The sequence below is a fragment of the Streptomyces sp. NPDC056486 genome, assembly GCF_042795295.1.
Classification (GTDB): Bacteria; Actinomycetota; Actinomycetes; order Streptomycetales; family Streptomycetaceae; genus Streptomyces.
This window is the reverse complement of sequence record NZ_JBHTSF010000008.1, coordinates 56033-112385: the sequence shown is the minus strand read 5'-3', so window position 1 is coordinate 112385 and position 56353 is coordinate 56033. Positions and strand designations below refer to the sequence as shown.

The 56353-nt window shown below is 70.4% G+C and carries 46 protein-coding genes, 3 tRNA genes and 3 pseudogenes (1 of these 52 only partly in view); 24 read left to right on the top strand and 28 right to left on the bottom strand.

The genetic code is table 11. The annotated features are described in order from the left end of the window. On the bottom strand, positions 1 to 1328 hold the 5' portion of the coding sequence (locus ACFQ7F_RS06495; protein ID WP_383267009.1) for a hypothetical protein. It extends 196 nt beyond the left edge of the window; 1328 of the gene's 1524 nt are visible here — the first part of the coding sequence; it begins with the start codon at positions 1326 to 1328; the stop codon falls past the left edge of the window. A 152-nt stretch (positions 1329 to 1480) separates the two neighbouring features. Between ACFQ7F_RS06495 and ACFQ7F_RS06490 the strand changes: the two genes are divergently transcribed. Both ACFQ7F_RS06490 and ppdK read left to right on the top strand, forming a co-directional pair. After that, a complete protein-coding gene (locus ACFQ7F_RS06490; protein WP_383266980.1) occupies positions 1481 to 2797 on the top strand; it encodes an ROK family protein in 1317 nt (438 codons plus the stop codon). A 406-nt stretch (positions 2798 to 3203) separates the two neighbouring features. Then, positions 3204 to 5981 carry a pyruvate, phosphate dikinase gene (gene ppdK, locus ACFQ7F_RS06485; RefSeq protein WP_383266978.1) on the top strand — a complete coding sequence of 926 codons (2778 nt, stop codon included), beginning with the start codon at positions 3204 to 3206 and terminating at the stop codon, positions 5979 to 5981. A gap of 138 nt (positions 5982 to 6119) precedes the next feature. Here the strand turns inward: ppdK and ACFQ7F_RS06480 are convergent, their stop codons facing one another. Then, positions 6120 to 6674 (bottom strand): hypothetical protein, encoded by a 555-nt coding sequence (locus ACFQ7F_RS06480; protein WP_383266975.1) that lies wholly within the window; start codon positions 6672 to 6674, stop codon positions 6120 to 6122. Positions 6675 to 7186: 512 nt separating this feature from the next. Here ACFQ7F_RS06480 and ACFQ7F_RS06475 point away from each other — a divergent pair. Together ACFQ7F_RS06475 and ACFQ7F_RS06470 are read left to right on the top strand one after the other, a co-directional pair. Next, a complete protein-coding gene (locus tag ACFQ7F_RS06475; RefSeq protein WP_383266972.1) occupies positions 7187 to 7519 on the top strand; it encodes a hypothetical protein in 333 nt (110 codons plus the stop codon). A 377-nt stretch (positions 7520 to 7896) separates the two neighbouring features. After that, positions 7897 to 9417, top strand: coding sequence for an alpha/beta hydrolase (locus ACFQ7F_RS06470; protein ID WP_383266970.1), 1521 nt, complete (start codon positions 7897 to 7899; stop codon positions 9415 to 9417). Positions 9418 to 9425: 8 nt separating this feature from the next. Here ACFQ7F_RS06470 and ACFQ7F_RS06465 read toward each other — a convergent pair whose 3' ends face one another. The 3 genes from ACFQ7F_RS06465 to ACFQ7F_RS06455 all read right to left on the bottom strand — a co-directional run bounded on the left by ACFQ7F_RS06465 (position 9426) and on the right by ACFQ7F_RS06455 (position 13499). Beyond that, positions 9426 to 10271: an endonuclease/exonuclease/phosphatase family protein gene (locus ACFQ7F_RS06465; protein WP_383266968.1), complete on the bottom strand. Its 846-nt coding sequence runs from the start codon at positions 10269 to 10271 to the stop codon at positions 9426 to 9428. Positions 10272 to 10506: 235 nt separating this feature from the next. Further along, a complete protein-coding gene (locus tag ACFQ7F_RS06460) occupies positions 10507 to 10974 on the bottom strand; it encodes a hypothetical protein (protein WP_383266966.1) in 468 nt (155 codons plus the stop codon). A 656-nt stretch (positions 10975 to 11630) separates the two neighbouring features. Further along, positions 11631 to 13499, bottom strand: coding sequence for an APC family permease (locus ACFQ7F_RS06455; protein WP_383266964.1), 1869 nt, complete (start codon positions 13497 to 13499; stop codon positions 11631 to 11633). A 190-nt stretch (positions 13500 to 13689) separates the two neighbouring features. Here ACFQ7F_RS06455 and ACFQ7F_RS06450 point away from each other — a divergent pair, with 190 nt between their 5' ends. Further along, positions 13690 to 14232 carry a hypothetical protein gene (locus ACFQ7F_RS06450; protein WP_383266962.1) on the top strand — a complete coding sequence of 181 codons (543 nt, stop codon included), beginning with the start codon at positions 13690 to 13692 and terminating at the stop codon, positions 14230 to 14232. A 170-nt stretch (positions 14233 to 14402) separates the two neighbouring features. On the opposite strand, the gene ACFQ7F_RS06445 is transcribed toward ACFQ7F_RS06450, so the two are convergent. The 6 genes from ACFQ7F_RS06445 to ACFQ7F_RS06420 all read right to left on the bottom strand — a co-directional run bounded on the left by ACFQ7F_RS06445 (position 14403) and on the right by ACFQ7F_RS06420 (position 21213). Further along, entirely contained in the window at positions 14403 to 15347 is a 945-nt protein-coding gene (locus ACFQ7F_RS06445) for an oxidoreductase (RefSeq protein ID WP_383266960.1), read from the bottom strand. 85 nt (positions 15348 to 15432) lie between these two features. After that, the gene (locus ACFQ7F_RS06440) at positions 15433 to 16218 is read right to left on the bottom strand and encodes an SDR family NAD(P)-dependent oxidoreductase (RefSeq protein ID WP_383266957.1); all 786 of its coding nucleotides are present in this window, start codon (positions 16216 to 16218) and stop codon (positions 15433 to 15435) included. A 76-nt stretch (positions 16219 to 16294) separates the two neighbouring features. After that, positions 16295 to 16879, bottom strand: coding sequence for a TetR/AcrR family transcriptional regulator (locus ACFQ7F_RS06435; protein WP_383266955.1), 585 nt, complete (start codon positions 16877 to 16879; stop codon positions 16295 to 16297). A gap of 53 nt (positions 16880 to 16932) precedes the next feature. Continuing rightward, on the bottom strand, positions 16933 to 17301 hold the full coding sequence (gene nirD / locus ACFQ7F_RS06430) for a nitrite reductase small subunit NirD (RefSeq protein WP_383266953.1): 369 nt from the start codon (positions 17299 to 17301) through the stop codon (positions 16933 to 16935). After that, complete coding sequence (gene nirB / locus ACFQ7F_RS06425) at positions 17298 to 19916, bottom strand: nitrite reductase large subunit NirB (protein WP_383266951.1); 2619 nt, start codon at positions 19914 to 19916, stop codon at positions 17298 to 17300. Before nirB ends, nirD begins: the two co-directional genes overlap by 4 nt. 1 nt (position 19917) lies before the next feature. Next, the gene (locus ACFQ7F_RS06420; RefSeq protein ID WP_383266947.1) at positions 19918 to 21213 is read right to left on the bottom strand and encodes an NAD(P)/FAD-dependent oxidoreductase; all 1296 of its coding nucleotides are present in this window, start codon (positions 21211 to 21213) and stop codon (positions 19918 to 19920) included. A gap of 337 nt (positions 21214 to 21550) precedes the next feature. Between ACFQ7F_RS06420 and ACFQ7F_RS06415 the strand changes: the two genes are divergently transcribed. From ACFQ7F_RS06415 to ACFQ7F_RS06405, 3 genes are all read left to right on the top strand, one after another. Continuing rightward, positions 21551 to 22990, top strand: a complete 1440-nt coding sequence (locus ACFQ7F_RS06415) for a ferric reductase-like transmembrane domain-containing protein (RefSeq protein WP_383266945.1) — start codon at positions 21551 to 21553, stop codon at positions 22988 to 22990. A gap of 15 nt (positions 22991 to 23005) precedes the next feature. Then, on the top strand, positions 23006 to 23197 hold the full coding sequence (locus tag ACFQ7F_RS06410) for a hypothetical protein (RefSeq protein ID WP_383266942.1): 192 nt from the start codon (positions 23006 to 23008) through the stop codon (positions 23195 to 23197). Between the two features lie 94 nt (positions 23198 to 23291). Beyond that, positions 23292 to 24074, top strand: a complete 783-nt coding sequence (locus ACFQ7F_RS06405; protein ID WP_383266939.1) for a sulfite exporter TauE/SafE family protein — start codon at positions 23292 to 23294, stop codon at positions 24072 to 24074. 24 nt (positions 24075 to 24098) lie between these two features. Here the strand turns inward: ACFQ7F_RS06405 and ACFQ7F_RS06400 are convergent, their stop codons facing one another. The 3 genes from ACFQ7F_RS06400 to ACFQ7F_RS06390 form a co-directional block, all read right to left on the bottom strand. Then, positions 24099 to 24728 (bottom strand): class F sortase, encoded by a 630-nt coding sequence (locus ACFQ7F_RS06400; RefSeq protein ID WP_383266937.1) that lies wholly within the window; start codon positions 24726 to 24728, stop codon positions 24099 to 24101. A 126-nt stretch (positions 24729 to 24854) separates the two neighbouring features. Continuing rightward, positions 24855 to 25406 carry a hypothetical protein gene (locus ACFQ7F_RS06395; protein WP_383266934.1) on the bottom strand — a complete coding sequence of 184 codons (552 nt, stop codon included), beginning with the start codon at positions 25404 to 25406 and terminating at the stop codon, positions 24855 to 24857. A 318-nt stretch (positions 25407 to 25724) separates the two neighbouring features. Beyond that, positions 25725 to 26510: an aminotransferase class IV family protein gene (locus tag ACFQ7F_RS06390; RefSeq protein WP_383266931.1), complete on the bottom strand. Its 786-nt coding sequence runs from the start codon at positions 26508 to 26510 to the stop codon at positions 25725 to 25727. Positions 26511 to 26741: 231 nt separating this feature from the next. Here ACFQ7F_RS06390 and ACFQ7F_RS06385 point away from each other — a divergent pair, with 231 nt between their 5' ends. Next, positions 26742 to 27386, top strand: a complete 645-nt coding sequence (locus ACFQ7F_RS06385; RefSeq protein WP_383266928.1) for an NADPH-dependent FMN reductase — start codon at positions 26742 to 26744, stop codon at positions 27384 to 27386. A gap of 60 nt (positions 27387 to 27446) precedes the next feature. On the opposite strand, the gene ACFQ7F_RS06380 is transcribed toward ACFQ7F_RS06385, so the two are convergent. Next, positions 27447 to 28733, bottom strand: coding sequence for a sensor histidine kinase (locus ACFQ7F_RS06380; protein WP_383266925.1), 1287 nt, complete (start codon positions 28731 to 28733; stop codon positions 27447 to 27449). Next, positions 28730 to 29443 (bottom strand): hypothetical protein, encoded by a 714-nt coding sequence (locus ACFQ7F_RS06375; RefSeq protein ID WP_383266922.1) that lies wholly within the window; start codon positions 29441 to 29443, stop codon positions 28730 to 28732. Before ACFQ7F_RS06375 ends, ACFQ7F_RS06380 begins: the two co-directional genes overlap by 4 nt. 154 nt (positions 29444 to 29597) lie before the next feature. On the opposite strand from ACFQ7F_RS06375, the gene ACFQ7F_RS06370 reads away from it, so the two are divergent. Beyond that, positions 29598 to 30038: a gamma-glutamylcyclotransferase family protein gene (locus tag ACFQ7F_RS06370; protein WP_383266918.1), complete on the top strand. Its 441-nt coding sequence runs from the start codon at positions 29598 to 29600 to the stop codon at positions 30036 to 30038. 205 nt (positions 30039 to 30243) lie between these two features. After that, the gene (locus ACFQ7F_RS06365) at positions 30244 to 30540 is read left to right on the top strand and encodes a DUF6355 family natural product biosynthesis protein (RefSeq protein WP_383266915.1); all 297 of its coding nucleotides are present in this window, start codon (positions 30244 to 30246) and stop codon (positions 30538 to 30540) included. A gap of 73 nt (positions 30541 to 30613) precedes the next feature. Here the strand turns inward: ACFQ7F_RS06365 and ACFQ7F_RS06360 are convergent, their stop codons facing one another. Both ACFQ7F_RS06360 and ACFQ7F_RS06355 read right to left on the bottom strand, forming a co-directional pair. Beyond that, complete coding sequence (locus ACFQ7F_RS06360) at positions 30614 to 32725, bottom strand: molybdopterin oxidoreductase family protein (protein ID WP_383266913.1); 2112 nt, start codon at positions 32723 to 32725, stop codon at positions 30614 to 30616. Positions 32726 to 32840: 115 nt separating this feature from the next. After that, positions 32841 to 33587, bottom strand: a complete 747-nt coding sequence (locus tag ACFQ7F_RS06355) for a vancomycin high temperature exclusion protein (protein ID WP_383267006.1) — start codon at positions 33585 to 33587, stop codon at positions 32841 to 32843. Positions 33588 to 33768: 181 nt separating this feature from the next. On the opposite strand from ACFQ7F_RS06355, the gene ACFQ7F_RS06350 reads away from it, so the two are divergent. The 5 genes from ACFQ7F_RS06350 to ACFQ7F_RS06330 all read left to right on the top strand — a co-directional run bounded on the left by ACFQ7F_RS06350 (position 33769) and on the right by ACFQ7F_RS06330 (position 40809). After that, on the top strand, positions 33769 to 34686 hold the full coding sequence (locus ACFQ7F_RS06350; RefSeq protein ID WP_383266910.1) for a sirohydrochlorin chelatase: 918 nt from the start codon (positions 33769 to 33771) through the stop codon (positions 34684 to 34686). A gap of 23 nt (positions 34687 to 34709) precedes the next feature. Then, entirely contained in the window at positions 34710 to 36023 is a 1314-nt protein-coding gene (locus tag ACFQ7F_RS06345; protein WP_383266908.1) for a deoxyguanosinetriphosphate triphosphohydrolase, read from the top strand. 127 nt (positions 36024 to 36150) lie between these two features. Then, the gene (locus ACFQ7F_RS06340) at positions 36151 to 37413 is read left to right on the top strand and encodes an NAD(P)/FAD-dependent oxidoreductase (RefSeq protein WP_383266905.1); all 1263 of its coding nucleotides are present in this window, start codon (positions 36151 to 36153) and stop codon (positions 37411 to 37413) included. A 44-nt stretch (positions 37414 to 37457) separates the two neighbouring features. After that, complete coding sequence (gene dnaG / locus ACFQ7F_RS06335) at positions 37458 to 39365, top strand: DNA primase (protein ID WP_383266902.1); 1908 nt, start codon at positions 37458 to 37460, stop codon at positions 39363 to 39365. Positions 39366 to 39483: 118 nt separating this feature from the next. Then, a complete protein-coding gene (locus ACFQ7F_RS06330) occupies positions 39484 to 40809 on the top strand; it encodes a sigma-70 family RNA polymerase sigma factor (protein WP_383266900.1) in 1326 nt (441 codons plus the stop codon). Positions 40810 to 40909: 100 nt separating this feature from the next. Here the strand turns inward: ACFQ7F_RS06330 and ACFQ7F_RS06325 are convergent, their stop codons facing one another. The 4 genes from ACFQ7F_RS06325 to ACFQ7F_RS06310 all read right to left on the bottom strand — a co-directional run bounded on the left by ACFQ7F_RS06325 (position 40910) and on the right by ACFQ7F_RS06310 (position 46513). Continuing rightward, complete coding sequence (locus tag ACFQ7F_RS06325) at positions 40910 to 42820, bottom strand: ABC transporter ATP-binding protein (protein WP_383266897.1); 1911 nt, start codon at positions 42818 to 42820, stop codon at positions 40910 to 40912. A gap of 14 nt (positions 42821 to 42834) precedes the next feature. Further along, complete coding sequence (locus ACFQ7F_RS06320) at positions 42835 to 44568, bottom strand: ABC transporter ATP-binding protein (RefSeq protein WP_383266893.1); 1734 nt, start codon at positions 44566 to 44568, stop codon at positions 42835 to 42837. 138 nt (positions 44569 to 44706) lie between these two features. Continuing rightward, positions 44707 to 46137 (bottom strand): FGGY-family carbohydrate kinase, encoded by a 1431-nt coding sequence (locus tag ACFQ7F_RS06315; RefSeq protein ID WP_383266889.1) that lies wholly within the window; start codon positions 46135 to 46137, stop codon positions 44707 to 44709. 73 nt (positions 46138 to 46210) lie between these two features. After that, complete coding sequence (locus tag ACFQ7F_RS06310; RefSeq protein WP_383266886.1) at positions 46211 to 46513, bottom strand: YtxH domain-containing protein; 303 nt, start codon at positions 46511 to 46513, stop codon at positions 46211 to 46213. A 180-nt stretch (positions 46514 to 46693) separates the two neighbouring features. Between ACFQ7F_RS06310 and ACFQ7F_RS06305 the strand changes: the two genes are divergently transcribed. The 4 genes and pseudogenes from ACFQ7F_RS06305 to ACFQ7F_RS06290 all read left to right on the top strand — a co-directional run. Continuing rightward, positions 46694 to 46766: transfer RNA gene (locus ACFQ7F_RS06305), tRNA-Asn, on the top strand. A 5-nt stretch (positions 46767 to 46771) separates the two neighbouring features. Beyond that, a tRNA-Asn gene (locus tag ACFQ7F_RS06300) sits at positions 46772 to 46844 on the top strand. Positions 46845 to 47020: 176 nt separating this feature from the next. Next, a tRNA-Ile gene (locus tag ACFQ7F_RS06295) sits at positions 47021 to 47094 on the top strand. A 374-nt stretch (positions 47095 to 47468) separates the two neighbouring features. Beyond that, positions 47469 to 47759, top strand: a pseudogene (locus ACFQ7F_RS06290) (hypothetical protein); the annotation flags it as partial. Between the two features lie 156 nt (positions 47760 to 47915). Here ACFQ7F_RS06290 and ACFQ7F_RS06285 read toward each other — a convergent pair. Continuing rightward, a complete protein-coding gene (locus tag ACFQ7F_RS06285; protein WP_383266883.1) occupies positions 47916 to 48134 on the bottom strand; it encodes a hypothetical protein in 219 nt (72 codons plus the stop codon). Positions 48135 to 48477: 343 nt separating this feature from the next. Here ACFQ7F_RS06285 and ACFQ7F_RS06280 point away from each other — a divergent pair, with 343 nt between their 5' ends. Continuing rightward, entirely contained in the window at positions 48478 to 48783 is a 306-nt protein-coding gene (locus ACFQ7F_RS06280) for a hypothetical protein (protein ID WP_383266880.1), read from the top strand. 826 nt (positions 48784 to 49609) lie between these two features. Here ACFQ7F_RS06280 and ACFQ7F_RS06275 read toward each other — a convergent pair. Both ACFQ7F_RS06275 and ACFQ7F_RS06270 read right to left on the bottom strand, forming a co-directional pair. Beyond that, positions 49610 to 50548 (bottom strand): alpha/beta fold hydrolase, encoded by a 939-nt coding sequence (locus ACFQ7F_RS06275; protein ID WP_383267003.1) that lies wholly within the window; start codon positions 50546 to 50548, stop codon positions 49610 to 49612. Positions 50549 to 50788: 240 nt separating this feature from the next. Then, positions 50789 to 51292, bottom strand: a pseudogene (locus tag ACFQ7F_RS06270) (MFS transporter); the annotation flags it as partial. A gap of 204 nt (positions 51293 to 51496) precedes the next feature. Here ACFQ7F_RS06270 and ACFQ7F_RS06265 point away from each other — a divergent pair. Beyond that, complete coding sequence (locus ACFQ7F_RS06265) at positions 51497 to 52093, top strand: TetR/AcrR family transcriptional regulator (RefSeq protein ID WP_383266878.1); 597 nt, start codon at positions 51497 to 51499, stop codon at positions 52091 to 52093. Here ACFQ7F_RS06265 and ACFQ7F_RS06260 read toward each other — a convergent pair. The 3 genes and pseudogenes from ACFQ7F_RS06260 to ACFQ7F_RS06250 form a co-directional block, all read right to left on the bottom strand. Next, positions 52080 to 52364 (bottom strand): annotated as a pseudogene (locus ACFQ7F_RS06260) (hypothetical protein); the annotation flags it as partial. The gene ACFQ7F_RS06265 and the pseudogene ACFQ7F_RS06260 overlap by 14 nt on opposite strands. Positions 52365 to 52409: 45 nt before the next feature. After that, on the bottom strand, positions 52410 to 53105 hold the full coding sequence (locus tag ACFQ7F_RS06255) for a TMEM175 family protein (RefSeq protein ID WP_383266875.1): 696 nt from the start codon (positions 53103 to 53105) through the stop codon (positions 52410 to 52412). 165 nt (positions 53106 to 53270) lie between these two features. Next, positions 53271 to 53777 carry a hypothetical protein gene (locus tag ACFQ7F_RS06250; protein WP_383266872.1) on the bottom strand — a complete coding sequence of 169 codons (507 nt, stop codon included), beginning with the start codon at positions 53775 to 53777 and terminating at the stop codon, positions 53271 to 53273. Positions 53778 to 53960: 183 nt separating this feature from the next. On the opposite strand from ACFQ7F_RS06250, the gene ACFQ7F_RS06245 reads away from it, so the two are divergent. Further along, positions 53961 to 55193 carry a sensor histidine kinase gene (locus ACFQ7F_RS06245; protein WP_383266869.1) on the top strand — a complete coding sequence of 411 codons (1233 nt, stop codon included), beginning with the start codon at positions 53961 to 53963 and terminating at the stop codon, positions 55191 to 55193. Then, the gene (locus tag ACFQ7F_RS06240) at positions 55190 to 55885 is read left to right on the top strand and encodes a response regulator (protein WP_383266864.1); all 696 of its coding nucleotides are present in this window, start codon (positions 55190 to 55192) and stop codon (positions 55883 to 55885) included. Before ACFQ7F_RS06245 ends, ACFQ7F_RS06240 begins: the two co-directional genes overlap by 4 nt. Positions 55886 to 56353 lie beyond the last annotated feature (468 nt).

Sequence of the window (56353 nt, the reverse complement as noted above, 5' to 3'; positions counted from 1 at the left end):
GCGACATCGAGCAGCGCACGCCGCAGGCCGTCCGCCCGCGCACGCTCGCCGTGCAGTCGAAGCCCCCGCTCAAGCAGCCAGTTGGTGTTGAACCACGCGGGCCCGCGCCAGTACCGCCGCGGGTCGAAGGCGCTCGCGGTGAGGTCGTAGCTCGGCACGAGCCGCGCGGGCCCGCCGAGGCCGAAGTGCGGTCCGCACGCGGTCCGTACGAGGGCGGTGGCGACGTGCTGCGGTAGCGCGGGCAGGATCAGCGGTACGAGGCCGCCGACCCCGCGCTCCGGCACCAGCTCCCCGTTCCCGTCACCTTTCTCGTCACCTTTCCCGTCACCTTTCGCGGAGCGCAGGTCGCGGCAGAGGAAGAGGCCGTCCGCCGGGTCCCACAGTCGCTCCACCAGGGTCCCGGTGAGCGCTCTTGCCCGGGATTCCCGCGCGTCGGAGACATCGTGCAGGCCCAACTCGGCCTCGATACGGGCCAGTGCGTGCTCGGAGGCGATCAGGAGCGCGTTGAACGAGGGGTCCTCGACGGCGAACTCGCCCGCCCCGTCGGCGTACCGACGATCGCGGTAGTCCGCGGCGAGCCGCACATACCTGCCGTAGTCGAGGTCGGTCGGTCGGTCCTCCGCGGCGCCGTGGTCCAGGTCGGCGCGGCGGTACGCGGCCGGGTCCGCCGGAGTCACACGGCTCAACGGGGCGTCCCAGCAGGGGCTGTTGTCCATGCCCTGCTCCCAGGGGTGGACGACGGAGGCGAGCCCCGCCCCGCCCGCGTCCCTCTGGCTCAGCAGATAGTGGTGCCAGGCGGCGAGCCGCGGGTGGGCGCGGGCCAGGAACGAGCGGGCGCGGGAGAGGGCGGGGTCGGCGCGGTGGACGAGCCACGCGGCGAGCGCGTGGACCGGCGGCTGCACGATGCCGGAGGTCTGCACGTCGCCGGGTGCCCCGGCCGTGCGCCCCGCCGTGGTGGAGCGCCAGAAGTCGGGGCTGGGAAAGTAGGCGTCCAGGGGGACGGACGGGTTGAACACGATGTGCGGTACGCGGCCGTCGTCCCACTGGGCGGAGAGCAGCGTCTCCAGCTCCAACTGCGCCCGTAAGGGGGAGAGATGACGCAGGCCGATCGCGATGAACGCGGAGTCCCAGGACCACTGGTGCGGGTAGAGCTGTCGCGATGGGACCGTCGACGTGCCCGTCCAGTTGGCCCACAGGACCTCGGCGGCACGCTCGCGCAGCGAGGCCGTCGTCGGCGTCGGCGTCGGCATCGGGGCACGGCGGGCGGCGGTCAGCTGAGCTGTGCTGCCCACGTTCGTACCGCCCACGTTCGTACTGCCCACGTCCATGTTTGTGCGGTCCACGTTCGTGCGGTCCACGCAGATCTCTCCGAGGGGTTCGACGCTCTGTCAGTTCGGTGTCATTCACCATAGAGTTACGTCTACTTAACACGCAAAACCCAATATGTAACGTGGAGTTGATGAGCGCAAGGGGAGAGTGGATGCCGGACAGTGGAGCGCGGGCAGAAGTGCATGCGGAAGCGCAGGCAGACGTGCGGGCGGCGGGGGGACGCGTGGGCGGGCAGCATGCCGGCGCCGGGGACCTGCTCCACCTGGTCCGCAGCGGACGGGCCACCACGCGCGGCGCCCTGCAGCAGGTCACCGGACTCTCCCGGGCCACGGTCGGCCAGCGCCTCGACCGGCTCTTCCGCGCGGGCTGGCTGCGGGAAGGCGCCGGCGGCCCTCCTGACAAGGCGGGCTCGCCGCTCGGCGGACGCCCCTCCATCCGCCTGGAGTTCGACGACGCCCACGCGGTAGTCCTCGCCGCCGACCTGGAGACCCGGCACGCCCGCACCGCCCTGCTCGGCCTCACCGGCGAGATCATCGCCGAGCACGCGGGACCTCTGTCGATCGAGGACGGCCCTGAGACGGTCCTCGCCGAACTGGGCGTCCGCTTCGCCGAGCTGCTGCGCAAGGCCGACCGCGCGCCCGCGTCGGTCTGCGGCATCGGGCTCGCCGTGCCGGGGCCCGTGGACAGCGAGACGGGCCGTGTCGTCCAGCCGCCGATCATGCCGGGCTGGGACGGGTACGACATAAGAGGCCGCCTGCGCCGCGCCTTCGCCGAACAGACGGGCGGCCCCGCCGACATCCCGGTTCTCGTCGACAACGACGCGAACCTCATGGCGTACGGCGAACAGCGTGTCTCCTACCCGGAGTGCTCGGCCTTCGCTCTGGTCAAGGTCTCCACCGGCATCGGCGCGGGCGTCGTCGTCGACGGCACGGTCTACCGGGGCATCGACGGCGGCGCGGGCGACATCGGCCACATCAGGGTGCTTGAGGGCGCGGGGAGCGCGGAGGGCGCACAGGGGGCTGGTGCGGCCGCCCTGTGCAAGTGCGGTTCCTACGGCTGCCTGGCCGCCGTGGCCAGTGGCCGTGCGGTGGCCCGCCGCCTGAGGGAGGCGGGCGTTCCCGCGGCCTCAGGGGCGGATGTGCGGGCGCTCCTGGAGGCGGGCAACCCCGAGGCCGTGGGCTTCGCGCGGGAGGCGGGGCGGCACGTCGGCGAGGTTCTGGCCACCGTTGTCACGCTCCTCAACCCCGGCGTTCTCATGATCGCCGGAGATCTGGCCGGAACACCGTTCCTCACCGGGGTGCGCGAACTGCTTTACCAGCGCGCCCTGCCCCGCTCCACCGCTCATCTGGAGGTCGTCACATCGCGCCTCGGTGAGCACGCGGCCCTCGTGGGTGCGGGAACGCTGGTGGTGGAGCACTTGTACGCCCCCCAGCGGGTGGAGGAGCGTCTTGCCGCGCTCGGCGTATGACGGGCGTGTGTCCATCTCGATCCGGAGTCCGGATGCTGACATCAGGCCGCTTCAAACGGCGTGATTCTCGCCACCCCTGATAGGGGTTGCGCTCAGATGAGCGGATCGAGGGCGACTGCACTTCTGGAAGGGGTGGCACTCAGTGCCACTGCTCGATCATTCATGAGGTGAACTCACATCTGAGTATAGCCCGCTCATGTGAGCAAATCGCCGAGTTTTCGGGGGTAGACCCTTCAAGAATTGAACGAATGATGTCGGGTTGGGCTACCGCCCAGTTACTTTCGATCTCCTGGCGGACGGGTGGTTACAGCCGCATGACGCACAAGTGGACGTACCCAGGTGCCTTCGATCTGGGTATGTTCCTCGCCGTCAGGGCAGCCACCGAGTCCTCGAGGAGTCGAGACCCGTGTCGGAAAACAAAGATCCCCACGTAGCGCACGTGGCGCACGTAGCGCAGAGCGATGCGAGCGATGCGGCCGTGAAGTTCGTTTACGACTTCACCGAGGGCAACAGGAACCTGAAGGACCTTCTCGGCGGGAAGGGCGCGAACCTCGCCGAGATGACCAACCTCGGGCTGCCCGTCCCTCCGGGCTTCACGATCACCACAGAGGCCTGCAAGACCTACCTCGCCAGCGGCGAGGAGCCGGTCGAACTGCGCGACGAGGTGAGTGCGCACCTCGACGCCCTCGAGAAGAAGATGGACAAGAAGCTCGGTCAGGCCAATGACCCGCTGCTCGTCTCGGTCCGCTCGGGTGCCAAGTTCTCGATGCCCGGGATGATGGACACCGTCCTGAACATCGGGCTCTCCGACAAGTCGGTGACGGGCCTCGCCAAGCAGTCCGGCGACGACCGTTTCGCGTGGGACTCCTACCGCCGCCTCATCCAGATGTTCGGCAAGACCGTCATGGACATCGACGGCGAGCTCTTCGAGGACGCCCTCGAAGCGGCCAAGGCGGCCAAGAAGGTCACGGTCGACACCGACCTCGAGGCCGGCGACCTGAAGAAGCTGGTCACGAAGTTCAAGAAGATCGTCAAGACCGAGGCCGGGCGCGACTTCCCGCAGGACCCGCGCGAGCAGATGGACCTCGCGATCCGCTCGGTCTTCGAGTCGTGGAACACCGACCGCGCCAAGCTCTACCGCCGCCAGGAGCGCATCCCCGGTGACCTGGGCACCGCGGTCAACATCTGTTCGATGGTCTTCGGCAACCTCGGCCCGGACTCCGGCACGGGCGTCGCGTTCACCCGCGACCCGGCCAGCGGCCACCAGGGCGTGTACGGCGACTACCTGCAGAACGCGCAGGGCGAGGACGTGGTGGCGGGCATCCGCAACACCGTCCCGCTCGCCGAGCTCGAGCAGATCGACAAGAAGTCGTACGACCAGCTCATGCAGATCATGGAGACCCTTGAGACGCACTACAAGGACCTCTGTGACATCGAGTTCACCGTCGAGCGCGGCCAGCTGTGGATGCTGCAGACCCGCGTCGGCAAGCGCACCGCCGGTGCCGCCTTCCGCATCGCGACGCAGCTCGTCGACCAGGGCCTGATCGACGAGGCCGAGGCGCTGCAGCGCGTCAACGGCGCCCAGCTCGCGCAGCTCATGTTTCCCCGCTTCGACGCGGAGGGAACCGAGGGCGGAAAGCTGACGCAGCTCGGTCGCGGCATCGCCGCGTCACCCGGTGCCGCGGTCGGCAAGGCGGTCTTCGACTCGTACACGGCCATCAAGTGGTCGCGTTCGGGCGAGAAGGTCATCCTCATCCGCCGTGAGACCAACCCCGACGACCTCGACGGCATGATCGCGGCCGAGGGCATCCTCACCTCCCGCGGCGGCAAGACCTCGCACGCCGCCGTCGTCGCCCGCGGCATGGGCAAGACGTGCGTCTGCGGTGCCGAGGAGATCGAGGTCGACACCAAGCGGCGGCGCCTGACCGCCGCCGGCGGTGTGATCGTCGAGGAGGGCGACGTCGTCTCCATCGACGGCTCGACGGGCAAGGTGTACCTGGGCGAGGTGCCCGTGGTCCCCTCGCCGGTCGTCGAGTACTTCGAGGGCCGGATGCACGCGGGTGCCGACGACGCCGACGAGCTGGTCGGCGCCGTGCACCGGATCATGGCGTACGCGGACCGGGTACGCCGCCTGCGGGTCCGCGCCAACGCGGACAACGCCGAGGACGCACTCCGTGCCCGCCGCTTCGGCGCCCAGGGCATCGGCCTGTGCCGCACCGAGCACATGTTCCTCGGTGAGCGCCGCGAGATGGTCGAGCGGCTGATCCTCGCCGACGCGGACGCGGAGCGCGAGGAGGCCCTCAAGGAGCTCCTGCCCCTGCAGAAGCGGGACTTCGTGGAGCTCTTCGAGGCGATGGACGGCCTCCCGGTGACGGTCCGTCTCCTCGACCCGCCGCTGCACGAGTTCCTCCCGGACATCACCGAGCTCTCCGTCCGGGTGGCCCTCGCCGAGTCCCGCAAGGACTCCAACGAGAACGACCTGCGCCTGCTCCAGGCGGTGCACCGCCTGCACGAGCAGAACCCGATGCTGGGCCTGCGCGGCGTACGCCTCGGCCTGGTCATCCCCGGCCTCTTCACCATGCAGGTGCGGGCCATCGCCGAGGCCGCGGCCCAGCGCAAGAACGCCAAGGGCGACCCGCGCGTGGAGATCATGATTCCGCTCGTCGGCACGGTCCAGGAGCTGGAGATCGTCCGCGAGGAGGCCGAGACGGTCATCGCGGAGGTCGAGGCGACGACCGGTGTGGCGCTGAAGCTGGCGCTCGGCACCATGATCGAGCTGCCGCGTGCCGCGCTCACCGCGGACCAGATCGCGGAGGCCGCCGAGTTCTTCTCCTTCGGCACGAACGACCTCACGCAGACGGTCTGGGGCTTCTCGCGCGACGACGTGGAGGCGAGCTTCTTCACGGCGTACCTGGAGAAGGGCATCTTCGGGGTCTCCCCCTTCGAGACGATCGACAAGGACGGCGTGGGCAAGCTGGTGAAGGACGCGGTCAAGGCCGGCCGCGCCACCCGCCCCGACCTGAAGCTCGGCGTCTGCGGCGAACACGGCGGCGACCCGGAGTCGGTGCACTTCTTCCACGAGGTGGGCCTGGACTACGTCTCCTGCTCCCCGTTCCGTATCCCGGTGGCCCGCCTGGAGGCGGGGCGCGCGGCGTCGGAGTCGGCGGGCAGCGACCACCGGTAGGTCTCCGGGCCTCCGGCAGAACTCCGGGGCCGACGCCGTGTCCCCGACCCTCACCGATGCGGCGTCGACTCCGGTTCACCAAGAAGGGGCAGTTCCCTGTGCGGGGGAGCTGCCCCTTCGGGCGTCACCGCTACCGACTCATTCCGTTCTCAGCTCGCGGCTATTGGCCCGGTTCTTCGCGATGTTCCGTGTCTTCTTGGCGTTGGCCGACTCGGCGACCAGGGCGAGCACCGACGGCGACATCGACCACTGGGCGAGGTGGCGTTGCATCCAGTCCGTGACCTCCGCCAACTCGGCCGGTGTCGGCAGGTGACCGTCCTCGACGGACAGGTGGAACAGCCAGTCGTGGATGCGACGGCGGATGAACTCGCGGAATGCCTCCACCTTGAGCTGATCGATCTCCGGCAGTAGTTCGTCCGACCACTGCCGGAACTCGGCAGGGTCGGTCGCCTGCATCGCGATGTCGGCCACGAGGGCGACCACCGCCCCCTTGGAGATCGACTCGAGGGGGTCCCGCAGGATCGTGGCCACCATCGCGCGGTCCCGGTCACGGCTCCCCGAGGAAGCGGCCACCGAGACAACGCGTCGATACGCGGACGCTCGCACGTGCTCGTCCGCGACGGCATCATCGACGTCCACGTCGAGGATGCCGGCCCCCGCCAGCAATCCGGCCACATCGGAATGCAATGTCAACGCTTCATCCCTTCCAGCCTTCCAGCAGGATGACGACTACAGGACGGTTCACCGATCTGATCATCCCTCGGTGAGACTGAACAACCCATTTCGGGCAAGCAGGAGGGGCTCTCTTCTCAGCTCAGGAAGCGCCTGCCGCCGGTGAGTACGAATTCGGGATGCGAGGGCTTTTCAACGAATACGGGCCGCACGCCACCACAGGAGGCGACGACCGCCGACGAGACAAAGAGGAATCCGTGTACAGGGAAAGTGGGCGCTCTGTGGCCCTATCGGACGGGGCCTCGACGGGAGTAACCTGTTGACATAGCCCGTGGATTAACCGCTTGCCGTCAGCGCGGCAGCGGCGTACAGGCGACCTCTTGGGCCCGGGGTGGGCCCCTCCGCCAGCGGCTGCGACCAGCGGGACTCTGCACCCGCCACATGGCACCGAACCGAGAGAAGCCGCTCCTTCAGGGATTCCCTTCCCTTTCGCTTCGCTCTTTCTCACCGGTGCACAGCATCCGGGGTTTCTTATGCGCGGCTATTTTGCCGACGATCTCCTGCTCATCGTCCCGACAAACGCCCCCAAGGGCGTGCGGCTGTTCGGAGAAGTTCTCGGGTCACACAAGGGCGCCCTGGTCCTTGCGCTGACCGCACAGTCCCGCGCCACACAGGAGATCACCGTCGACCTGACCGGCGTCCACTACATCGCCGACAGCGCCCTGGAGATTCTCGTGGCCCTCGCCAACCACCTGCCGTCACCCCAGCGTCTGGTCATCCGCGCCACCCCCGCGCTGGCGCTTCGGGAACGGTTTGCGGCACAGGGGTGGGACCACATCGAAATCCTGCAACTCATCGATGTCTGACAGGGCTCGGCGTACTGGATTGACCCCCCGCCTCGCTCGGGGTACCAGGCAGGGGGTCGCTCTCCGCCTGCCCGTACTCCGTGCCGGTACGCACAGATCACCCGGTCGGCGGAGGCCGGTCATATGGTCCGAGCGGCACGCCGCGGCCACCGGTAGAACTCCGGGCCGCTGCCAACCACACCCGGGGTGGCCACGAGTCCGCCCCTAGGGGGCAGTTCAGGGTCTTGCCGGATACCGGGCAGGGCGCGCGCGGACGATGCTCGAGACCTCGGACGAGGTGAGGGGCAGCTGCTGTGGTGGACAGTCATGCATGTCGTGCATCGGGTGAACGGCGCGGCCGCCGCTGGAGAGGCCGGTCGCGCCTTGCCTTGGGTGCGGTGCTGGCCGTAACGGTCAGTTTCGCGGGGGTGGAGATGGCGAGCGGGGCGCCGGCTCCAAGGGACGGCGGAGCGGCGGGTGAGGGGCAGGTTCTGCCGGGGCCCGTCGGGGCGGGTTCGCACATCGGGTGGAAGCCGTGCGAGGACGATGCCTCGGCGGAGTGCGGGGCACTTTCGCTGCCGGTGGACTGGGACAAGCCGGGCGGGAAGCGGTTCGATCTCCAGCTCGCCCGGCGCACGGCCACTGACCCCGGCGCGCGGGTCGGCTCCATGGTGTTCGGGCCCGGCGGACCCGGGGATTCGGGCGTGGACCGGATCGTGGGCAAGGGCAACATGGGCCGCTTCAGCGACAACCTCCGCAGCCGGTTCGACATCGTCAGTTTCGATCCGCGCGGCGTGGGGCTCAGCAACCCGATCCGTTGCTCGCAAGAGCTCCTGGACAGGCGCCCGTCGCCGGTCATGAAGAGCCAGGCCGAGTTCGACGCCACGGTGAAGTACAACCGTGTTCTGCGAGAGGACTGCAGGAAGAACACCGAGAACGGACTCTTCGACCACGTCGACACCCTCAGCATGGTGAAGGACATCGACGCCGTGCGGGCAGCTCTCGGCGAGAAGTCCCTCACGTTCCACGGCAGTTCGTACGGCACGCTGCTCGGCGAGCAGTACGCGGAGCAGTATCCGAAGCGGGTCCGCGCCCTGGTCCTGGAGTCTGTGGTGGACCACAGCCTGGGCACGAGGGACTTCCTCTCCACGCAGGCCGCCACGCTCCAGGACTCCTTCGACGAGTTCGTGGCGTGGTGCGAACGGACCAAGAGCTGTGCCCTGCACGGCTCGGACGTGCGAGCACGCTGGTCGGGACTGCTGGACCGCGCCGAGCGGGGGGAACTGTCGGACAAGGGCACGGCGCTCACCCCGTTCGACCTCAACGTCGTGGTGATGAAGCGGCTGTACGGCCCCGAGTGGACGAGGCTGGGTGCGTACCTGCGCGGCCTCGAGGAGAGCAAGCCGGAGACGCGGCAAGCGACCGGAACGACCGGAACAACTGACGACAGCCACAGCCCTGAACTCGCGCTCGGGGCGAACCCGTTCGAGATCTTCTGCCAGGACTGGAGCCTGCCAGTCGGCGGCTACCGAGGGTACGCACAGGAGTTGCGCCGCGTGGGCAGGATCGCCCCCGACATGAAGTACCCCCGCGCCCTGATATCCGTCTCGGCCTGTCTGGGCGCGCCGGAGCCGGACAACCCGCAACACCGGCTGAAGGTGCGGAACAGCAGGACCGTCCTGCTCACCAACTCGGTCCACGATCCGGCCGCCGGCTACAACTGGGCCACCAACGTGGCCGAGCAACTCGGCCGCAGCGCGGTCCTGCACACCTACGAGGGCTGGGGCCACGGCACGTACAGCAGCAGCCCCTGCGCACAGGACACGATCGACGCCTATCTGATATCGCTGAAGGTCCCGCATCGCGGCGCGAGTTGCCCCGCGGTCGAGCCGGTCGAGCCGGTCGAGCCGCTCGGGTGAGGTAGGGGCTATGCCCGCCGCAGATCGGCATGCACCGGGCTGTGGTCCGAGTACTCGGAGGGATGCACGCCGTGCTCGAGCGGGACGAAGCCTCGCAGGAAGATGTAGTCGAACTTGCTCTGCCAGTCGGTCGTCGGCTCGCAGATGCCGATGGCCGAGGGGCCGCACTCGGGGTCCGCGTCCGCGGCCAGGCCCCACATCCCGGTGAGTTCGGAGGCATCCGGCGTCGCGTTGAAGTCGCCGAGCACGATCGTGCGGTCGTGTTGGGCGACCTCCGCCGCGAGTACGCGGGTCTGCTTCGCCCGGACTGCTTCCTGCTGCCGTTGGGCCAGGTGCGTGTTGAAGACCCGGACAGGCCGGCCGTCCACTTGGGTGGTGACCGCCATGTACCCGCGGTCCTCGGATCCGCCGTCGGGGTATTCCACGTTCACGTGGCCCGTCATCGGTGCCGCCGAGAGGATCGCCTGGCCAAAGCCTCCCGGGCTCCACGGCATGCCCCCGCAGCGGCCCCAGTTGTGCAGAACCGAGCCGTACTCGACGTGGTAGACCAACCCGTACAGGTACTCCAGGTGATCCCGGATCCTCTCGACGTCACGCACGCACGCCTCTTGCAGGCCGACGACCTGGGGCGCGTACGTGGCGATCTCCGCCGCCCGGCCTGCGTTGAACCCGCTGGCGTTGCAGGGATTGCAGATGTTCCACGTCATGACCCGGTTCGGCACGACATCTTTGGGGGCGTCGGCCGGCAGCGGCTTGGCGACGGGGACACCGTCCGGTGCGCTGGGTCCCACGAGCGCCACGCAGGCCACGATCATGGCGCCCGCAAGCCATCTCACGCCTGTTCCGCTCACCATCGCCTCCTCGAAGTGGAGACACACGGTGGCATCGGATGAGGTCTCCCCGCACGAGGTTATGGGATGGGCCGTCTGCGGCACGTGAGGGCCTGGATCTCACTGCGCCCGAACGCGAACTGTCGCTTCCACGTGGCTTCTTGTAGGTGCGTAGCTTCTTGTGCGTGCGCTTCGGTGCCGACTGCGGCGGCCCGCTACCGGGTCGCCGCAGCTGTGGGGTCGTAGCAGATGTGGTCGATCAGCCGGTCCGGCGGAACGAGTCGACCGGGCCGCCCCATCCGCCCTTGGGGCCTTCCCAGTTGATGGCGAGAGCGTCGTTCTTCGTGTCCTTCAGGGTCAGGTGACCGAGGCCGCGTCCGCCATCGGTGTTGCCCTTGCAGGAGGAGAAGGTCAGCGACGGCGCTTCCTCGCCGTCCTGCGTGCCCGGCTTGAGGGAGCCCTCGCAGGCGAGTTCGCTGCCCTTGGCGGTGACGTGCCCGTCCTTGACGGTCAGGGTCTCGAAGTCGGTCTTGCTCAAGATCGTCTTCCATGAGCCGGTCGCCCGCTCGATCACCGTGCTCCTGCTGTCCGCGGGAGCCTTCTCGTCGCGCTGTGGACCGGCGTGGGTACCGCGGTCGGGCTTGTCCGGCTTGTCATCGTCAGTTCCACAGCCACTGAGCACCGTCCCCGCCAGAATCACGGCGCCCACCAGGCAAGCCTTACGCACTTCTGCTCCTCTGCTCATCTATCTGGACATGCCAACTTAGCAGCGGGGCTGACAGGTACCGCGGGTCGTCTGGGTTTGTCGGAGCGGTCCTGTGTGGCATCGGGCGTGACGGCGAGAGATGCGCTGGGTTTGGGCTTTAGTCTCCGATCCGGGTGTGGGTCCCGAGATGGCATCGTGCGGCTGCGGACCTCTCGACGGACGGTCGGCCAGGACCTCTGGGAGACCGGATGGCTGTACCGGATCGCGGCATGAGTGGGCCCCTGGAAATGCGGGTGCGTGGGGAGGTGTCATTCCTGGAAGATGCACGGCGTGACTCCTGCGACTGACAGAGCCCTGCCGCCGCCGTCCGCCCTGAAGGCGTTCCACGTCACAGGAGAGCCTGAGCCGCTTGACGGAGGCCAGGGGCAGAGCGTTCGGGTAGGCGATGCCGTGCTGAAACCAGCCGGTGACAACTCGGACGTGGAGTGGACCGCGAGGCTGATGGACGGTCTGCAGGACCGGCGGGACTTTCGGGTTCCGCGATTTCTGCGCTCCGTGGATGGCGATTACGTCGTCGAGGGATGGGAAGCGACCCGATTCCTTACGGGCGAGCCGGGGCCTGTCGGCAGATGCCGGCTTCCGGCTTCGGGCTTCGGGCTTTGTGGTGCGCGGTCAGGTCAGTCCTCGCTGGGTCGGCCTCGCCCTGCCGTGAGGCGGAAACGCAGGCGGCAGATGACCGCGTCCGTGTCCCGGCGGACGGCGCGTGCGAGGACCGAACCGCGCTGGTTCTGGAGCAGGCGCTGCCAGACGTGGGCCGGCTCCACCTCGGGGATGAGGACCGTGACACGGGTGGTGGGGTGGTACGTGTAGATCTTCCGTACGTACGCCGACACCGGACGCCCGACCGTACGCGTCAGGGAGGGCAGCTCCACCAGGTCGACGCCCGGGTTCCACAGCTCCCAGTCGCGGCGCAGCGTCTCCGACGCGCGCCGGTCCTCGGGGTCGGGGTGGGTGACCGTGACCGCGCGCACCTCGTCGCCGAGCGACACCGCGGCGTTCAGGGCCTCGCCGGTGAGGCGCGAGAGGTTCGATACGGGGACGATGATCAGGGAGTGGTCGCGGTGCGGGGGCTCCGGGACACGGCCGAGGCCCAGGTCCTCGCCGATGCGGCGGTAGGCGCGGTGCACGGCCTCGAAGCAGAGCACGATCGCGGGCAGCGCGAGCACGATCAGCCAGGCTCCCTCGGTGAACTTGGTGGCCGTGACGACCACCGCCGAGACGCCGGTCAGTACCGCGCCCAAGCCGTTGAGCAGGGCCTTCGCGGGCCTGCCCGCGGCGCGCCAGTGGAGCACCATCCCGGTCTGGCAGAGCGTGAAGCCGATGAAGACGCCGATCGCGAAGAGCGGCACGAGCGTGTTGGTGTCGCCGCCGGAGAAGACGAGCAGCCCTGCCGATACGGCGGCGAGGGCGAGGACGCCGTGCCGGTGTACCTGGCGGTCGGCCTTCAGGGCGAAGACGTGCGGGAGGTAGTTGTCCCGGGCGAGCAGGCTCATCAGGACCGGCAGACCGCCGAAGGACGTGTTGGCGGAGAGGGCGAGCAGGATCATCGTCGCGAACTGCACCACGTAGAAAGCCCAGTTGTGGCCGAGTGACGCGTCCGCGAGCTGAGCGAGGACCGTGACGCCCTCGACCGGCTGGAGCCCGAAGCGGGAGATCAGCACGGACAGGCCGATCAGCATCACCCCGAGCAGCGCGCCGAGCGCGACCTCCGCATGCTGGGCGCGTCTGACGCGCGGGGTGCGGAAGGACGGCACGGCGTTGGCGATGGCCTCGACGCCGGTGAGGGCGGAGCAGCCCGACGCGAACGCCTTCAGGAGGAGCAGGGCGCCGACGGTCGTGGCGTTGTCGGCGAGGGCCGATGCCTGGCCGTCGGCGGCTGCCGTGCTGACCGGCCCTTCGCGGAACAGGCCGACCGCGATCATGGTCAGGATCGCTCCGACGAACACGGCGGTCGGGGCGATGAAGACGCGCGCCGAGTCGACGATTCCGCGCAGGTTGACGGCCGTGACGGCGGCGAGGACGGCCAGGCATATCCATACCCGGTCGCCGTACAGCTCCGGGAAGGCTGAGGTGAGTGCCGCGACGCCCGCGGTGACGGCGACGGCGACGTTCAGGACGTAGTCGAGGACCAGCGAGGCGGCGGCGACCAGGCCCGCCCGGCGGCCCAGGTGGGTCTTGGCGGCGGCGTAACTGCCGCCGCCGTCGGGGAAGGCGGCGATCACCTGCCGGTAGGAGGCGACGAGCACGGCGAGCAGTGCGGCGATCGCCAGCGTCACGGGGAGGGTGAAGCCGAGCCCGTAGCCGCCTGCCGCCGCGAGGACCAGGACGATGGCCTCGGGTCCGTAGGCGACGGAGGCCATCGCGTCCAGGGAGAGGGCGGCGAGGCCCTGGAGAGCGGTCAGCCGGTGGCGGTCTTCAGGGGGTGCCGTGGCATCGGGCCCGACATGTGAGGGCGGGGCGGCCGAGGTCTCGGAGACGGTGGTCATGGGCGGGCCCCTCCAGGCGGGTTCGTTCACTTGAGCGATGCCCAGCGTGGGTGGGGTCCGGGCGCGCCGCGCGCCGTTTTGGCGGCTCCTTGGCGCGTACGGGCTGGATCTTCACGCCTCTTTGACGTGAGGCGTCAGCGGTACGTCAACGCTGATGACTCGGCGGGAAGTCCGTCCTACGGTGCCGCACATGCGACATGACAGGGGCGGGGATGTGCGGTGCGGGGCAGGCGTGGTTTCCGACCGGCGCTGGGCGGCCGATGTGCGGGCCGCCGCCTTCTGCGCCCTCGCGCTCTTCGTGCTGGTCGACCTCATCGACTGGGCGAACGGCACGCTGGACGCGCTGCGCGGCGGGCTGTGGGCGGGGCTTTCGGGGCTGCTCCATCTGATCCTGCATCCGGTGCGGGTGACGGCGGGGCCGGGGTGGCTCGCTGTGCGGGGGCTGCTGCGGCACCGGCACGTCTGTACGGGGCTGTTGACCGCCGTGCGGTACAGCGAAGGGGCGGGTTCCGCGGCGCGGCTCGTGCTGTGTGACTCGCTCGGGAATCGGGTGGAGGTCGATCGACAGGTGCTCGCGGAGAATCCGCTGTTGTTGCATCTGCTGGATGCGGGGGCGCGGGACGCACGTGCGCGTGGGCTGCTGCGGACCGGGGGCGAGGTGCTTGGGCGTCTCTCGGCTCGGCTTGACGGGGATGCGGCGCGAGGGGTCTTTGAGGCGTCGGGGTTGCGGTAGGGGCCGGGTGCGGGTCGGGTCGGGTCCCTGCGGGGCTCTCCCCAAGCTCGCCCCTTCCCGGAACTGGGGCTCCGCCCCAGACCCCCACGTGGCCCGGCCGATCACCGGCTCCGCCGAGTTCGTCCTCAGACGCCGGACGGGCTGGGGTTCTCCCGTCAACCTGTTCGTCCTCAGACGCCGGACGGACTGAAGGGTTCCCCCGTCAACCTCTCCGACGCCGCCCAGAGCCGTTCCCCCGCCGCATCGTTGAGGGTCCACTTCGCCCGCCAGGACTTCCCCGTCGCCCCCTGCCAGCCCAGAACACGCGGCCCGGTGAAGGAGTCCGGGCGGACGCCCGGCGCCGTGGCCGCGTACAGCGACGGCAGCGCGCCCGCCGCCGCGGACTGGGCCACGACGCGGTTGCCCAGCCACATCACGCGTTCGGCGATCTTGCGGCCCTCCATCTTGGGCGCGGCGCCCTGGAGGTTCGTCTCCGCGTAGCCGGGGTGGGCCGCCGCGGCCACGACGTCGGAGCCGTTTGCCGCCAGGCGCCGCGCCAGCTCGTGGGTGAAGAGCAGATTCGCCGTCTTGGAGCGGCCGTAGGCGATCCAACGGCGGTAATTCCGCTCGCTGTTGAGGTCATTGATGTCGATGTTCGACAGGGCGTGGAACCCGCTCGACACCGTGACGATCCGCGCCCCCGGCGTCCGCAGAAGCCGGGGCAGCAGGAGCCCGGTGAGCACGAAGTGGCCCAGGTGGTTGACGCCGAACTGCGTCTCGAAGCCGTCCGCCGTCTGCCGGTAGGGCAGCGCCATCACGCCCGCGTTGTTGACGAGGAGATCGAGACCGTCACTCCGGCCGCCGTCATCACTGTCGTACGATGCCGCGAAATCCCGCACCGAGCTCAGGTCGCCGAGGTCGAGGCGCCTGAACTCCACCTCGGCGGAAGGGACTTCGGAACGCAGTTGTTCCAGCGCCCGCGTCCCCCGTTCCTCGCTGCGGCAGGCAAGCACCACCTGTGCGCCACGACGGGCGAGCTCGCGTGCGGTGACATAGCCGATGCCGCTGTTGGCGCCGGTGACCACGGCCGTGCGGCCGCTCTGGTCGGGGATGTCGCTCGCGTTCCAGCCCGTCATGACACAGCTCCCTCGGCTTCGGTGCACTCCTGCTGTTGCCCGTTGCTACCCGAGAGTAGGCGGTGCGAGCCCGGGAGGGAGGGCGTCAGGCCGCGGCGCCCCCGTCGATCACCAGATCCGCGCCGACCACCGACGCCGACTCGTCCGACGCGAGGTAGAGCACGGCGGCCGCGACCTCCTCGGTCGTCGAGACGCGGCCGAGCGGTGTCCCACTCTTCATCCGCTCGGCGCGCCCGGCCTCGCTCTCGCCGGTGAGGAGCGACATGCTCGTGTCCGACGCACCCGGGCTGACGGCGTTGATTCGTACCCCGTCCTGGATGTGCTCGGCCGCGGCGCCCCTGGTGAGCGCGGAGACGGCGGCCTTCGTGGTGGCGTAGCCGGTGGCATTGGCGATGCGGCTGTGGGCGCCCCGGTTGGAGGCGATGTTGACGATCGCCCCGCCACCCGGCTGCGCACGCATCTGCTTCACCTCGGCCTGGAGGGCGAGCAGTACGCCGGTGACGTTGATGTCGAGCATCGTCCGCCAGTCCTCCTCGGGCAGCTCCGCGACCGGCTGCCCGGCGCGCAGGATGCCCGCGTTGTTGACGGCCACGTCCAGGGAGCCGAACCGCTCGACGGTGGCCTCGACGAGCGCCGCGAGGTCGGCTGAGCGTGAGACGTCGGCGGCGACGGCCACCGCAGTGCCGCCGGTCTCCTCGATGAGCCCCACAGTCTCCTTGAGCGTGCCTTCGGTGCGCCCGGCGACCACGACGTTCGCGCCCTCGGCGGCGAAGGCGAGCGCTATGGCGCGGCCGAGTCCGGAGCCGCCGCCGGTGACGAGGGCCGTGCGGCCGGCGAAACGGGTGCGCGGTGCTGAGGCTGATGAAGTCATGACAGAGCTCTTTTCTTGAACGATCGGTTCAGTATGAGGGCGTGGAAAAGGAAGGGCTGAGGGGTGGGGCAAGGATTCAGTCGAGCAGGGTCAGTGCCTGCTCTGTCGCGTCCCGCAGTCGCGCGCCGTCCTTCGACGCCTTCCCGATCACGCGCAGCCCCTGCATCAGGGTCAGCAGCATGCGGGCGAGGGCGAGCGGATCCCGGTCCTGCGGGAGCTCGCCCTGTGCCTGGGCGCGGACGAGCGCGGAGTGAAGGAGCGTCTCCATGTGTTCCCAGCTGCGCTCGACGCGGCGGGCGGCAGGCTCGTCGTGAGGGCCCAGTTCGGCTGCCGTGTTGGTGATGAAACAGCCGTTCAGGCGCCTGTCCTCGGAGGCTGCCTCGCTTCCGAAGCGGCGTACCACCGCGCGGACGGCGGGCAACGCGGGGCCGGGCTGCGAGAGCTCGGCGAGCAGGAGCGGGTTCTGGAAGTCGGCGTACCGCTCCAGTGCCTTCAGGTACAGCTCGTGCTTGTTGCCGAACGTCGCGTAGATGCTGGCGCGTCCGATGCCGAGAGCCTCGACGAGGTCCGCGATGGACGTCGCCTCGTAGCCGCGCCGCCAGAACAGCTCTAGGGCCGACTGGAGCGCGGCGTCCGGATCGAATTCCTTGGTCCTGGCCACGAGGAGAGATTAAGCAATACTGGAACGGTCGGTCAAGTAGTCGGGCTGCCTGGTCAGGCGAGTCGGACCGCGTGCGTCTCCACCGTCACCGAATCGTCGTCCAGGCACCGCCCCGTCTCCAGGTCGAACCGCTGCTTAAGGAGCGGTGACGCGACGAACGGCCGGCCGGCCGCCGCGCCGAGCAGGCCGCGCGAGAGCACCGCCGCACCCGTGAACGGGTCGCGGTTGTCGATCGCGTACGCGCGTCCCGTGCGGTCGATGAAGAGTGCGGCCTGGCGGCCGTCGGGGAGCAGCGCGGCGATGCCGCGTCCCGGCTGGAGGAGTGTGCGGTCGCACACCTCGAACCAGTCGTCGTCCAGGCGGAGTTGAACGCTCGTCCGGGCCATCTGGGCCATCTGGGTCGTCTGAGTCATCTGGGTCATCGGGATGCAGCACCTTCCAGGTCGCGGGGGCGGGAGCCGATGGTGAGGAGGGGCAGGTCCGGCTTGATCTGGTCCCGTTCCGGGACGAAGCTCACGGTCGGGTCCGGGACGTCCGGCGCGTTCACGAAGGACACGAACCGGGCGAGACGCTCGGGGTCGTTGATGGTCTCCGACCACTCGTCGCGGTAGTTCGCGACATGGTCGGCCATCAGGGCCTCCAGCTCGGAGCAGAGGCCGAGCGAGTCGTGGACGACCACGTCACGCACGTGGTCGAGGCCGCCCTCGATCCGCTCGAGCCAGGTCGATGTGCGCTCCAGGCGGTCGGCCGTACGGATGTAGAACATCAGGAACCGGTCGATGAGGCGGACCAGTTCGGCGTCGGACAAGTCCTGCGCGAGCAGGTCCGCGTGGCGCGGGGTCGCGCCACCGTTGCCGCCCACGTACAGGTTCCAGCCGCTCGACGTGGCGATCACGCCGAAGTCCTTCGACTGGGCCTCCGCGCACTCGCGGGCGCAGCCGGAGACGGCCGACTTCAGCTTGTGCGGGGAGCGCAGGCCCCGGTAGCGCAGCTCCAGGTCGATCGCCATCCGGACCGAGTCCTGTACGCCGTAGCGGCACCAGGTCTGCCCGACGCACGACTTCACCGTCCGCAGTGACTTCCCGTACGCGTGGCCCGACTCGAAGCCCGCGTCGACCAACCGTGTCCAGATCAGCGGCAGTTGATCGACGCGCGCGCCGAACATGTCGATGCGCTGGCCGCCGGTGATTTTGGTGTAGAGCCCGAAGTCCCGTGCCACCTCGCCGATCACGATCAGCTTCTCCGGGGTGATCTCGCCGCCGGGGATGCGGGGCACGATCGAATAGGAGCCGTTCTTCTGGAGGTTGGCGAGGAAGTGGTCGTTGGTGTCCTGGAGGGAGGCCTGCTCGCCTTCGAGTACGTAGCCGTCGGCGCCGATCGTCGGGGCGAGCGAGGCGATGATCGACCCGACCGTCGGCTTGCAGGTCTCGCAGCCCTCGGTGCCGCGCGCGGACTCGCGGCCGTGGGTGTCGAGGAGTCGCCGGTAGGAGGTGATGCCCAGGGTGCGGACGATCTCGTACAGCTCCTGGCGCGTCTGGCCGAAGCAGCCGCACAGGCCCTTGTCGACCTCGACGCCCGCCGCCTCGAGCTCGTCGTTGACCAGCTGGCCGAGCACCTTCACGCAACTGCCGCAGCCCGTACCGGCCTTGGTGCACTTCTTGACCTCGGGCACAGTGGTGCAGCTGTGCTCGGTGACGGCGCCGCGGATCGCGCCCTTGGTGACGTTGTGGCAGGAGCAGATGACCGCGGAGTCCGGAAGCGCGGACGGGCCGAGCGCCACCGGGCCACCCGCGCCCGCGGGAAGCACCAGCTGCTCCGGCGAGACCGGCGGTACGCTCCCGGTCATCGGCCGCAGCACGCCGTACGCCTCCGCGTCGCCGACCAGGACGCCGCCGAGCAACTCGCCGCCCGCGCCGATGACCAGCTTCTTGTACGTTCCCGAGCGCGAGTCGGAGTAGACGACGTCCAGGCAGTCCGGGGTCGCGCCGTGCGCGTCGCCGAAGGAGGCGACGTCCACGCCAAGGAGCTTCAGTTTGGTCGACAGGTCGGCGCCGGTGAAGCTCGACTCCTCGGTGGCGATGGAGGCGGCGACGGTCTCGGCCATTTCATAGCCGGGCGCGACGAGCCCGTAGACCCGGCCGTCCGACGCCTGGGCGCACTCGCCGATCGCGTACACGGCCGGGTCGCTGGTGCGGCACTGCTCGTCGACGGTGATGCCGCCGCGCTCACCCACCGAAAGGCCGCTCTCGCGGGCCAGTTGATCGCGGGGGCGGACGCCCGCCGAGAACACCACCAGATCGGTGGCGAGTTCGCTGCCGTCCGACAGCTTCATGCCGCTGACGGCGCCCTCCGAGCTGAGGATCTCCTGGGTGCCGACGCCCGTGTGCACGCTCAGGCCCATGCCGGTGATGGTGCGCAGGAGCGCCGCGCCGCCGCCCTCGTCGACCTGCACCGGCATCAGGCGCGGCGCGAACTCCACGACGTGCGTGGTGAGTCCGAGCCCGCGCAGCGCGCCCGCCGCCTCCAGGCCGAGAAGACCGCCGCCGACGACGGCGCCGGTCGTGGCGTACGTCTTCGCGTACTCCTCGATGGCGAGCAGGTCCTCGATGGTGCGGTAGACGAAACAGCCGGTGGTGTCCTTGCCCGGCACCGGCGGCACGAACGGGAAGGAGCCGGTCGCGAGGACGAGGGTGTCGTAGGCGAAGGTCTGCCCGGAGCGCGCGGTGACGGTCTTCGCGTCGCGGTCGACGCTCTCGGCCGGATCGCCGACGTACAGCTCGATGCCGTGCTGCTCGATGAACTCCGGGTCCGTGAGGGAGAGTTCGTCCGGCGTGCGGCCCGCGAAGTACGAGGTCAGCTGCACGCGGTCGTAGGCGGGCCGCGGCTCCTCGCACAGGACGACCACGCGGTGGGTCGCGGTGAGGCCGCGTGCCGCGATGGCTTCGAGGAAGCGCTGGCCGACCATGCCGTGCCCGACAAGCACGATGGTGTTGTCGTGCGCGCTGTGGCGGGGGGTGTCCGTGGTGTCCGTGGGCATCTCAGAGGCCTCCGTCGTGGGTGAGCAGGTGGAGCAGGGGGCTGCCGTCGTCGGGCAGCGGGTCGTCGGCCTCCCAGGCGCGGGCGAGCGCGCCGACGGCGGTCAGCTCGCCGAGCAGTACGCCGCCGACGAGGCGGTCACCGCGCACGACGACCTTGCGGTACGTGCCGCGGGTGGCGTCCGCGAGCTGGACGACGTCGTCGTCGGGCCGGTGCTCGGGGTCGCCGAAGGCCGCCAGGTCCAGAGGAGCGGAGCCGGGGCGTCCGGTGTGCAGGGTGAGGCGGGTGAGGGCGCGGGTGCCGGAGTAGGGGCGCGCGGCCCGCGGGGAGATCAGGGAGTCCGCGAGGGCGTCGGCCTGTTCGAGCGCGGGCGCCGCGAGGCAGCGGGCCTCGCCGGAGTGCTCGGCGCAGTCGCCGATGGCGCGGATGTGCGGGTCGGAGGTACGCAGCTCGTCGTCCACGACGATGCCGCGGCGTACGTCAAGGCCCGCGGCCTGGGCGAGTCCCGTGCGGGGGCGGACACCACAGGCCAGGACGGTGAGGTCGGTGCCGAGTACGTACCCGTCGGCGAGCTCCACCGACCGTACGGCCCCTTCGGCCTGCCGCACGCCGCGTACCCGGCACTCGGTGTGCACTTCCACGCCGAGGTCGGTGAGATGCCGGTGGACGAGCTCGCTCGCGGCCGGGTCGAGCTGGCGCTCCATGAGCCGGTCACCCTGCTGGGTGAGGACGACCTGGGCGCCGCGTACGGCCAGCGCGCGGGCGGCCGATACGCCGAGAAGGCCGCCGCCGATGACGACGACCCGGGTGGCTGTGCCTGACGTGCCTGACGTTCCTGGCGTTCCTGGCCGTACGGCCTCGGACAGGGCGAGGCAGTCGTCCATCGTCCTGAAGGCGTGCACGCCGCGCGGCAGCTCGGTGGCGCCGGGTTCGAAGAGGCCGCGCAGGGGAGGGAGCACGGGGTTCGAGCCGGTCGCGAGGACGAGGGTGCTGTACGGGACGACGCTGCCGTCCGCGCAGTGCACGATCCGGTCCGCGCGGTCGACGCAGACGGCGCGGGTGCGGAGGAACTCGCCGGGGGCGGATGGCAGCTCGATGACCTCCGGTCCGTAGCGGCCCGCGAGGACGTCGGCCAGGAGCACGCGGTTGTACGGTGCGTGCGGCTCGTCGCCGATGAGGACGGCCCCCGTGCCGGTGCTTTCCCCCAGCCGCTGCGCGAGGCGGACGCCCGCAAGGCCGGCGCCGATCACCACCACGCGGGAGGGCGAGCTCTGGGGGCTCGGGGTCGAAGAGGTCATGTACGGCAGAGTGCGGGGGCGGTGTTACCCGGCCGCATCCTGACTGTTTCCCAGGGGGAACGCTGCCCTCAGCGGGCGCCGGGGCCGGATGTGAGGCTCAGCCCGCGTTGATCTCTTGCCGGACGGGCCTCTCCCGCCCACCCGCCCGTTCACCCCGCGTCCGACCCTGAACGAACAAGCCTTTCCCGCCCACCCGCCCGATTGCCCCGCGTCCACCGGTACGGCCGCTGCCACGGGACTTAACCCCCGTTGAGCCAACCCTCAAGCCCGCCTTAAGGATCGGCAGTAACCCCCTGACCAGCCACTTCTACCGGCGCCCCGCGCCTAGTCTGCGGCGGTGACCACCGAGGTAGCCGATTCCCGACTTGCCGCGTACCCCGCGCTGTCCGCGTACCTGCGGCAGACGGAGGGGCCGCAGTTTCCGCCGATTCCGCCGATGCCGGAGACGCCGCCGCGGACCCCCGTTCCCCCGATCCGCGTCACCCCTGCCGCCCTCCGGGGCGGGATCCTCGCCGTGGGCCTCGTCGTCATCGCGCTCTGGGCCGTACAGGCCGAACCGTCGGCCCGGCTCGACGTGCTCTTCGCGACCGGTGCCCATCTCAGCGGGCTGCTCGCCGGGTACGGCGTCCTCGTCATGCTCTTCCTGATGGCCCGCGTCCCCGCGGTCGAACACGGCGTCGGCGCCGACCGGCTCGCGCGGCTGCACGCCCTCGGCGGCCGCTACGTCCTCACCCTCTGCCTCGGCCACGCCCTGCTCGCCCTGTGCGGGTACGCCGCCCACGCCGACACCGACCTCCTCAGCGCCACCCTCGACCTGCTCGGCTACCCGGGGCTCGCCCTCGCCGTGGCCGGGACCGCCCTGCTCATGGCCGTCGGCGTCACGTCGGCACGTGCGATGCGGCGCCGCGTCCCGCACGAGACTTGGCGGGCCGTGCATCTGCTGACCTACCTCGGAGCGGCGCTCGCCTTCGTGCACCAGCTCGCAGGGCCTGACGTGGCGGGCAGCATCCTGACGGTGTGGCTGTGGTCGATGCTGCACGCCACGGTGGCGGTCCTGCTCGTCTGGTACCGCGTCGTCGTGCCCGTGCGGCAGGCGCTGAAGCACAGCCTGCGCGTCATCGACGTACGCGACGAAGGGCCCGGTGTCGTGTCGGTCGTGATGCAGGGCATCGGCCTCGACGAACTGCGGGCCGAACCCGGACAGTTCTTCCGCTGGCGCTTCCTGCGGCGCAGGCTCTGGCGTACCGCGCTGCCGTTCTCGCTCTCCGCGCCCGTGCGCGACGACACCCTGAGGATCACGGTGAAGGCCCTCGGTGATCACACGCGCCGGATGCGGCGCCTGAAGCCGGGGACGCGGGTGCTCGCCACCGGGCCCTTCGGCGCGCTGACCGCTCATCGGCGTACGAAGAGGAAGGTGCTGCTGCTCGCGGGCGGCGTGGGGATCACCCCGATGCGGACGCTGTTCGAGACGTTGCCCGGCGGGCCAGGGGACATCACGCTCCTCTACCGGGCGGGCAGCGCGGAGCAGCTCGTACTGCGGGAGGAGCTGGAGGAGATCGCCCGGAGCAGGGGAGCGGGGCTGCACTATCTGCTGGGCCGCTCCGACGCCTCCTTCGACCCCCTCGCCCCGCAAGCCCTGCGCAATCTGATTCCGGACCTCGCCGAGCACGACGTGTATCTGTGCGGGCCGCCCGGGATGACCGCCTCCGCCACCACCGCGCTCGTACGGGCCGGAGTGCCCGAGGAGCGCGTCCACGCCGAGTGCTTCACCTTCTGAGAGGGCCCAGCTGACATGGGACGTCACCGCAGACCCGTAGGCCCGGCCCAGGGCCCCACCTTGCAGGGCCGCCGCAAGCTGGCGGCGGGCCTCGCAGGAGCGAGCGCGCTGGTCGCCACGGTCCTCGCGTTCACGGTCGACCCGGCGGCGCCACCCGCTCCCGATCGCGCACCGGCAGGGGTTACGGCACCCCAGGCGGCGCCATAGAACGAAAGCCCCGAACCCGGGGAAACCTCTGAAGACCCTCAACTCTCCCTGATTCCGTGGACGGCGTGATCAGCCCCTCCATAGGGTCTAGACCATGCCCGACATATCTCTGACCACCGTCGTCGTCCTCTGCGTCGCCGCCCTCGCGGCCGGCTGGATCGACGCGGTGGTCGGCGGGGGCGGTCTCTTGCTGCTGCCCGCGCTGCTGCTCGGCCTTCCGGGGTCGACCCCGGCCGCGCACGCCCTCGGGACGAACAAGGCCGTCGCCATCGTGGGGACGGCCGGCGCGGCGGTGACGTACGTCAGGAAGACGCCCGTCGACGTGTCCACCGCCGTACGGATCGGGCTCGCCGCACTCGCCGGGTCCATGGGCGGCGCGTTCTTCGCCGCCGGTATGAGCACCGAGGTGCTCAAGCCCGTGATCATGGTGGTGCTGCTCGGCGTCGGGGCCTTCGTCATCTTCAGGCCCGCCTTCGGCACCGCGCCCCCCGCCAGGCCCGCATCGCCGAAGCGCATCCTCGCCGCCATCGGCCTCGCGGGCCTCGGCATCGGGTTCTACGACGGCCTCATCGGGCCCGGCACCGGCACCTTCCTGGTGCTCGCGCTGACGGCCCTACTCCACCTCGACCTGGTGTCCGCCTCCGCCACCGCCAAGATCGTCAACTGCTGCACCAACGGCGGCGCCCTCGCGATGTTCGCCTGGCAGGGTGCGGTCCTGTGGCAACTGGCCGGTCTGATGGCCGTCTTCAACCTCGCGGGCGGCATGTTCGGCGCACGCACCGCGCTGAAGAAGGGCAGCGGCTTCGTGCGGATCGTGTTGCTCACCACGGTGTTCGGGCTCGTGGCGAAGATGGCGTACGAGCAGTGGCTCGCCTAGGACGGCCGTCCCCCACCAAGAACGTCAGCGCACGCCCGTCAGGTGCGCGAACACCACCACATTGCCCTGGTAGCCCGTCTTCCTCGAATAGCCGCCGCCGCACGTGATCACCCGCAGCTCCGGGCGGTCCGCCCGTCCGTACACCTTGTCGTCCGGGAACTTCTCCGCGTCGTAGACCTCGTTCGCGTCGACCGTGAACACCGCGACGCTGCCGTCCCTGCGCTCGACCTCGATGGTGCGGCCCCTGGTCAGGCCGCCCAGGTCGTAGAAGACGGACGGTCCTTCGGCGTTGTCGACGTGCCCCGCCACGATGGCCGTGCCCGTCTCGCCGGGCGTCGTCCCCGACTCGTACCAGCCCGCGAGGTTCGTCTTCTTCGGAGGCGGTACGTCGAGGCTGCCCTGCCGCGTGAGTTCGAGCCCCATGAGGGGCGCGTCGACCCGGATCGCCGGGATCCGGATCCGGTCGGGCGGGGACGGGGGGAGCGCCGCGGCGGCCGGTGCGCGGTCGGGGCGGGGGTGGGCCGACGCGGCCTGCGCGGCGGACGGCTGGGGCGGCGGACGGGACTCGGTGCCGTTGCGCAGCAGCCACGCACCGGAGCAGAGCGCCAGGACGGTGACCGCGCCTATGGCGGAGTTGACGAACTTTCTGCGCATCACTCGACTCGTCCCCCTCAGGGTTCGGGGAGGCCGGTCCCCGCATCCCTCTCCGGGTCCACGAGGGACAGGCGGACCCGGAGAGGGAGGGGGCTGGCGGTACCGGTGGACAGCGGAGGGTGTCCGTCAGATCCTGTCGCCTCTCGCCCGGCGATGCAGGAGCCAGGTACCGCCCGCGGCGGCGACGGCAAGCGCCGCCACACCCGCCGCGGTCTGCACGGGGTCGGGGCCGAGAGCGCCGCCGACCCCCGTCTTCACATATCCCTTCGGAGCCACCTGCTGCTGCTCGTGTGCGGCCGCGGTGGAGGTGATCGTCACGATCAGATCGCCCATCACCCGTTTGCCGTCCGCGCCGGATCCTGAGCACTGGGCGACGATCTCGTAGGTGCCCGGCTGAGCCGACGGCGGCACCTTGAACTGACCGACCGCGGTCTCCTTGTGGGTGCCGGGCGCGAGCGTGAACGTACCCGCGCCCACCGCGCTCGCATCGCCCGAAGCGCTCCCGTCGCTGCCGCAGGCGGTGGTGTTCACGGTGACCGTGGAGCCGGGCATGACCGTGGCGGGATGGACCTCCAGGCCCCCTCCGGCGGCGAGCGCGGCCGCGGCCGCAGGGGGTGCAAGCAGACCCGCCGATGCGACGGCGAGCGCGGCGGTGGTCAGCAGGCGGGCTTTGCGCATCGTGCTTGCTCCTCCGAGGGACCTTCAGAGGGCACGGCCCGCGGCACCTCAAAGTGCCACTGCGTCGGTCGAACCCCGCTCTACCGAGGTAAGTGGCACTCGGCGGCGCACGCCTCCTGAAGGCCGGTCAGAAACCCTGTGGTGGAGCGGCTTCTGACACTTCGACGGGAACATTCCAGCAGGTCACCCGGCGTGTCGCCGAGAAGTCTCCGAAGGGGGTGCGCGGCGCCTGTGAATGGGTGACCCGGGGGTACGCCGGGACCCCGCCGCGAACCCTTCGGAGCCCCGTCGGAAGATCTGTGGGGACCTGATTCCGCCTCAGACGGTGTCCCAGGGAACGTCGGCGTAGAGCCCCGCCAGAGTCCCCATCAGCTTCTCGTCGACCTCGAACTCCGTGCCGTCGATCCGCCGCACAGGTGCGATGCCCCGCGCGTTCGTGACGAAGGCGGCGGCGTACGAGGAGAGGTCCGCGAGGGTGACCGGGGCCCGGCGCGTGGGAAGACCGGCGGCCGCGAGCCGCGGTTCGAGCAGCTGCATGGTGATGCCGACCAGGCAGGGGGCGTCGGGCCAGACGATCTCCGAGCCGTCGTAGAAGGCGATGTTCGTGACGGCGCCCTCGCTGATCGTCCCGTCGGGCGCGGTGAGCAGCGCGTCGTCGAAGCCCGCGCGCCTGGCGAGGTCGCCGTAGCGGGCCTGTCCGAAGCCGCCCAGGTGTTTGATGTGCGGGAAGGGCCGCTGGTAGGGGACGGCCTGCAGCGCCTGCGCGCTCTCGGACATCGCGCCCGGCGCCCGGACGGTGACCGTCACGGACGGCTCGCCCTCCGGTGCGTGGACGTGGACGCGTACGGAAGCGTCGGCGATGTCGTCGCGGAGCACGCTCCGGATGAGCTCGCGGACGTACGCGCCGTCGAGCTCCCGGTCGAAGAGTTCGCGGGTGGCCGCGTCGAGCCGGGCCAGGTGCAGCCCGAGCCCGCGCGTCGCGCCGCCCCTGACCTGCATCGCGGTGAAGTGCCCTGTACCGCCGAGGGCGGGCCACAGCAGTCGGTCGGCGGTGGCGGCCCGGCCGTCGATCTCAAGGCGCTGCAGAGGCGCGGGAGTTGTCATGGGGTTCACCGTACGGCGAGGGGGGAGGGGGTCCGGACCGGTCTGGACCGGTCTGGATCGGCCCGGATCGGCCCGGATCGGCCCGGATCGGCCCGGATCGGCCCGGATCGGCCCGGATCGGCCCGGATCGGCCCGGATCGGCCCGGATCAGGGAGAGGCCCGCAGTCGCCCGCGGAGCTCGTCGCAGGGATCGCTTGACCTCAACCATGGTTGAGCAATGAGGCTCTCCTCATGACCACGAACACGACCGCTGCTGATTCCACGTCCACCGCCACTCTCGCCCCTTTCGCTGCTCCCGCCACACCCCTTCGCGTCGCCGTCATCGTCGGGAGCAACCGCGAGGGCCGTTTCGGGCCGATCGTCGCCGACTGGCTGCTGTCCCGGATCCGCGAGCACGCGGACTTCGAGGTGGACGTCGTCGACCTGGCCGAATCCCATCTGCCGACCGCGCTCTCCTTCAACCCGTCGCCCGAAGTGGTCGCCGAACTCGGCAAGGTCACGCCGAAGCTGGCCGCCGCCGACGCCTTCGTCGTCCTCACCCCCGAGTACAACCACTCCTACCCCGCGTCCCTCAAGGCCCTCATCGACTGGCACAACGCCGAATGGCAGGCCAAGCCCCTCGGCTTCGTCTCCTACGGAGGGCTCTCCGGCGGGCTGCGCGCGGTCGAGCACCTGCGTCCGGTCTTCGCCGAACTGCACACCATGACGATTCGCGACACCGTGTCCTTCCACAACGCGGGCGCGCTCTTCGCCGACGACGGCACCCACAAGGACCCGACGAGCGCGAACGCCGCCGCCAAGTCGATGCTCGACCAGCTCCACTGGTGGGCGTGGGCACTGCGCAGCGCCAAGGAGGCCCACCCGTACGGCAGTTGATGCCGACAGTGGGAGTGGTCAGGACTCCGGCAGGACCAGTCAAGCCTCCGGCAGGACCCGTCAGGCCTCCGGCAGATGCACCGACGCCACCGCCCCGCCGCCCTCCGCGTTGCGCAGCTCCACCCGCGCGCCGATGGCCTGCGCCTGGCCGAGCGCGATAGTCAGGCCCAGGCCCGTGCCCTGACCGCGCTCACGGGCGCCGGTCTGGAAGCGCCGCGGGCCGTCCTTCAGGAGGTGCGCGGGGAAGCCGGGCCCGTGGTCGCTCACGGTGACCACGGGCCCGGCCACCCGTACGTCGACCGGGTCGGCGCCGTGCCTGCGGGCGTTGGCGACGAGGTTGGCGACGATCCGCTCCAGGCGGCGGGCATCGGTGCGGACGAGCGTGTCGTCCGTGCCGTGCGCCGCCGCGAACCGCACCGGGTACCCCGACCGCTGCACGATTCCCTCGGCCAGCGTGCCCAGCGGATGCGTGTCCAGGTCGGGCCGCTCCACCTCCGCGTCGAGCCGCGCCACTTCGAGCAGATCCTCGGTGAGGGTGCGCAGGGCGAGAACCCGGTCGCGCACGAGTTCCGTGGGCCGGCTCTGCGGCAGGAGCTCGGCCGCGGTGTGCAGACCGGTCAGCGGGGTGCGCAGCTCGTGGGCGACGTCCGCGGTGAAACGCTGCTCGGCCTCTAGACGCTGCTGCAGGGACGCCGCCATCGTGTCGACCGCGGTGGCCAGTTCGGCGACCTCGTCCTTGCCCGGCCTGCTGCCCGGAGGTCGCGGGTGGTCGATACGGGCGTCCAGATCGCCCTGGCTGATGCGGCGCGCGGTGGCCGCCGCGGTCCGCAGCTCGCGGCTGAGCCTGCTGGCCAGGGCCGCGCCGCCGAGCGCGGCGAGGATGACGACGACGGCGCCCGAGGCGAGGAGCTGCTGGTCGAACTCCGCCATCTCGGCGCTCTGTTCGGCCAGCGACTCGCGGACGGAGAGCACGTGGTCGCCGACTGGGCGCGCGGCCCATACGACGGGATCGTCGGCGCCCATGTCGAGATACGTGGTCCGCCGCCCGTCCAGGGCCGCGGCCCGCAGCGCCGGGGGCAGATCGGGCGCGTCGATGGCGGCGTCCGTACCGGCGTCGTCGTCGGTGTCGACCTGCCCCGTCAGCTCGTACAGCTGGCGCACCCGCACCAGTTGCGCGGTGGCCCCGGACCTTGCGCCCGCGGAGACCTGCTCGAGCCGTGCCTGGTGGACGAGGATCCCGATGGCGACGGCGACGACCGCACAGCCGATGGCGAGCAGCGCGGCGATCTTCCAGCGCAGACCGAGAGCGTTGAGCGCGGCGCGGGCGCGCCGGGCGACGCCCTTCATCTCCGCCCGTCCGTATCGCGCGTCCGGCCGTCCGTCTCGCCCGAACCTTCCGTCTTCTTGCCGCTCTTGTTCTTGTAGCTCTTGATGTCGCTCACCGTGGACATCCGTACGCCGTCCCAGTGGAACCGCACGGCCTGCTCGCCGCCATCCGTGCAATGGCCGCGCACCAACAGGTCCGGGCCGAGCGTCTCGACCCTCACGCGCTTCCCCGTGGTGAACAGGACCGGGTAGACGCGTCCTTCGCGCTCCGTGTAGACGGTGAGGACGCTCCGTCCGCTCTCCGTGTCGGCGGCCACGAGCAGTTCGGGCCGCCCGTCGCCGGTCAGGTCCGTCCGGAGCGGCGGCCGGAGTCCCACCTGGCCGGGGCGGTCGATCTCGCCGCGGTCGGCGAGCGGCTTCAGCCGCGGATCGGCGCGCAGGACCTTGCGGAAGTCCACCGTGCCGAGCCCGCCCTTGCCCAGCTTGGGCAGTCCTGCCAGGGGCTCGGGCGGCGGCTGGTGGGTGGCGGTTTCGGCGCCGGGCGCTTCGGACGACGTACTGGACCAGGCGGGCCAGAGCGGTTCCGGGCGCGGCTGGACGGATACGGACGGCGCGGGCTCACCGGTGCCGAGCTCGTCCACGCTGCCGCATCCGGCCAGCACGACGGCCGCCGCGACGGCGAAGGGAACGGCGCGGTACAGGAGGCGGCGGTGGCGGCGGGTGAGGTTCATGGCCCTACCGACGGTAAGAAGCGTCCATCACGGAAAGCGGGACGTTGTGTAACAGACGGGGGTAAGCGGGGCGGAAACATGGAGGTCAGGACCTTCGGCCTGGCCGGTGGCCCCTCCGCCCCGCGTCCGGCCCGGTCCGGCGACAATCGTGGGCATGACGCCGACGTACGAAGCCCGGCTTCCGTTCTTCGTGTACGGGACGCTGCGGCCGGGGGAGCCGAACCACGACGTCCACCTGCGCGGCAACGTCACGGCCGAGGTGCCTGCCAGGCTCGCGGGAGCACTCCTCTACGAAGGCCCCGGCTACCCGTACCTGGTGGAGGGCCCCGAAGGCAGCCTGGTGCGGGGCGAGTTGATCGCCGCCCGCCCGTCCGCGTACGAACGCCTCCTCGCCGATCTCGACGTACTGGAGAACTACGCGCCGGGCGACCCCGGCAACCTGTACGAGCGCGTGGCGCGCGAGGTGACTCTCCTGGACGGAACCGCGGCGCGCGCGTGGGTGTACGTGGCCTCGCCGCCGGTGGCGGCGAGGCTGCGCGCCTCGGGGGCGGTGATCGGGGGAGGGGACTGGGCGTCGTTCCGGGCGCGGCGTTGAAGGGGTGGGGTGCGGATTTCGCAGCTCAGGCGCCTGCGCACTCGTTCCGGTGGACTCGATCCGATCCGGTGGACTCCGTCACCCGTGCGGGCGACGGACTCGAATCGCATGATCACGGAGGGGTGTGGCTGTGGCACTCTCCGTGTGCACCAGTCGGTGCGCGAGTCGGTGCGTGAGCACCACGTCCTCAAGCAGGAGTTGCCCCATGAGCCTTCGCCGTTCGCTGCCGGCCCTCGTCGGCGCCGTAGCCCTCACTCTCGGCCTCCCCGTGGCGGCCTCCGCGACAGCTCACGCCCCGACGGCCGTCATGAACCCCTGCGGGTTCTACGAGACCGGCAGCGACGCGTTCTACAACCACTGCACGGGCGACGGCTCGAACGTGGTCATCAAGGTGGAGGTGTCGATGGCCCCCGACTACGAGCGCTGTGTGGGTCCGGGCAGGAGCTGGCTGGGATCGGCGAGCAAGATCCAGGGCGCGCACTACACCGGCCGCACCTGCTGATTCTCCTGCGCGTACGCGTATGACCACGGGCCGGGGTGGCACAGCCCCGGCCCGTCGCCACCCCGGCCCGCCGCTATGCCCGCTCAAGGCGCACCGCGCACACCTTGAACTCCGGCATCCGCGACACCGGGTCGAGCGCGGGATTCGTCAGGGAGTTGGCCCGGCCCTCGCCCGGCCAGTGGAACGGCATGAAGACGGTGTCGGAGCGGATCGCGCTCGTGATCCGCGCCGGGGCCACGGCCCGCCCCCGCCGCGAGACGACCGTCACCGGCTCGCCGTCCCCGACCTCAAGGCGCGCGGCAAGGCGTGGATGCAGTTCCACGAAGGGGCCGGGAGCGGCGGAGTTGAGCTCGTCGACGCGGCGCGTCTGGGCCCCCGACTGGTACTGCGAGAGAACCCGCCCGGTGGTCAGAAGCACCGGATACTCCGCGTCCGGCTCCTCGGCGGCGCCCCGATGCGCCACCGGCACGAAGCGCGCCCGCCCGTCCTCGGTGGCGAACCGGTCCAGGAAGAGGCGGGGGGTTCCGGGGTGTGCGGCATCGCTCCCGGGGTGCCCGGCATCGCCCTCCACCTCGGGGCAAGGCCAGAACACCCCCTCCCCGTTCCCCTCCTTCAGCCGCGCGTACGAGATCCCCGAGTAGTCCGCCGGCCCGCCCGCGCTCGCCCGGCGCAGTTCCTCGAAGACCTCCTCCGGGTCCGTCGGGAAGCCCTTCTCGTGGCCGAGGAGGGCGGCGAGACCGTGGAGTACGTCCAGGTCGCTCCGTACGCCGTCGGGTGCGCTCACCGCCCGGCGGCGCAGCAGTACCCGCCCCTCCAGGTTCGTCACCGTCCCCGTCTCCTCGGCCCACTGCGTCACCGGCAGCACGACATCCGCAAGGCGGGCCGTCTCGGAGAGCACGACATCGGCCACCGCGAGGAAGTCGAGCGACCGCAGCCGCTCCTCCACGTGCGCGGCGCGCGGCGCCGAGACGACCGGGTTGGAACCCATCAGGAGCAGGGCCTTGATGTCCCCGCCGAGCGCGTCGAGCAGCTCGTACGCGGACCGTCCCGGGCCGGGGAGCGAATCGGGGTCGACGCCCCACACCCCCGCCACATGTGCCCGCGCCGCCGGATCCGTCAGCTTGCGGTAGCCGGGCAACTGGTCGGCCTTCTGGCCGTGTTCGCGCCCGCCCTGCCCGTTGCCCTGCCCGGTCAGGCAGCCGTATCCGGCGAGGGGGCGGCCCGCGTTGCCCGTCGCGAGGCAGAGGTTGATCCACGCGCCCACCGTGTCCGTCCCCTTGGACTGCTGCTCGGGCCCGCGTGCGGTGAGCACCATCCCGGTTTCGGCGTCGCAGAACATCCGCGCCGCGTCCCGGAGTTCGGGCACGGGGACGCCGCTGATCCGCTCCACGTACTCCGGCCAGTGCGCCATCGCCGCCGCCCGTGCCTCCTGCCAGCCGCTCGTCCGCTCCTCGATGAACGCCTCGTCCGTCCGCCCTTCGGCCACCACCAGGTGCAGCAGGCCGAGCGCGAGAGCGAGGTCGGTGCCGGGGCGCGGCGCCAGATGGAGGTCGGCCTGCTCGGCGGTGCGGGTCCTGCGCGGGTCGACGACGATCAGCTTTCCGCCGTTCGCCCTCAGCTCCGTCAGATACCGCAGCGCGGGCGGCATCGTCTCGGCGAGGTTCGAGCCGACGAGGATCACACAGCCGGTGCGCGGAATGTCCTCCAGCGGGAACGGCAGGCCACGGTCGAGCCCGAAGGCCCGCTGCCCCGCCGCTGCCGCCGACGACATGCAGAACCGGCCGTTGTAGTCGATCTGCGACGTGCCGAGCGCCACCCGCGCGAACTTCCCCAGGGCGTACGCCTTCTCGTTGGTCAGGCCCCCGCCGCCGAACACCCCGCACGCGTCCGCGCCATGGTCGCCGCGCGTGCGGGAAAGACCTTCGGCGACGCGGCTGATCGCCTCCTCCCAGGTGGCCGGTTCGAGCCGGCCCGTGGCGTGGGATCGGATGAGTGGCTCGGTCAGGCGCACCCGGGAGGAGAGCACAGCGGGCGCCGTACGGCCCTTGCCGCACAGCGCGCCCCTGTTCACGGGGAACCCGGGACGCTCCACGACCTCCACCCCGCCGCCGGGGCCGGTGGCCAGGCCCATTCCGCATTGCAGCGCGCAGTACGGACAGTGGGTCTGTGTCGCCTCGGAGTGCATGGCGACCAGACTCCGACGCCCGTGTTACGCGCCCCGCCCCGCCGCGTTACACCGCAGGTACGCCCCCCTCAGCCGACGCCCCGCCCCGCTGTGAGGGCCCGCGCGGGGGCGTCCCTCAGCGCCGAGCCGCGAGGGCGTCCCGCACGCCGGGCTCCTTGGGGCCCAGGAAGTGCGGATCGGGTCGCAGAGCCGCGTCGAGCGCCGCCTTTCCGGCCGCGAACACCTCCCGCGCGCCGCCGTAGTACCAGGTCACGTCGTGTTTGGCGTCGACCCCGACGCCGTACGACGAGACGCCCGCCGCGCGGCAGAGCGCGACGGCCCTGCGTATGTGGAAGCCCTGGCTGATCAGCACGGCCCGGTCGACGCCGAAGACCTTCTTGGCGCGCACGCAGGAGTCCCAGGTGTCGAAGCCCGCGTAGTCGCTGACGATGCGCCGATCCGGCACGCCGCGTTCGGTCAGATAGGCGCGCATGGCGTCCGGTTCGTCGTACTCCTCGCGGCTGTTGTCGCCCGTGACGAGCACGACCTCTATCCGTCCCGCCTCGTACAGCTCGGCCGCCGCGTCGAGGCGGTGCGCGAGATAGGGCGAGGGCTCTCCCTTCCACAGCCCGGCGCCGAAGACGACCGCGACCCGCGTGTGCGGCACGTCGGCCGTCGTGCGCAGCCGCCCGTCCGCCGTCACGAAGAGCCAGGTCGCGGGCAGCAGCGCCACCACGCAGACGGCCATGAAGGCCTGTACGGCCCGCCGCTGTCCCCGCCGTGTACGAGGCAGCCGCAGGCGGCGCAACCGGGCCACGCCTCCACGGGCCCAGCCCCGCACCGCGGACGGATCCGTCGCCCCCGACCGCCGCGACCGCCGCATCCATCCCGGCCGTTTCATCCCGATCCCCCGTGCCCCCGAAGCCGGATCCCCCGATCCGATCACTGTGGACAACGGTAAGCGACCGCACTGACAATGCCGCGGCACCATCGGTGAGCCAGGCTGAAAGGGCCCGTGACCGGCGCGCAACGCGACCGCAATACGGCGCGGCCATCCTCGGTCCATGACGCCGTCGAACCCTCTTCGCGACGAGTCCGGCAGCACCCCTCTCGAAAGTACGGCGCAACTCATGGACCGGATCACCAGCCAGCTCGGCACCCAGCTCGACCGTGTGTCGCTCAGCGGCACGCGCCGCACGGCACCCCGCACCGCACCGGCGCCCGCCCTGGTCGTGGTCGGCCACGGCAGCCGTGATCCCCGCGCTCTGGCCACCGTCACGGCGCTCATCGAACGGGTCCGTGAGCTGCGGCCCGGACTCACCGTGCGCCTCGGCCACATCGAGCTGAACGAGCCGCTGCTCACCGACACCCTCGCCGCGGCGACAGGATCCGCCGTCCTCGTGCCGCTGCTGCTCGGCCGCGGCTACCACGTCAAGCACGACATCCCCGAGGCCGCAGCCGGGGCGCCGCACCTCGACTCGCGGGTCGCCGCGCCGCTCGGCCCGCACCCCCTGCTCGTCGACGCGCTGTACGACCGGCTCGTCGAGGCCGGCTGGCCGACCCGGCCCGGCCGGGCGGGGCGGCGCACCGGCGGAGTGATCCTCGCCGCCGCGGGCTCGCGCGACCCGGAATCGGCCACGGACACCCGGCGCACGGCGGACCTCCTCGCCCAGCGTCTCGGCGTACCGGTGGTGCCCGCGTACGCGTCGCCGACCGCGGCCTCCGCGCTCAGTGTCCCCGCGGCGGTGCGTGCCCTCGCCGCCCGTGGCCGCCATCACACCGCCGTGGCCTCGTACTTCACGGCGCCCGGCCGCTTCGCCACGCAGTGCGCCGATGCCGCCCCCCGGATCGCTTCGGCCCCGCTCGGCGCCCACCAGGCCATGGCCCGTCTCCTCCTGCACCGCTACGACCAGGCCCGTACGGGCGCCACGGCGGCCCCGGCCGCCGCGCAGGTGCCGCCCCGTCAGCTGACCTCCGCCTGAAGACCTTCGTTTACTGTCGGTGCATGGAAGGCACCGCACCGAACGTGTACGACGCTGAGGCGGCCTATGACAAGGCCGCAGTCGAGCGATGGGCCACCGAGCCGGACAAACGGCCGGGGCGCACCGCCTTCCAGCGGGACCGCGCGCGCGTTCTGCACTCCTCCGCGCTGCGCCGCCTCGCCGGAAAGACCCAGGTGGTCACCCCTGGCACGCGCAGCAACGAGGCGTGGGACGCCAGCGCACGGACCCGCCTGACGCACTCCCTGGAGTGCGCCCAGGTCGGCCGCGAGCTCGGCGCCGCCCTCGGCTGCGACCCCGACCTGGTGGAGACCGCGTGCCTCTCGCACGACATGGGGCATCCGCCCTTCGGGCACAACGGCGAGCAGGCACTGAACGAAGTCGCCGAGAGCTGCGGCGGTTTCGAGGGCAACGCCCAGTCCCTGCGGCTTCTGACCCGCATCGAACCGAAGCGCTTCGTCACGAACGAGGAGACGGGCGACCTCGTCAGCGTGGGGCTCAACCTGACCCGAGCCGCCCTGGACGCCGCCACCAAGTACCCCTGGCCGCGCGGCGCCCACCCCACCGACCCGGCGTCCCCCAAGTTCGGGGTCTACGAGGACGACCGGCCTGTCTTCGACTGGGTCCGCAAGGAGGCGCCGGGCCGCCGCACCTGCTTCGAGGCCCAGGTCATGGACTGGTCGGACGACGTCGCGTACTCGGTGCACGACATGGAGGACGGCCTGCACGCCGGGCACCTCGACCCGAACCTGTTGCACGCCGAGCCCGAGCGCCAGGACATCTTCGCCGTCGCCATCGGCCGCTACGTATCGGCGGACACCGACCCCGAAGAGCTCTCCGAGGCACTCGACCGCCTCCTGGACCAGGAGTGGTGGCCGCACGGGTACGACGGCTCCGCCATCGCCCAGGGCCGCCTGAAGGACGCCACGAGCCAGCTCATCGGCCACTTCTGTCTCGCCGCCGAGAGCGCCACCCGCGCGCGGTACGGCAAGGGCCCCCTCACTCGGTACGCCGCCGAGCTCGTCGTCCCGCGTGAGGCCCGTCACGAGTGCGCGGTCCTCAAGGCCGTCGCCGACCGCTATGTGATGCAGCGCCCCGCCCAGGAGCGGCTCCGCGCGGACCAGCGGATCGTCGTCGCCGAGCTGGCCGAGGCGCTTACAGCCCGCGCCCCCGACGGACTCGACCCCCAGTTCTGTGCGCTCTACGACACGGCGCCCGACGACCGCGCGGCGCTGCGCGTGGTCATCGACCAGATCGCGTCGCTCACGGACGCCGCCGCGCGGTCCCTGCACGCACGGCTCACGGCAAAACACCCCTGACATATGCGAAATGAGCCGTTCGACCACGGGGCGTGACGAAAACTGGCCGGATCGGTTCGCAACCCCTTCCCCCATCACGCTCCGTGCGGGACGCTCCCCTGACGGCAAGGCTTTGAGGAGGCATCAAGTGGTCGACGCGGATCAGACGTTCGTCATTGTCGGAGGAGGTCTCGCGGGCGCGAAAGCGGCCGAGACACTCCGGTCCGAGGGCTTCACCGGCCGGGTGATCCTCATCGGCGACGAACGCGACCACCCGTACGAGCGACCACCCTTGTCGAAGGGGTACCTCCTGGGCAAGGAGGAGCGCGACAGCGTCTACGTCCACGAACCCGCCTGGTACGCACAGTCGGACGTGGAGCTGCATCTCGGCCAGACCGTCGTCTCCATCGACCGCACGACCAAGACCGTCCACCTCGGCGACCGCGCCGTCATCCACTACGACAAGCTCCTCCTCGCCACCGGCGCCGAGCCGCGCCGCCTGGACGTCCCCGGCACCGGCCTGGTGGGCGTGCACCACCTGCGCCGCCTCGCGCACGCTGACCGGCTGCGTCAGGTTCTGGCCAGTCTCGGCCGCGACAACGGCCACCTGGTGATCGCCGGAGCGGGCTGGATCGGCCTTGAGGTCGCGGCAGCCGCGCGGACGTACGGCGCGGAGGTCACCGTCGTCGAGTCCGAGCCGACGCCACTGCACGCGGTCCTCGGCCCCGAGCTCGGCCAGATGTTCGCCGACCTGCACGCCGAGCACGGCGTCCGCTTCCACTTCGGCGCGAAACTCACCGAGATCGCGGGCCAGGACGGCATGGTCCTCGCCGCCCGCACGGACGACGGCGAGGAGCACCCGGCGCACGACGTGCTCGCCGCGATCGGGGCCGCCCCGCGCACCGCGCTCGCCGAGTCGGCAGGGCTGGAAATCGCCGACCGCGCGCACGGCGGCGGCGTCGTGGTCGACGCCTCCCTGCGGACATCGGACCCGGACATCTTCGCGGCGGGCGACGTGGCCGCCGTCCACCACCCGCTCTTCGGTACGAGGCTGCGCGTGGAGCACTGGGCGAACGCGCTCAACGGCGGCCCGGCCGCGGCCCGCGCGATGCTCGGCAAGGACGTGACGTACGACCGCGTGCCCTACTTCTTCTCGGACCAGTACGACGTGGGCCTCGAGTACTCGGGATGGGCGCCCCCGGGGTCGTACGACCAGGTCGTGGTCAGAGGTGACGCCGGCAAGCGGGAGTTCGTCGCCTTCTGGCTGAGCGAAGGACGCGTCCTGGCCGGGATGAACGTCAATGTGTGGGACGTCACGGACACCATCCAGAAGCTGATCCGCACGGGTGCGCGGCCGCCCGCCGAATCGCTCTCCGACCCGTCCGTCCCCCTGGAGTCGCTGCTCGGGTGACGGGTCCTGGCGGGAGTGTCACACGTGGGCCGTAGTATTCCTACGTGGCTGGCAGGATCAATGACGAGGACGTGAAGGCGGTTCGGGACGCGGTCCCGATCGACGCCGTGGTCTCCGACTACCTCCAGCTCCGGAGCGCGGGCGGAGGCAACCTCAAGGGTCTGTGCCCCTTCCACGACGAGAAGTCACCGTCCTTCCAGGTCAGCCCGAGCAAGGGTCTCTTCCACTGCTTCGGCTGCCAGGAAGGCGGCGACACGATCGCCTTCGTGATGAAGATCGACCACCTCACCTTCTCGGAGACGGTCGAGCGCCTCGCCGCCCAGGCGGGCATCACCCTTCGGTACGAAGAGGGCGGGTACAACCCCACCAACCAGCGCGGCGAGCGCATCCGCCTCGTCGAGGCCCACAAGATCGCCGCGCAGTTCTACATCGACCAGCTGGAGAGCCCCGAGGCGGAGATCGGCCGCAAGTTCCTGGCCGAGCGCGGCTTCGACCAGGCCGCCGCCGCGCACTTCGGCGTCGGCTACAGCCCCGCGGGCTGGGACCACCTCACCCGGTATCTGCGCGGCAAGGGCTTCACCGACAAGGAGCTCACCCTCTCCGGCATCTCCCAGGACGGCCGCCGCGGCCCCATCGACCGCTTCCGCGGCCGTCTGATGTGGCCGATCCGCGACATCAGCGGCGAGGTCGTCGGCTTCGGCGCGCGCAAGCTGCGCGACGACGACAACGGCCCGAAGTACCTCAACACCCCCGAGACGCCGATCTACAAGAAGGGCCAGGTGCTCTACGGCGTCGACCTGGCCAAGAAGGAGATCGCCAAGACCTCCCGCGCGGTCGTCGTCGAGGGGTACACCGACGTCATGGCCTGCCACCTCGCCGGTGTCACCACCGCCATCGCGACCTGTGGCACCGCCTTCGGCGGCGACCACATCAAGATCCTGCGCCGCCTCCTGATGGATAACGGCTCGGCGCGGGTGATCTTCACCTTCGACGGCGACGCGGCAGGCCAGAAGGCCGCCCTGCGTGCCTTCGAGGACGACCAGAAGTTCGCCGCCGAGACATACATCGCCATCGCGCCCGACGGCATGGACCCCTGCGACCTGCGCCTGGCCAAGGGAGACACCGCGGTCGCCGACCTCGTCGAACCCCGCACGCCGCTCTTCGAGTTCGCGCTGCGCCAGATCGTCGGGCGGTACGACCTGGAGACCCCCGCGGGCCGCGCCGCCGCCCTGGACGAGGCGGCGCCGGTCGTGGCCCGCATCAAGAACACCGGCGCGCAGCACGAAGTGGCCGTCCAGCTCGCCGGGATGCTCGGCATCATGGACACCCAGTTCGTCGTCAAGCGCGTGGCCCAGCTGGCGCGTTGGGCCCGCGACCGGGGCGGCAGGGGCCCGGCCCCGCAGCAGCAGCGCACACACCAGGGCCAGGAGTACGCGGGCTCCACGCCCTCCGCGCCCTCAGGACCGGCGCTCACGCTCCGCAGCCCCGCTCACCGCACCGAGCGCGAGCTGCTCAAACTGGCCCTGCAGCGTCCGGAGTTGGTCTCCCCGGCCTTCGACGCGTACGGCGTGGACGAGTTCACGGCGCCGCCGTACGCCGCGGTGCGCCAGTGCGTCGAGGAGGCGGGCGGCGCCGAGGCGGGCATCTCCGAGTCGCAGCCCTACCTCGCCCGCGTCCTGGACGCCGCGCCGGACGACACGGTCCGCGCCATGGTCACCGAGCTGGCCGTCGAGGCGATCCTGCGCAGATCGGTCGACGAGATCTATGCGGGCGACCAGCTCGTCCAGGTCCGGCTGCGCGCCGTCGACCGCCGTATCCGCGACGTCCAGGGCAGCCTGACCCGCCTGAGCGCCCAGGGCGACCCCGCGCAACTGGCAGCCGTCCAGAACGAGTTGTGGGTCCTCCAGCAGTACGCCAGGGCGCTGCGCGAGCGCGGCGCGGACGCCCTCTGAGGTTCGGGTAGCGCGAGGCTGGTTACCCGTCGGGTAACCACGCGGTTACGGACCGGACTCAGAAAGTCACCGCACGCCCCTCGTGGCGGCCGTGTGTCGTGCCCCACACTGGGTTGCGGTGCCTGAGTCCTCGGAGCGCGGCCGGCCCGCATACAGCGGATCCGACATACCCGCGATTCCACACATCGTGTTCGGGACGGACAGCGGCGAGGCCGTCGAAGCCGATCCCGCTGTACCGCTGCCGCACGCCTCAGCAGCGATCATCATGGAGGTCGCCCCCGTGCAGACCCAGACCCTCAGCCAGACCGAGACCGCCGTTGCCGCGGAAGCGGAGGCGGAGGCGGATACGGACGTCATCGCGACCGTACCGCCGCAGAGCCGAGCCGCACGGCACCCGGAAGCGGGCCCCGAAAGCCCCGAAGCGGAGGAGCCCACCGACCCCCGGGACGCCCCCGACGCCCCGGAGCCCCTCGAACCGGAGAGCGACGCGCTGCCGCTGCCGCCCGCTCCCCGCACCCGCGCCGACACCGGCGGCCCGTCGTCCGACCTGTTCCGCCAGTATCTGCGCGAGATAGGCCGGATCCCCCTGCTCACCGCGGCGGAGGAAGTGGAACTCGCACGCGGCGTCGAGGCCGGTCTCTTCGCCGAGGAGAAGCTGCGCCTCGCCAGCGACCTGGACTCGCAACTCGCCCTCGACCTCGACAAATTGGTCGTCGTGGGCCGGATGGCCAAGCGGCGCCTGATCGAGGCCAACCTCCGCCTGGTCGTCTCCGTCGCCAAGCGGTACGTAGGGCGCGGACTGACCATGCTCGACCTCGTCCAGGAGGGAAACCTGGGCCTGATCAGGGCAGTCGAGAAGTTCGACTACGCACGCGGCTACAAATTCTCCACGTACGCGACCTGGTGGATCCGCCAGGCGATGTCGCGGGCCCTCGCCGACCAGGCCCGCACCATCCGCGTACCGGTGCACGTCGTGGAGCTGATCAACCGCGTCGTCCGCGTCCAGCGCCGCATGCTCCAGGAGCGGGGCTACGAACCGACCCCCGAAGAGGTCGCCGCCCAGCTCGACCTGCCGCACGAGCGGGTCAGCGAAGTCCTGCGCCTGGCCCAGGAGCCGGTGTCGCTGCACGCGCCCGTGGGCGAGGAGGACGATGTCGCGCTCGGTGACCTCATCGAGGACGGCGACGCGGCGAGCCCCGTCGAATCGGCGGCCTTCCTGCTCCTGCGCGAACACCTGGAGGCGGTGCTCTCCACACTCGGCGAGCGCGAACGCAAGGTGGTCCAGCTGCGCTACGGCCTCGCGGACGGCAGGCCCCGCACCCTGGAGGAGATAGGCCGGATCTTCGGCGTGACACGCGAACGCATCCGCCAGATCGAGTCCAAGACCCTCAACAAGCTCCGGGACCACGCCTTCGCGGACCAGCTGCGGGGGTACTTGGACTGAGGAGCGCCCCGAAACTGAGGAGCGCCCCGAAGGGGCGCGGGGAACTGCGCGCTCAGCCACACTCGACGGGCACGCGCAGAACCCCGCTCCCACAACGGCGCTAGTCGACCTCGGCTACGGCCTGCGCGAACTGAGCGGCGTACAGACGGGCATAAGCCCCCTCCTCCGCCAGCAACGCGTCATGCGTGCCCTGCTCCACGATCGCCCCGTTCTCCATCACCAGAATCGTGTCCGCGTCCCGGATGGTGGAGAGCCGGTGGGCGATGACGAACGAGGTCCGCCCGTGGGCGAGCCGCGCCATCGCCTTCTGGATGAGCACCTCGGTACGGGTGTCGACCGAGCTCGTCGCCTCGTCGAGGACCAGGATCACCGGGTCGGACAGGAACGCCCGCGCGATCGTGATCAGCTGCTTCTCGCCCGCGCTCACGCCCGTGCCGTCGTCGTCGATCACCGTGTCGTAGCCGTCGGGCAGCGTGCGGCAGAAGCGGTCGGCGTGGGCCGCCCGCGCCGCCTCCTCGATCTCCTCGCGGGTGACGTCCTTGGCCGCTCCGTACGCGATGTTCTCCGCGATGGTGCCGCCGAACAGCCAGGTGTCCTGGAGCACCATGCCGATGCCGGACCGCAGTTCGTCGCGCGACATCTTCGCGATGTCGACCCCGTCGAGCGTGATGCGCCCGCCGGTGACTTCGTAGAACCGCATAAGCAGGTTGACCAGCGTGGTCTTGCCCGCGCCTGTCGGTCCGACGATCGCCACCGTGTGGCCCGGCTCGACCTTCAGGGACAGGTTCTCGATGAGCGGCTTGTCCTTCTCGTAGCGGAAGGACACCTCGTCCATCTCGACCCGGCCGCGCAGCTGGTCGGGGCGCTCGCCCGGCACCGGGTCGGCCTCCTGCTCCTCCGCGTCGAGGAGCTCGAAGATGCGCTCGGCGGACGCGACACCGGACTGCACCAGGTTCGCCATCGACGCGACCTGCGTGAGCGGCATCGAGAACTGCCGCGAGTACTGGATGAAGGCCTGTACGTCACCGATCGACAGCGTGCCGGACGCGACCCGCAGGCCACCCACCACGGCCACCAGGACGTAGTTGAGGTTCGACATGAAGAACATCAGCGGCTGCATGGCCCCGCTGTTGAACTGCGCCTTGAACCCGGCCTCGTACAGCGCGTCGTTCTGCTCGGCGAAGGCCTTCGCCGACTCCTCCTGGCGCCCGAAGACCTTCACCAGGTTGTGCCCGGTGTACATCTCCTCGATGTGCGCGTTGAGCTTGCCGGTGGTCTTCCACTGCTGCACGAACTGCGGCTGCGACCGCTTGCCGACCTTCGTCGCCACGAAGAACGACAGCGGCACGGTGACCAGCGCCACCAGGGCGAGCAGCGGCGAGACGTAGAACATCATCACCAGTACGCCGACGATGGTGAGCAGTGAGTTCACCAGCTGGCCCATGGTCTGCTGCAGCGTCTGGCCGATGTTGTCGAGGTCGTTCGTCGCCCGGCTGAGCACCTCGCCGCGCTGCCGCTTGTCGAAGTACGACAGCGGAAGCCGCGACAGCTTCTCCTGGACGTCGCCGCGCATGTTGAAGACGGTCTTGTTGATGGCGCGGTTCGAGAGCCGCGTCGAGATCATCATCAGCAGTCCCGCGACCAGGAACACGCCGAGAGCGAGCAGAAGGACCTCACCCATGGCGCCGAAGTCGATGCCCTTGCCCGGGGTGAAGTCGACCCCGGAGAGCATGTCGGCCATGCCGCCGTCGCCCTTGTCGCGCAGGCCCTCGATGGCCTGGTCCTTGGTGACGCCGTCCGGCATGTCACGGCCGACGATGCCCGCGAAGAGCAGGTCGGTCGCCTTGCCGAGGATCTTGGGGCCGAGCACGGTGAGCGCCACGCTGAGCACTCCGGCGCCGATCATCCCGTACATCGTGGTGCGCTCTGGCTTGAACTGCGCGAGGAGCCGTCTGCCGGACCCCTTGAAATCCATCGACTTGGAGTCCGGCCCCATCATCGGTCCACCCATGCCACCAGGGGGCATTACGCGGCCTCCGCTTCCGTCAGCTGGGAGAGCACGATCTCCCGGTAGGTCTCATTGCTCTCCATCAGCTCGTGATGGCGTCCCGTCCCCACGACCCGGCCCTCGTCGAGGACGATGATGCGGTCGGCGTCCCGGATCGTCGACACGCGCTGGGCGACGATCACGACGGTCGCCTCGGCGGTCTCGCGGCCGAGCGCGGCCCGCAGGGCGGCGTCGGTGGCGTAGTCCAGGGCCGAGAAGGAGTCGTCGAAGAGGTAGATCTCGGGGCGCTGCACCAGGGTCCGCGCGATCGCGAGCCGCTGGCGCTGGCCGCCGGAGACATTCGTGCCGCCCTGCGAGATCGGCGCGCTCAGGCCCTCTTCAAGGCCTTCGACGAAGCCCTTGGCCTGGGCGACATCGAGCGCGTGCCAGAGCTCCTCGTCGGTCGCGTCCGGGTTTCCGTAGCGGAGATTGGAGGCGACCGTGCCGGCGAAGAGGTACGGCTTCTGCGGTACGAGGCCCACCGTCCTCGCGAGCAGCCCGGGTTCGATGGTGTGCACGGGCACGCCGTCCACCAGGACCTCGCCCTCGGTGCTGTCGATGAGCCGCGGCACGAGGCTGAGCAGCGTCGACTTGCCGCTGCCGGTCGACCCGATCACGGCGGTCGTCTCGCCGGGCCGTGCGACGAGGTCGACGGCCTTGATGACGGGCTCCTCGGCGCCGGGGTAGCGGAAGCCCGCGTCGCGGATCTCCAGGTGGCCGTGGCGCCGCAGTTCGGTCACGGGGGAGGCCGGGGGCACCACGCTGCTCTCGGTGTCCAGGACCTCCTCGATGCGCTCGGCGCAGACCTCGGCGCGCGGCACCATCATGAACATGAAGGTGGCCATCATCACGGACATCACGATCTGCATCAGATACGCGAGGAACGCGGTGAGCGCCCCGATCTGCATGCCGCCGCTGTCGATGCGGTGCGCGCCGAACCACACCACGGCGATCGACGAGATGTTCACGACGGTCATGACGATCGGGAACATCAGTGCGAGCAGCTTGCCGGTGCCGAGCGACACCTCGGTCAGCTCGCCGTTGGCCTGCCGGAAGCGGTCCTTCTCGTACTCGTCGCGGACGAAGGCACGGATGACGCGGTTGCCGGTGATCTGCTCGCGCAGCACGCGGTTCACGGTGTCCAGGCGCACCTGCATGGTGCGGAAGAGCGGGCGAAGGCGCTTCACGATCAGGCTCACGCAGATCGCCAGGACGGGCACGACAGCGACCAGGACACCCGAGAGCGGTACGTCGAGGCCCAGGGCCATGACGATGCCGCCGACGCACATGATCGGCGCCGAGACCATCAGAGTGAACGTCATCAGAACCAGCATCTGTACCTGCTGGACGTCGTTCGTGGTCCGGGTGATCAGGGACGGCGCGCCGAACTGCCCCAACTCCCGCGCGGAGAACGACTGCACGCGGTCGAAGACGGCGGCCCGGACATCACGGCCGAGGGCGGACGCGGTACGGGCTCCGTAGTAGACGGCCCCCACGTTGCAGACCACCTGGGCGACGGTGACGGCGATCATGACGCCGCCGAACGAGAGGATGTAGCCCGTGTCGCCCTTCACGACACCCTCGTCGATGATGTCGGCGTTGAGCGTGGGCAGATACAGCGAGGCGCAGGTCTGCAGGAACTGCAGAAGGACCAGCAGGGCGATGGGCTTCTTGTACGGACCCAGACGGGCCCGTAGGAGTCGTATGAGCACGGAGTCTCTCGAGAGGCGTGGGCGGGGTAATGGCGAGGTCGACCCCATACTCCGACATCGCACCCACCCGCGCGCAACCGATTAACCCATGACCCAGTAAAATATTAGCCTGGGTCAATAAGTCGCCACGCCGAAGGGTCAGCCGTCAAGTGCCCCGGGGTGCGCCTGTTCCCGCACGGTCCGGTACTGCTGGCGCACGGCCTGGCCCACGGCATGCTCGTCGCCCGGCTCGAAGACCTGCGCGGAAGCCCCCTGCCAGTACGGCAGTTGACCGTTCAGCGCCCAGGCCGCCTGCCGCGCCGCACCGATCGCCGCGTAGTCCGCGGGCTGCGGCACCACGACCTGCGTGCCGAACAGGATCGGCGCCACGGCCTGCACGGCCGGCAGCTCGGCAGCCCCGCCGAGCAGGAAGATCCGGCGCACCTCGACGCCCCGCGACCGCAGCACGTCGAGCGCGTCCCCGAGCCCGCACAGCATGCCCTCGAAGGCCGCCCGCGCCAGATGCTCGGGCCGCATCGACTCGCGCCGCAGCCCTGTCAGGGTGCCCGCCGCGTGCGGCAGATTCGGCGTCTTCTCACCCTCCAGATACGGCAGGAGTACTAGCCCGTGCGCACCCGGCGTCGACTTCATGGCCAGCTCGGAGAGCCCCTCCAGATCGGGCAGCCCCAGCATCTCGGCGGCGCCGCGCAACACGCGCACGGCGTTCAGCGTGTGCACCACCGGCAGATGCAGTCCGGTGGCGTCCGCGAGCGAGGTGATCGTCCCGCTCGGATCGACGAGCGCCTCGTGGTGGACGGCCATCACGGACCCCGAAGCCCCCAACGAGACGACCGCGTCACCCTGTTGGACCCCCAGCCCGAACGCCGCCGCCATCGTCTCGCCGGTCCCCGCCGAGATCAGCAGTCCCTCGGGTGTCGTCCCCGCGGCCTCGGCGGGACCGATGACCTCGGGCAGCATCGCCTGGTGCCCGAGCGCGAGCTCCACGAGGTCGGGGCGGTACGAACCCGTCGCCGCCGACCAGTAGCCGGTCCCGGAGGCGCCGCCGCGGTCGGTCGTGCGCCGCGCGGGCCGCCCGAGCAGCTGCCACACCAGCCAGTCGTGCGCCTGCATGAGGGAGGCGACGCGCTGTGCGGCCTCCGGCTCGGTCTTGGCCAGCCAGCGCAGCTTCGTCACGGGGTGTGCCGCCTGCGGGACGCAGCCCACGGCCTGTGCCCAGGCCTCGCGGCTGCCGAGTCCGTCGATCAGGTCGGCGGCGGCGACCTGCGCCCGCCGGTCGTTGCCGACGAGCGCGGGCCGCACGGTGTTGCCGTGCTGGTCCAGGGCGACGAGCGCGTTCTGCTGCGCGGAGACGCCGATGGCCTGCACGCCTTCGAGCAGCCCGCCGCCCGCTGCCTCGCCGAGCGAGAGCAGCCAGGCCTGCGGATCCACGTCCGACGGACGGCCGCCACCATCGGGGCTCTCCGTCGGATGCGGGGCATAGCCCTGCTTGAGTACGGCGCCCGAGTCCGCGTCACAGACCACGATGCGCGTGAAATCGGGCGAACTGTCCAACCCTGCGACTATCCCCATGCCTGGAATTCTGCCGCACCGCGCGACGTGTCCCGTACCTCAGCTCCCGGGAACGGCCTCCGTCACGTACTGGTCACGTATTGGTGGTGCCCCAGTCGTCCTCGCCACCGCCCTGGCCGCGCTCGCGCAGCGAGCGCACCCGGTCGGTCACCGAGTCGGGGACCCGGTCCCCGACCTTCTCGGACACGGAGTGGAAGGCCTTGCCCGCCACGTCGCGGCCCTGCTGCGTCGCGGACTCGACCGTGTTGCGCACGGCCGGGTTCTGCGAGAACTCGCGGGCGGACTTCTTGAGCTTCTCGTAGCGCTCGCGACCGGCCCGGGTACCGAGCACGTACCCGAGAGCCAGTCCCGCCACGAATGTGAGCCGGTAGCGCATGACTGCCACCCTTCCCTTGCGTCGGCGTCGAGCGTGTGTTCGCTCGTCTGCTGCTCTGTGTCGGCGGTGGGGGATACCGATTGGCGGAGCACCCCCCTGCTTGCGCTAATGTATGTGTCGCAGCGACCGCCCGCCGCCTGGAGAGTTCCCAGGTAGGTGCGTTCGATGCATACGAGACGATCCCCTGTAGCTCAATTGGCAGAGCAGCCGGCTGTTAACCGGCAGGTTACTGGTTCGAGTCCAGTCGGGGGAGCTCGGTCTCCTGTAGCTCAATTGGCAGAGCAGCCGGCTGTTAACCGGCAGGTTACTGGTTCGAGTCCAGTCGGGAGAGCAAGTGAGAAGGACCCTTGAGAAGCCACTCAGGGGTCCATTTTCATGCCTGGTGGAACCATGTGGGCAGCCCTGCGGTCCTCATGGTCGAGCTATGCCGACCATCCGAAGCAGGAGATCGTATGAGCGGCTATGCTGCGGCAGACGGCGCGCACAAATGTGCGCGACGCGCCGTTAGGGGCGGTAGCTCAGCCGGTTAGAGCAGCGGACTCATAATCCGTCGGCCGTGGGTTCGAGTCCCACCCGCCCCACCCCAGCAGAAACGTCGTGACCTGCGGGAACGCCGTTTCGACGCTAGTCGGGCCGCGGCATTCGCTGTACGAACGCTGCATCGACTCGCCGTAGGCTCCTTCATATGGCTTACGTCAGGACCAATGAGCGCCTGAGCGGCGACCCCTCCTGCACGGTGATGTGGCGGACCGGTGGTTCCCGCCAGGGGCAGACGCAGCGCGATACCTTCGACGACGGCGACGTGGCGAAACGGGTCCGCGACCTGGTGAATGGTCGCGGACAGCAATGGCCGCCGGGTGGGTCAAGGGGGAGGGTTTCGTCGAACCTGGTGAGCCCTCGATGCCAGACGCGGAAAAGTTCTCGGTCTACGCGCACGCCTACGTAGGGCTGCGGCCTCGCCGCAGAGGCGACGCACTACCTGTTCCCTACGCTCGTGCAGCGGCTCACGCACCGTCCCGAGGTGCCGCTGCAGTGGAGGTGCCAGCAGCTGTTGACCGTCGGCACCGGCGAACAGATCTGGGGTCTGCTCGACGTCCTTCCCGGCACCTTCGACAGACTTCCGGAGACCTTGGACGCGGCGTCCAAGAAGGACATCGTCAGCCGCATAGAGCATGCCGTGACCGTGCGCGAGTGGGCGGAGCGGACGGCTCCTGATACCGGTCCTGAAGAACTGCCACGGAGCTGAGACACGGGCGCCCGGACACGGGCTGAGACAGCTCAGAAACTCGCTGGTCAGGGCTGTGCTCTATGGCGCGAGCCGCGAGATCCTCCAGTCGCCTGCAACTACCAAGTGAACCGGATGCGAGGGGAACCCCCTGGTCGACCGGCAGTTGATCGACCCTCAGGCGAGATTGTCGAGTGCGGCGAGGATGTCGGCCGGTTCGGCGCGGGTGGTGCAGTCGGAGATGGCGAAGGCCCAGCGGATAGTGCCGTCCCGGTCGATGACGTGAGGCGCGGGGACGTCCGCGCCATCACCCGTACTTCGTCGTGTCGCAGGCCGTCCTCCCGTTCCCCGGAATTTCACGCACGGCCACCGCAGGCCGGTGGGCAGGATGCGCATGACAACCAGGGCGGCACGCACGGCGAGCCCGGACAGTGTCCGGACAAGACGCCGACCAGGACGGACAGGAGCCTGCTGTCCGGGACAGCCGTAAGCGGTTGATCCGGCTCAGCCGATCTAGGCAAGCTCGGTGCCGCAAGAGATCAGACACAAACCACGCTGAGCCGCGGTCCGGGCTCGGGTCCGGCGCGACGTTGCCGGACAGGTCGGCAGGGCCGGTGGACCACAGCACTTACGGGCCGGACGGCGAGCGTCGCGGACAGCTGCCGCAGCAGGGCGGATGCCGTTCTGCGCCCGTACGGCAGAAGCGGGAGACCTGGTGTTCCTAGTGAGGGAGAAATACATGCGTATTCATCGCGCCATTGCGACTGCGGCCGTTGGTGCCGCTCTTGCGCTGGGCGGCTCGGCCGGGTCGGCGCTTGCCGCCTCACCCGGCGCGTCCACCACCGACACGGCCGCGTCCAGCCGTGTCGCGCAGTGGGAAGGGGCCAGCACCGTACAGGGGGTCGCGCACTACTGGGCCACTTACAACAGCATGGGGGCATGCACTGCGGCCGCAGTCACGGTCGTACAGTCCAATCCCGACCGCTACTACCATGCCGAATGCACAGAGTACGGAACCAAGGCCAAGCTGTGGGTCTGGTACTGACAGCCCGCAGTACCGCGAGGCGGCAGGCTGTCTCATTGAGGGCGCTGGCCTGCGGAGGCAGCCGCTGACGGGATTGCGGCGCATAGGCTGGATGCCGTTCGGCTGCCCGTGATCGGCGAAGGCGGGGGTGCCCGGTATGGCCGGGCACCCCCGCACGCGGGGAGCAAAGGCCTCCTCCAGCTTCGGCGAACGGCGGGGTCACCCAGGTCGAACAGATTCGCTCTCATACCCGACCAAGTAGTCGCTTGTCTCAACCTCAGCGAGCAGAGACATGCCGATGGTCCAGAACGTGCCTCTCTTGCCTCATGCCTCACGAGAAGCTCGTGCCCGACGTCGAACAACGGCGAACTGGTCACCACAGGCTCAGAGGCCTGCCAACCGCAGCTGCGGACCGAATGCGGTGAGTGATCTGCCCATCGGATTCGCCCAGAGCGAGGCCAGCGCGTATCGCCGAGCCGATGGCCCGGGAACGGCCAGCGGGCCCGCGGAGGTCGGCAAGAGGGCTGCCGGGATCGCGGCGCCGCGCCAACCATTCGGGCCCGGTTCTCCGCCGCAGTGCCCAGTCGAAGGTGCGCAGGCTGCTGACAGGAATGGTTGTCGCAGGTGTGGCAGACAGTTGGGCCATCGATCCCCCAACCCAGACGAGGGATGACGCCGTGCGCGAGCTGGTAGCCGTACAGGTGGCCCGGCACTGTGCCGCGTCGCGTCCCGGCCGGCGGCCCGTTCGCGCCAGAACGACCGTTTCTGCCCGGAGGGCCGCCAGGACGGGGGGCGTCCTGGCAGCCGCGCGCCTGGGCGGGTGCGCGCCGGGCAGGTCTGAGCGGCGTCAGTCGCCGCTGGCGATGAAGCCGGCTATAGCGGCAGCGACGGCTTCGGGCTGCTCATCGGGGATGAAGTGCCCGGCGTCGGGCACGACGACTCCGGTGATGTTGTCGGCCCATGGGCTGATGGAGGCTGCCATGTCCGGGATGGAGCCGTGGCTGCTGGAGATTCCGAGGATGGGCACAGTCAGGTGCTGCCGGTCGAGCGCCTGGTGGTTCTTGCGCGCCGACTCGGCGGAGTCTCGGTAGTAGGCGAGGGAGGCGCGGAGGCCGCCGTCGGCGGCGAGGGCCGCTGCGTAGTGGTCGAGGTCGGCGTCGTCGAACGCGTCGGGAGAGAGTGCCTTCGTTTTCAGGAACCAACCGACATAGTCCCGTTCGCGGCCGGCGAGCAGGGTCTCGGGCAGGTCGGGCACGAGGTGGAACGCGAAATGCCAGGTCTTCCACGCCCGAGCCGGGTCGGTGGGAATCGTTTCCGGGAGGGTGATGCCGGGGATTCCGGCGTCGAGCAGGGCGACCCCACGCAGCTGGCTCTCGTAGTTGAGGGCGAGGGAGAAGGCAATCCAGGCGCCGATGTCGTGGGCGGCCAGCCAGTAAGCCGACACTCCGAGTGCCTTTACGGCGGCGTAGACGTGGGCGGCGACCGTGTGGGTGTCGTAGCCGTGCTCCGGGCGGTCGGAGTGGCCCTGGCCCGGCAAGTCGATCGCGATGACGCGGAACCGGTCGGCGAGACTGGGCATGACCTTCCGCCAGGCCTGCCAGGTTTGCGGGAACCCGGCGAGCAGGACGACAGCAGGGCCGGCCGGCTGGCCGCCTTCGACGGCATGAAGGCGGATGCCGTCTGCGTCGACCCAGCGGTGGGTGAACCCGTCCAGGTCGTGCAGGGGCAGGTCGCGGACAGGGTTGGCTTCGGAGACATGCTGAGTGGCGGTGGCAGGGTCAGTCACGGGAATCCTCCATTGGTGTGGGGTTTGCTGGTTCGGTGCTGTGCCCCAGGGCGAGGCCCGCGGGCGCGATGGCGATGGCGATGGCGAGAACAGTTGGGGGTGCTGGGGGTCCGGGGCCCGGCTATCTGGTCGAGGACGCCCAGCAGCAGGACAGGGCCGAGGCCGGAATAGAGGCCCGTCCACAAGCACGCCGCTGGCGGCAACCGAGCGGGCCCGGCCCGCGCCGCGGGGACGTGCCGGGCGGCGGACGCGGGGCCGCCAGTGCGTCCTCGGCCCTGCGGTCTCGGGGACTGCCAGCCAGGCAAAGCCCGCCGCCGCGCAGGCGCCGAGGTAGCACCAGAACACGGCGCGGGTCGGCGCCGGGACGAACTCCGCCAGCAGGCCCGCGCCGATGACACCGAGACTCAGGCCGCCGACGTTGGCGGCGGTGGCCAGCACCGCTGCGGTCTTGCGGCCGGACATGATCTCCGCGATCGACGACGTCGCCGTCGCGGTGATGAGACGGGTTGCCGTGCCGCTGAGGACCTGCGAGAGCAGCAGGAGGGTCAGGCGGTTGGCGAGTGCGAACCCGAGGGTGCTGACCGCTGTGAGCGTGAGCGCCAGCGCCAGCGCCACGACGGGGCGGCGTCCGATCGCGTCGGACAGTGAACCAGCCACGAGCAGCATGCCAACGACGCCGATGACGTAGGCGATCAAGACGAGGGTTGTGGTGACGGGCCCGAAGCCGAACTTCGACGCCCGCAGGCCGTGGAGCGGAACGGGCAGATTCCCGCCAGCCGGACGGCGGCGGCAGGGACCAGGCAGCGTGCCCGTGGCGCCTTCTCGGATTGCGGGGGCCCGCGGCCATGATCATGTCTGCAACATAGCACATCTTGAACTATTCAGTTCAAGATGGAATGGTGTACAGCACAGCTCATAGACATCGACACACCGGCAAGGAAGTGCCACGTGGCAGGCAAGAAGCAGTTCGACATGGACACGGCACTCGACGCCGCGATGATCCAGTTCTGGCGTGCCGGCTACGCCGACACCTCAGTGGATGACCTGTCACGGGCAACCGGCCTGAACCGCAGCTCCATCTACTCCTCGCTCGGCGACAAGGACACGCTCTTCCTACGCTGCCTGGATCGCTACGCCGCGCGCTACGGCGACAAGTACGACGCCGCCCTGTCGTGTGCAGCCTCGGAACCCCTTGCGGCTGTTCGCGCATTCTTCGATGTCACCCTCGGGCGCATCGCCGATCCCGAACTGCCCGATGGATGCCTGATTGCCCAGTCGGCCATGGCGATTCCAGTGCTGAGCCCGGCTGTCGCGGCGCACGCCAAGGAGGCGCTCGGCCTCCAGCGTTTGCGCCTGCGCGCCGCGCTGAAGGCCGGGCGATTGACCGACCAGGACGCCGATGCCTTCGCTGAACACGCGGCGGCCGTGAACCAGTCCCTCGCCGTCATGAGCAGAGCCGGGACGAGCCCTGCGCAGCTCCTGGCCATTGTGGGCGTGACCGTGGACGCGCTCTCGCAAGCGTTGCGCGCAACTAGGCGTGTTTAGGAGACCAGGGGCCGGAGCCACTCGCCGATGAAGGCGACGTGGAGGTTGGCCTCGTAGCGGACGGCAAGCTTGTCTTAGCGGGTGGCGACGCCCCGGTTGCGCTTGAGGCGATTGATCCCGCATTCCACGACGTGCCGCTGCTTGTACCTTTCCTTGCCGATCCTTCCAGGCCACGTGCCCGGCCTCGTCGGCCAGAGCCTGCAGCGCGGCCACGATCAGGGGCCCAGCTCCCGGCGAGCTGCCAGCGGCGGAACAGCTCATACACCGACTCCCAGGGGCCGTACTGCTCAGGGACGTCCCGCCACGGGGACCCGGGTCAGCGGGCGCGCCGGCCCCGGAGGAACGCCCGCCTGGGCAGGACGAGCAGCAGCAGGCTGTAGTACTGCAGCACGGGTACGGCGAGGGCGAGGACAAGAGCCAGGACCAGAAGGAGGACGTTGAGATAGCTCTCGGTATACAAATCCTTGATCCTCCGACGGCCCTCTTCACCGTCCCCCTCGACCAGTCCCGGGGTGGTTTTCAGGATCCTCAGCATCGCCAGCCGGCACACCATGCTCGCCAGGAGAACCGTGTAGTAGAACGCCGCCGCGAACCGGTCACGGCCGAAGGCGCCAATCATCTCCGTCGGCAGGGGGAGCACGACGACGGACAGCAGCCATCCCATGTTCCACACCATCAAAGAGCGGGGGACCCTCGCGACCGACGAGAAGGTCCGGTGGTGCTCCTGCCAGATGTTTGCGATGACCGCGAAGCTGAGCAGGAAGCTCCAGATCTGGTCGAGGTGACCGGTGAACACCTCGCTGGCCTGCTTGTGGGCGGACACGGCCTCCGGGACGAGATCGATCAGCGGCAGGATCAGCAAAGTGATCGAGATCGCGGTCACCGCGTCGGTGAACAACACCAGCCGTTCGCCCGAGGCACCCCCTTCGCTCCTGCCCGGCGCGGGAACCGGCGGCTGAGCCGGGTCGTATCCTCCCGTGCCGGTTTGGTCGACGGCGTCGCTGGCACTCATGCGTGTTGCACCTTTCTTCTGTCCGGTCCGTCGGGCCGGGGTCTGCCGACTGCGGCGGCTCCCACGACCAGGGCGGACCCCAATGTCTGGCTGTACAAGGGTTGTTGGGCAAGCGGATTCGAGTCCGAGCACGAAGCAGCCGCTGCCCACGGGGCAGGCCGGGGCTCAGGGCTGCCCGGAGGCGCGCACCTTCAGCGCTCCCGAGCGGGTGAGCAGCGCGGCGATCGCCATGAACACCAGCCCGTTGGTGACGATCGAGGCGATGTCCTCAGGCGGGGCGCCGTGCCGGAAGAAGAAGCGGCCCAGCTCGGACTCGAACCAGTAGGTGGCGCCGATGGAGAACACCGAGCGGGCGACGATCAGGCCGATCCAAAGCGCCGCGTAGCTGCGGCCGGCCCGGGCGACGACCTGGCCGTCCGGCTCCCGGAAGACCTGGACCTGGCTGACGGCGACAAGGCCGAACAGCACGCCGGCCGCGAGGCCGCAGATTTCGATGGCCAGGCCGATCCCGTCGTCGAAGAAGGTGTGGACGAATACGGGGACGATGATCACCGCGATGATCAGCGGGCGGAGCAGGCGTCCGCGGCTTATTGCCTTGGTGCCGAGGTCGGCGTGCAGGGTCGTGAGCAGCACGACGACGTTGATGAGGAGAGCGCTCTGCAAGGTGGACATGGTTTCCGCCGGTAGGTGAAGGGGTTCTTGTCCACACAGCGTCGGACCTGTGCCACGGCCCGGGCGTCGGCCCAGGAGCCGAGGAGGGTGGAGCGCCGATACCTCCACCCTTCTCCACCCTCCTCCACCTGCGGGCGGGCCCCGACCCGGCTGCGGTGCAGAGGTGCATGCCAAGCTGAAACCATGGTCGTTACCACCGAAGGCAAGCCGTCGTCGGCGCACCCCGTGCCACCGCGACCGATCCTGGCGCGTGCCGACCTCTGGCAGCATGCGCTGCCCCGGGTGCTCGGGTTGGCTCTGGTGCTGGTCGGCCTGCCGTTCTCGGACGGTCTTGTCTGGTCCGCCACCACCTGGGCGCTGGTGGTGCTGATGAGCGGCGCCTGGGCTCTGTGGTGCGCGGCCGGCTTCCGTGCGGGATCTCCGGTGCCCGAGGCGTTGGCAGTGCCGATCCTGGGCGTCGCAATGATCAGCGGGAACCTCCTCGTCACCCTCGAACCCAAGGCCATGCTGGCCACGGCAATCGTCGGCATGGCGGCGGTGTCGTCCGGAGCGATCCTGTCCACGCTGGTCAGCACGGCCGTGCTGGCGGCCGGCGTCCTGGCGCTGGCGATCGGCGGGATCGTGGCCGGCTTGCCCGGGCAGGCATGGGCGCGCGTCGCCGCCTGGATCGCCGTCCTGCTGGCCCTTCAGCTCGCCGGCGCGACCCGGCGCAGCATCGGGACTCAGCACGCGCAGGCGGAGGAACTGCTGCTGCAGACCCGGCGTGTGCACGAGGAGGAGCAGCGGGCCGCGGCGCTGGCCGAGCGGACCCGGGTCGCCCGGGAGATCCACGACGTCCTGGCGCAGTCGCTGGGTGCCCTGGCGGTGCAGTTGGACGTGACCGACTCGCTGCTCACCGCGGATCCGCCGCGCACCGAAGAGGCGGTGGAGCGGGTCCGCAACGCCCGCCGGATCGCCGTCGACGGACTGACCGAGACCCGCCGCGCGATCGCGGTCCTGCGTACGGACACCCCGCCCCTGCCGGAGGCCCTCACCGCGCTGGTCCACGACCACCGCACCGCCTCCGGCGCGCCCGCGGCCTTCACACCGATCGGCACCCCGCGCGCTCTCGAACCGGACGTCGGGCTAGCGTTGCTGAGAGTCGCCCAGGAGTCCCTGGCGAACGCCGCCAAGCACGCCCGCGGACAGGAGCTGACCGCCACTTTGGACTACGAAGAGGACCAGGTGAGGCTGACCGTGCTGTCCGGGCCCGCCGGCTCCGGTGGCGGCGAGGCCGGCCCACGGCCCCGAGTGGCGGGGATGGACGGCGGCTACGGTCTGGCCGGCATGCGCGAGCGGTTGCTGCTGGTCGGCGGCGACCTGACGGCCGGCCCCACCCCGCAGGGGTGGCGTGTGCAGGCGGAGGTGCCCGCATGAGTACTCGGGTCGTGGTCGTCGACGATCAGCAGGTGGTCCGCGAAGGCCTGATGACCCTGCTGGACATGATGCCCGGCATCGACGTCGTCGCCGGGTGCGCGAACGGCGAGGAGGCCGTCGCCCAGGTCGCCGAAACGCACCCGGACGCGGTGCTGATGGACCTGAGCATGCCGGGGATGGGCGGCGTGGAGGCCACCCGCCGGATCGTGACGGCGCACCCGGACGTGGCCGTCGTGGTGCTGACGACCATGGCGGACGATCGGCTGATTCTCGACGCCCTGCAGGCCGGCGCCCGCGCCTACCTGACCAAGGACGCCGGCAAGATCGAGATCGTCCGTGCGATCGAGGCCGCGCTCGCCCGGCACACCACCTTGGACCCGATCGTCCAGGAGCGGCTGCTGGCCGCCGCCATGCGCGGCGCCGACCGTACGACCGAACGGCGGCGGGCCGAACCGTCGCAGGGCCTGCTGACCCCGCGCGAGTCCGACGTACTGCGGCTGCTCGCCCAAGGGTTGTCGAACGGCGCGATCGGCCGGCGCCTGCTGGTGGGGGAGGCCACCGTCAAGACCCACATCAACCACCTGTTCGCCAAGCTCCAGGTCCGCACCCGCGCGGAGGCCGTCGCCTGGGCCCATGCCCACGGTTTCGGACCCGGTGCGGACGGCGTGCGCTCCGGCCAGCCCGCCGGGTGAGCGGCGCGCCGGGCACGTGGCTGAGCACGGCCGCCCGGCACGACGAAATTCTCGGCGATCCCACCTCACCGGGTTATCCATCAGGCCGTCCGACCAGCCACTCGGCACGGCTGACGCCCCATCAGGACGAGCATCATATGAGCGTCAGGACACCTCGGAGAGCGTCCTTTCAGCGTCGGGATATCGCCTGTAAAGCCCACACCATGCATCACGCGCAACCCACGAACCCGCAGGTCAGGCATCCTTCGTCACCGGCTTCAAAACAGCCACGCACTCCAGCACTCCACATGGTGCGTCGCGGAGATCCGCCGCCTGATCGGACTCCTCCGCCGCCGACACCTCACTCCGGACCCCGCCCCAACTGCACCTGCGGGGGCCCGGAGTACGGAGCGACACGACCTGGTGGCCCGTTGAGCACGCTAAGGACTGTGTTCGGCCTGCACTCGGCTTGATGACACCCCAGATCTC

What these genes read in the sequence shown, in the direction of transcription:
- nirD (WP_383266953.1), bottom strand. Translation starts at nt 17,301, where the DNA reads ATGACCCAGATGACTCAGACGACCCAGATGGCCCAGATGGCCCGGACG.
- ACFQ7F_RS06345 (WP_383266908.1), top strand. Translation starts at nt 34,710, where the DNA reads ATGGAAGGCACCGCACCGAACGTGTACGACGCTGAGGCGGCCTATGAC.
- ACFQ7F_RS06285 (WP_383266883.1), bottom strand. Translation starts at nt 48,134, where the DNA reads ATGCGCATCCTGCCCACCGGCCTGCGGTGGCCGTGCGTGAAATTCCGG.
- ACFQ7F_RS06315 (WP_383266889.1), bottom strand. Translation starts at nt 46,137, where the DNA reads ATGGGGATAGTCGCAGGGTTGGACAGTTCGCCCGATTTCACGCGCATC.
- ACFQ7F_RS06365 (WP_383266915.1), top strand. Translation starts at nt 30,244, where the DNA reads ATGAGCCTTCGCCGTTCGCTGCCGGCCCTCGTCGGCGCCGTAGCCCTC.
- ACFQ7F_RS06385 (WP_383266928.1), top strand. Translation starts at nt 26,742, where the DNA reads ATGACCACGAACACGACCGCTGCTGATTCCACGTCCACCGCCACTCTC.
- ACFQ7F_RS06400 (WP_383266937.1), bottom strand. Translation starts at nt 24,728, where the DNA reads ATGCGCAGAAAGTTCGTCAACTCCGCCATAGGCGCGGTCACCGTCCTG.
- ACFQ7F_RS06360 (WP_383266913.1), bottom strand. Translation starts at nt 32,725, where the DNA reads ATGCACTCCGAGGCGACACAGACCCACTGTCCGTACTGCGCGCTGCAA.
- ACFQ7F_RS06250 (WP_383266872.1), bottom strand. Translation starts at nt 53,777, where the DNA reads ATGTCCACCTTGCAGAGCGCTCTCCTCATCAACGTCGTCGTGCTGCTC.
- ACFQ7F_RS06355 (WP_383267006.1), bottom strand. Translation starts at nt 33,587, where the DNA reads ATGCGGCGGTCGCGGCGGTCGGGGGCGACGGATCCGTCCGCGGTGCGG.
- ACFQ7F_RS06380 (WP_383266925.1), bottom strand. Translation starts at nt 28,733, where the DNA reads ATGAAGGGCGTCGCCCGGCGCGCCCGCGCCGCGCTCAACGCTCTCGGT.
- ACFQ7F_RS06375 (WP_383266922.1), bottom strand. Translation starts at nt 29,443, where the DNA reads ATGAACCTCACCCGCCGCCACCGCCGCCTCCTGTACCGCGCCGTTCCC.
- ACFQ7F_RS06445 (WP_383266960.1), bottom strand. Translation starts at nt 15,347, where the DNA reads ATGACGGGCTGGAACGCGAGCGACATCCCCGACCAGAGCGGCCGCACG.
- nirB (WP_383266951.1), bottom strand. Translation starts at nt 19,916, where the DNA reads ATGCCCACGGACACCACGGACACCCCCCGCCACAGCGCGCACGACAAC.
- ACFQ7F_RS06455 (WP_383266964.1), bottom strand. Translation starts at nt 13,499, where the DNA reads ATGACCACCGTCTCCGAGACCTCGGCCGCCCCGCCCTCACATGTCGGG.
- ACFQ7F_RS06370 (WP_383266918.1), top strand. Translation starts at nt 29,598, where the DNA reads ATGACGCCGACGTACGAAGCCCGGCTTCCGTTCTTCGTGTACGGGACG.
- ACFQ7F_RS06280 (WP_383266880.1), top strand. Translation starts at nt 48,478, where the DNA reads ATGCGTATTCATCGCGCCATTGCGACTGCGGCCGTTGGTGCCGCTCTT.
- ACFQ7F_RS06440 (WP_383266957.1), bottom strand. Translation starts at nt 16,218, where the DNA reads ATGACTTCATCAGCCTCAGCACCGCGCACCCGTTTCGCCGGCCGCACG.
- ACFQ7F_RS06245 (WP_383266869.1), top strand. Translation starts at nt 53,961, where the DNA reads ATGGTCGTTACCACCGAAGGCAAGCCGTCGTCGGCGCACCCCGTGCCA.
- ACFQ7F_RS06490 (WP_383266980.1), top strand. Translation starts at nt 1,481, where the DNA reads ATGCCGGACAGTGGAGCGCGGGCAGAAGTGCATGCGGAAGCGCAGGCA.
- ACFQ7F_RS06475 (WP_383266972.1), top strand. Translation starts at nt 7,187, where the DNA reads ATGCGCGGCTATTTTGCCGACGATCTCCTGCTCATCGTCCCGACAAAC.
- ACFQ7F_RS06420 (WP_383266947.1), bottom strand. Translation starts at nt 21,213, where the DNA reads ATGACCTCTTCGACCCCGAGCCCCCAGAGCTCGCCCTCCCGCGTGGTG.
- ACFQ7F_RS06390 (WP_383266931.1), bottom strand. Translation starts at nt 26,510, where the DNA reads ATGACAACTCCCGCGCCTCTGCAGCGCCTTGAGATCGACGGCCGGGCC.
- ACFQ7F_RS06410 (WP_383266942.1), top strand. Translation starts at nt 23,006, where the DNA reads ATGGGACGTCACCGCAGACCCGTAGGCCCGGCCCAGGGCCCCACCTTG.
- ACFQ7F_RS06310 (WP_383266886.1), bottom strand. Translation starts at nt 46,513, where the DNA reads ATGCGCTACCGGCTCACATTCGTGGCGGGACTGGCTCTCGGGTACGTG.
- ACFQ7F_RS06395 (WP_383266934.1), bottom strand. Translation starts at nt 25,406, where the DNA reads ATGCGCAAAGCCCGCCTGCTGACCACCGCCGCGCTCGCCGTCGCATCG.
- ACFQ7F_RS06450 (WP_383266962.1), top strand. Translation starts at nt 13,690, where the DNA reads ATGCGACATGACAGGGGCGGGGATGTGCGGTGCGGGGCAGGCGTGGTT.
- ACFQ7F_RS06405 (WP_383266939.1), top strand. Translation starts at nt 23,292, where the DNA reads ATGCCCGACATATCTCTGACCACCGTCGTCGTCCTCTGCGTCGCCGCC.
- ACFQ7F_RS06255 (WP_383266875.1), bottom strand. Translation starts at nt 53,105, where the DNA reads ATGAGTGCCAGCGACGCCGTCGACCAAACCGGCACGGGAGGATACGAC.
- ACFQ7F_RS06325 (WP_383266897.1), bottom strand. Translation starts at nt 42,820, where the DNA reads ATGGGTGGACCGATGATGGGGCCGGACTCCAAGTCGATGGATTTCAAG.
- ACFQ7F_RS06240 (WP_383266864.1), top strand. Translation starts at nt 55,190, where the DNA reads ATGAGTACTCGGGTCGTGGTCGTCGACGATCAGCAGGTGGTCCGCGAA.
- ACFQ7F_RS06350 (WP_383266910.1), top strand. Translation starts at nt 33,769, where the DNA reads ATGACGCCGTCGAACCCTCTTCGCGACGAGTCCGGCAGCACCCCTCTC.
- ACFQ7F_RS06465 (WP_383266968.1), bottom strand. Translation starts at nt 10,271, where the DNA reads ATGGTGAGCGGAACAGGCGTGAGATGGCTTGCGGGCGCCATGATCGTG.